47 protein-coding genes and 1 riboswitch (2 of these 48 running past the window's edge) are annotated in these 57,671 nt (G+C 59.9%); of the genes, 22 read left to right on the top strand and 25 right to left on the bottom strand.

From position 1 onward, the window contains the following. Positions 1-380, bottom strand: partial view of an exodeoxyribonuclease VII large subunit gene (xseA, locus tag G5315_RS02230; protein WP_421332281.1) — the start only. It extends 1,000 nt beyond the left edge of the window; only the first 380 of its 1,380 coding nucleotides appear in the window; its start codon is at positions 378-380; the stop codon falls past the left edge of the window. Positions 381-670: 290 nt separating this feature from the next. Here xseA and G5315_RS02225 point away from each other — a divergent pair, with 290 nt between their 5' ends. The 6 genes from G5315_RS02225 (at position 671) to G5315_RS02200 (ending at position 7,000) form a co-directional block, all read left to right on the top strand. Beyond that, positions 671-1,222 (top strand): cytochrome b, encoded by a 552-nt coding sequence (locus G5315_RS02225; protein ID WP_421332279.1) that lies wholly within the window; start codon positions 671-673, stop codon positions 1,220-1,222. Positions 1,223-1,665: 443 nt separating this feature from the next. Then, complete coding sequence (gene guaB / locus G5315_RS02220) at positions 1,666-3,129, top strand: IMP dehydrogenase (RefSeq protein WP_005345006.1); 1,464 nt, start codon at positions 1,666-1,668, stop codon at positions 3,127-3,129. 84 nt (positions 3,130-3,213) lie between these two features. Next, a complete protein-coding gene (gene guaA, locus G5315_RS02215) occupies positions 3,214-4,803 on the top strand; it encodes a glutamine-hydrolyzing GMP synthase (protein WP_040066364.1) in 1,590 nt (529 codons plus the stop codon). A gap of 378 nt (positions 4,804-5,181) precedes the next feature. Next, positions 5,182-5,454: a hypothetical protein gene (locus G5315_RS02210; protein WP_040099652.1), complete on the top strand. Its 273-nt coding sequence runs from the start codon at positions 5,182-5,184 to the stop codon at positions 5,452-5,454. A 350-nt stretch (positions 5,455-5,804) separates the two neighbouring features. Next, positions 5,805-6,626 carry a hypothetical protein gene (locus tag G5315_RS02205; protein WP_216978597.1) on the top strand — a complete coding sequence of 274 codons (822 nt, stop codon included), beginning with the start codon at positions 5,805-5,807 and terminating at the stop codon, positions 6,624-6,626. After that, entirely contained in the window at positions 6,605-7,000 is a 396-nt protein-coding gene (locus tag G5315_RS02200; RefSeq protein WP_421332277.1) for a hypothetical protein, read from the top strand. The genes G5315_RS02205 and G5315_RS02200 overlap by 22 nt, the downstream gene beginning before the upstream one ends. Positions 7,001-7,362: 362 nt before the next feature. Here G5315_RS02200 and G5315_RS02195 read toward each other — a convergent pair whose 3' ends face one another. The 5 genes from G5315_RS02195 to G5315_RS02175 form a co-directional block, all read right to left on the bottom strand. Beyond that, positions 7,363-8,190, bottom strand: a complete 828-nt coding sequence (locus G5315_RS02195; RefSeq protein ID WP_199415521.1) for a bifunctional transcriptional activator/DNA repair enzyme AdaA — start codon at positions 8,188-8,190, stop codon at positions 7,363-7,365. A 51-nt stretch (positions 8,191-8,241) separates the two neighbouring features. After that, complete coding sequence (locus G5315_RS02190) at positions 8,242-9,006, bottom strand: SDR family oxidoreductase (RefSeq protein ID WP_421276644.1); 765 nt, start codon at positions 9,004-9,006, stop codon at positions 8,242-8,244. A gap of 395 nt (positions 9,007-9,401) precedes the next feature. Then, positions 9,402-10,442, bottom strand: coding sequence for a lipocalin-like domain-containing protein (locus tag G5315_RS02185; protein WP_421332383.1), 1,041 nt, complete (start codon positions 10,440-10,442; stop codon positions 9,402-9,404). A 185-nt stretch (positions 10,443-10,627) separates the two neighbouring features. After that, entirely contained in the window at positions 10,628-13,057 is a 2,430-nt protein-coding gene (locus G5315_RS02180) for an FtsX-like permease family protein (RefSeq protein WP_421332276.1), read from the bottom strand. Between the two features lie 30 nt (positions 13,058-13,087). Beyond that, the gene (locus G5315_RS02175; protein WP_421332275.1) at positions 13,088-13,768 is read right to left on the bottom strand and encodes an ABC transporter ATP-binding protein; all 681 of its coding nucleotides are present in this window, start codon (positions 13,766-13,768) and stop codon (positions 13,088-13,090) included. Positions 13,769-13,965: 197 nt separating this feature from the next. Between G5315_RS02175 and G5315_RS02170 the strand changes: the two genes are divergently transcribed. After that, positions 13,966-14,433, top strand: a complete 468-nt coding sequence (locus G5315_RS02170; RefSeq protein ID WP_005333716.1) for a DUF4357 domain-containing protein — start codon at positions 13,966-13,968, stop codon at positions 14,431-14,433. Between the two features lie 107 nt (positions 14,434-14,540). Next, a complete protein-coding gene (nhaD, locus tag G5315_RS02165; RefSeq protein WP_421332274.1) occupies positions 14,541-15,965 on the top strand; it encodes a sodium:proton antiporter NhaD in 1,425 nt (474 codons plus the stop codon). 80 nt (positions 15,966-16,045) lie between these two features. Here nhaD and G5315_RS02160 read toward each other — a convergent pair whose 3' ends face one another. From G5315_RS02160 to G5315_RS02110, 11 genes are all read right to left on the bottom strand, one after another. Beyond that, positions 16,046-17,257: a Bcr/CflA family multidrug efflux MFS transporter gene (locus tag G5315_RS02160; RefSeq protein WP_421332273.1), complete on the bottom strand. Its 1,212-nt coding sequence runs from the start codon at positions 17,255-17,257 to the stop codon at positions 16,046-16,048. Between the two features lie 113 nt (positions 17,258-17,370). Next, positions 17,371-19,065, bottom strand: coding sequence for a hypothetical protein (locus G5315_RS02155; protein WP_421332272.1), 1,695 nt, complete (start codon positions 19,063-19,065; stop codon positions 17,371-17,373). 58 nt (positions 19,066-19,123) lie between these two features. Next, the gene (locus G5315_RS02150; RefSeq protein ID WP_201989282.1) at positions 19,124-20,494 is read right to left on the bottom strand and encodes a hypothetical protein; all 1,371 of its coding nucleotides are present in this window, start codon (positions 20,492-20,494) and stop codon (positions 19,124-19,126) included. Positions 20,495-20,652: 158 nt separating this feature from the next. Next, positions 20,653-21,213, bottom strand: a complete 561-nt coding sequence (locus G5315_RS02145; protein WP_201989284.1) for a hypothetical protein — start codon at positions 21,211-21,213, stop codon at positions 20,653-20,655. A gap of 48 nt (positions 21,214-21,261) precedes the next feature. Next, positions 21,262-22,686, bottom strand: a complete 1,425-nt coding sequence (locus G5315_RS02140) for an NAD(P)/FAD-dependent oxidoreductase (protein ID WP_201989286.1) — start codon at positions 22,684-22,686, stop codon at positions 21,262-21,264. Positions 22,687-22,788: 102 nt separating this feature from the next. Then, positions 22,789-23,628: an FTR1 family iron permease gene (locus tag G5315_RS02135; RefSeq protein WP_164536636.1), complete on the bottom strand. Its 840-nt coding sequence runs from the start codon at positions 23,626-23,628 to the stop codon at positions 22,789-22,791. Continuing rightward, entirely contained in the window at positions 23,628-26,618 is a 2,991-nt protein-coding gene (locus tag G5315_RS02130; RefSeq protein WP_421332270.1) for a YncE family protein, read from the bottom strand. Before G5315_RS02130 ends, G5315_RS02135 begins: the two co-directional genes overlap by 1 nt. A 4-nt stretch (positions 26,619-26,622) precedes the next feature. Continuing rightward, positions 26,623-27,072 carry a hypothetical protein gene (locus G5315_RS02125; RefSeq protein ID WP_421332269.1) on the bottom strand — a complete coding sequence of 150 codons (450 nt, stop codon included), beginning with the start codon at positions 27,070-27,072 and terminating at the stop codon, positions 26,623-26,625. A 310-nt stretch (positions 27,073-27,382) separates the two neighbouring features. Beyond that, entirely contained in the window at positions 27,383-27,859 is a 477-nt protein-coding gene (locus tag G5315_RS02120) for a DUF2919 domain-containing protein (protein WP_216953818.1), read from the bottom strand. Between the two features lie 150 nt (positions 27,860-28,009). Continuing rightward, on the bottom strand, positions 28,010-28,957 hold the full coding sequence (gene corA, locus G5315_RS02115; RefSeq protein ID WP_266133904.1) for a magnesium/cobalt transporter CorA: 948 nt from the start codon (positions 28,955-28,957) through the stop codon (positions 28,010-28,012). Between the two features lie 505 nt (positions 28,958-29,462). Next, positions 29,463-31,106: an electron transfer flavoprotein-ubiquinone oxidoreductase gene (locus G5315_RS02110; protein ID WP_421332267.1), complete on the bottom strand. Its 1,644-nt coding sequence runs from the start codon at positions 31,104-31,106 to the stop codon at positions 29,463-29,465. 169 nt (positions 31,107-31,275) lie between these two features. Between G5315_RS02110 and G5315_RS02105 the strand changes: the two genes are divergently transcribed. The 5 genes from G5315_RS02105 (at position 31,276) to aroG (ending at position 37,052) form a co-directional block, all read left to right on the top strand. Further along, a complete protein-coding gene (locus G5315_RS02105) occupies positions 31,276-32,028 on the top strand; it encodes an electron transfer flavoprotein subunit beta/FixA family protein (RefSeq protein WP_421332265.1) in 753 nt (250 codons plus the stop codon). Beyond that, positions 32,025-32,951 carry an electron transfer flavoprotein subunit alpha/FixB family protein gene (locus G5315_RS02100; RefSeq protein ID WP_421332262.1) on the top strand — a complete coding sequence of 309 codons (927 nt, stop codon included), beginning with the start codon at positions 32,025-32,027 and terminating at the stop codon, positions 32,949-32,951. The genes G5315_RS02105 and G5315_RS02100 overlap by 4 nt, the downstream gene beginning before the upstream one ends. 225 nt (positions 32,952-33,176) lie before the next feature. Next, a complete protein-coding gene (gene serC / locus G5315_RS02095; RefSeq protein ID WP_005345045.1) occupies positions 33,177-34,265 on the top strand; it encodes a 3-phosphoserine/phosphohydroxythreonine transaminase in 1,089 nt (362 codons plus the stop codon). Positions 34,266-34,492: 227 nt separating this feature from the next. Beyond that, entirely contained in the window at positions 34,493-35,776 is a 1,284-nt protein-coding gene (gene aroA / locus G5315_RS02090; protein ID WP_005351267.1) for a 3-phosphoshikimate 1-carboxyvinyltransferase, read from the top strand. A gap of 220 nt (positions 35,777-35,996) precedes the next feature. Beyond that, positions 35,997-37,052 carry a 3-deoxy-7-phosphoheptulonate synthase AroG gene (gene aroG / locus G5315_RS02085; RefSeq protein WP_421332260.1) on the top strand — a complete coding sequence of 352 codons (1,056 nt, stop codon included), beginning with the start codon at positions 35,997-35,999 and terminating at the stop codon, positions 37,050-37,052. Positions 37,053-37,144: 92 nt separating this feature from the next. Here the strand turns inward: aroG and G5315_RS02080 are convergent, their stop codons facing one another. After that, positions 37,145-39,400 carry an LTA synthase family protein gene (locus G5315_RS02080; protein WP_421332258.1) on the bottom strand — a complete coding sequence of 752 codons (2,256 nt, stop codon included), beginning with the start codon at positions 39,398-39,400 and terminating at the stop codon, positions 37,145-37,147. A gap of 255 nt (positions 39,401-39,655) precedes the next feature. Between G5315_RS02080 and G5315_RS02075 the strand changes: the two genes are divergently transcribed. After that, positions 39,656-40,741 carry a hypothetical protein gene (locus G5315_RS02075; protein WP_266133911.1) on the top strand — a complete coding sequence of 362 codons (1,086 nt, stop codon included), beginning with the start codon at positions 39,656-39,658 and terminating at the stop codon, positions 40,739-40,741. A gap of 82 nt (positions 40,742-40,823) precedes the next feature. Here G5315_RS02075 and lysC read toward each other — a convergent pair whose 3' ends face one another. Beyond that, positions 40,824-42,176, bottom strand: coding sequence for a lysine-sensitive aspartokinase 3 (lysC, locus tag G5315_RS02070; protein WP_047438909.1), 1,353 nt, complete (start codon positions 42,174-42,176; stop codon positions 40,824-40,826). Between the two features lie 90 nt (positions 42,177-42,266). Further along, positions 42,267-42,490, bottom strand: a riboswitch (Lysine riboswitch). 107 nt (positions 42,491-42,597) lie between these two features. Continuing rightward, the gene (argA, locus tag G5315_RS02065) at positions 42,598-43,926 is read right to left on the bottom strand and encodes an amino-acid N-acetyltransferase (RefSeq protein WP_005345063.1); all 1,329 of its coding nucleotides are present in this window, start codon (positions 43,924-43,926) and stop codon (positions 42,598-42,600) included. A 268-nt stretch (positions 43,927-44,194) separates the two neighbouring features. Here argA and msrA point away from each other — a divergent pair, with 268 nt between their 5' ends. After that, entirely contained in the window at positions 44,195-44,827 is a 633-nt protein-coding gene (gene msrA / locus G5315_RS02060; protein WP_005352745.1) for a peptide-methionine (S)-S-oxide reductase MsrA, read from the top strand. A gap of 245 nt (positions 44,828-45,072) precedes the next feature. Here msrA and G5315_RS02055 read toward each other — a convergent pair whose 3' ends face one another. Genes G5315_RS02055 through G5315_RS02045 form a run of 3 tightly spaced genes read right to left on the bottom strand, consistent with a single transcriptional unit; the run spans position 45,073 to position 46,334 of the window. Next, positions 45,073-45,408: a DUF3802 family protein gene (locus G5315_RS02055; RefSeq protein WP_216978620.1), complete on the bottom strand. Its 336-nt coding sequence runs from the start codon at positions 45,406-45,408 to the stop codon at positions 45,073-45,075. A gap of 57 nt (positions 45,409-45,465) precedes the next feature. Then, on the bottom strand, positions 45,466-45,954 hold the full coding sequence (locus G5315_RS02050; protein WP_421332256.1) for a GNAT family N-acetyltransferase: 489 nt from the start codon (positions 45,952-45,954) through the stop codon (positions 45,466-45,468). Beyond that, complete coding sequence (locus G5315_RS02045) at positions 45,951-46,334, bottom strand: MmcQ/YjbR family DNA-binding protein (protein ID WP_005333730.1); 384 nt, start codon at positions 46,332-46,334, stop codon at positions 45,951-45,953. The genes G5315_RS02050 and G5315_RS02045 overlap by 4 nt, the downstream gene beginning before the upstream one ends. A 118-nt stretch (positions 46,335-46,452) precedes the next feature. On the opposite strand from G5315_RS02045, the gene G5315_RS02040 reads away from it, so the two are divergent. From G5315_RS02040 to G5315_RS02030, 3 genes are all read left to right on the top strand, one after another. Further along, a complete protein-coding gene (locus tag G5315_RS02040) occupies positions 46,453-47,244 on the top strand; it encodes an alpha/beta fold hydrolase (protein WP_421332254.1) in 792 nt (263 codons plus the stop codon). A 251-nt stretch (positions 47,245-47,495) separates the two neighbouring features. Next, positions 47,496-48,866 carry a leucine-rich repeat-containing protein kinase family protein gene (locus G5315_RS02035; RefSeq protein WP_421332252.1) on the top strand — a complete coding sequence of 457 codons (1,371 nt, stop codon included), beginning with the start codon at positions 47,496-47,498 and terminating at the stop codon, positions 48,864-48,866. 283 nt (positions 48,867-49,149) lie between these two features. Further along, a complete protein-coding gene (locus G5315_RS02030) occupies positions 49,150-49,797 on the top strand; it encodes a thiopurine S-methyltransferase (protein WP_005337003.1) in 648 nt (215 codons plus the stop codon). A gap of 331 nt (positions 49,798-50,128) precedes the next feature. On the opposite strand, the gene G5315_RS02025 is transcribed toward G5315_RS02030, so the two are convergent. Continuing rightward, positions 50,129-52,915 carry an insulinase family protein gene (locus G5315_RS02025; protein WP_266133915.1) on the bottom strand — a complete coding sequence of 929 codons (2,787 nt, stop codon included), beginning with the start codon at positions 52,913-52,915 and terminating at the stop codon, positions 50,129-50,131. A 162-nt stretch (positions 52,916-53,077) separates the two neighbouring features. On the opposite strand from G5315_RS02025, the gene sixA reads away from it, so the two are divergent. The 3 genes from sixA (at position 53,078) to G5315_RS02010 (ending at position 54,967) form a co-directional block, all read left to right on the top strand. Next, complete coding sequence (gene sixA, locus G5315_RS02020) at positions 53,078-53,545, top strand: phosphohistidine phosphatase SixA (RefSeq protein ID WP_021230584.1); 468 nt, start codon at positions 53,078-53,080, stop codon at positions 53,543-53,545. A 133-nt stretch (positions 53,546-53,678) separates the two neighbouring features. Next, the gene (locus tag G5315_RS02015; protein ID WP_005336998.1) at positions 53,679-53,885 is read left to right on the top strand and encodes a DUF1107 domain-containing protein; all 207 of its coding nucleotides are present in this window, start codon (positions 53,679-53,681) and stop codon (positions 53,883-53,885) included. Positions 53,886-54,049: 164 nt separating this feature from the next. Beyond that, positions 54,050-54,967: a DMT family transporter gene (locus G5315_RS02010; protein ID WP_421332250.1), complete on the top strand. Its 918-nt coding sequence runs from the start codon at positions 54,050-54,052 to the stop codon at positions 54,965-54,967. Between the two features lie 104 nt (positions 54,968-55,071). On the opposite strand, the gene G5315_RS02005 is transcribed toward G5315_RS02010, so the two are convergent. Continuing rightward, entirely contained in the window at positions 55,072-56,688 is a 1,617-nt protein-coding gene (locus G5315_RS02005; protein ID WP_064336240.1) for a peptide ABC transporter substrate-binding protein, read from the bottom strand. Between the two features lie 383 nt (positions 56,689-57,071). On the opposite strand from G5315_RS02005, the gene fbp reads away from it, so the two are divergent. Continuing rightward, positions 57,072-57,671: the 5' portion of a class 1 fructose-bisphosphatase gene (fbp, locus tag G5315_RS02000; RefSeq protein ID WP_005351317.1), read on the top strand. It continues 435 nt past the right edge of the window; the window shows 600 of its 1,035 coding nt (coding positions 1-600); its start codon is at positions 57,072-57,074; its stop codon lies off the right edge, out of view.

The following is a 57,671-nucleotide window of genomic DNA, read 5'->3' as shown; positions in this document are numbered from 1 at the left end:
CGCTTGAGCTCTTCAAAGCGCAGCGCCAGCACGCCGTCGCCTGCCGGCTGCATTGATTCGATGATCAGCTGGTAGTCGCCGCGCGGCTCATAGAGGGAGACCCGCGCCTGCACCAGCACCTGCATGCCATCCTGCGGGCGAAACGCCACCCGCCGGTTGTTGCCCTTGAACATGGCGCAGCGCACCTGCGCCGACATGTCCTTGAGCGAGAAATACCAGTGGCCGGAGCTTGGCATCGCCAGATTGGAGAGCTCGCCGGTCAGCCACACCAGCCCCAGATCCTGCTCCAGGATCATGCGCACGGCGCTGTTGAGGCGGGTGACGGTAAAGACCTGCTGCTCGCGGCCGCTCGCCGCACTGGGTGGGGTAAATCGGTTCAAAGGCGTACCTGTGGTCTGCTCCGGCGGGGCCGGGATAAAACGATGGCCGCTATCTTAACCCGAAACAGGGGGAGGGCGTTAAGCAGGCGGCGCCAGCAGCAGAAAAGCAAGATTGGAAACGCTGCCGTTTATCCGGGCAGGCAGTATGGCTTCCGATAAAAGCCCTCGCGCTTGCCCGCATCTGGCCAAGTTGCGGCTTGCCTCGATGCCGTTGATATCTCAGGTGCTGCTGATGTTCACGGCGCCACCATCTTGACCAACGTTCACTCGCCCCCTGTTTGGAGTAGCTTATGAATCCCTCAACCCGTTTAAGTTTGACGACACGTTTGCTGCACTGGTCGGTTGCCTTGCTGATGATTGGCCTGACCCTTGTGGGTTATCTGATGGTTAAATTTGAAATATGGGATCTCTATGCCCTGCATAAATCTCTGGGAGTGATTGCACTGATTTTGATCCTGCCCCGCGCCATTCTCCGCCTTGTTAAAGGGTGGCCTGAGCCTGTGCGTCAATATCCTGTTTACGAGGCATTGGCAGCCAGGGCGATCCACTGGGGTTTGCTGATTTCAACGCTGCTTATTCCGGTGTCCGGTCTCTGTTATTCTGCTGCGGCTGGCCGAGGTGTTGCGATATTTGGCTGGTCTATTATTCCGATGAATCCAGATACCCGTGATCCTGCCAATGTGATTCCATTCAGTGAATCCGTTCGGGATATTGCTCACACAATCCATATTTATTTGCCATATGTCATGCTGGCATTTTTGCTGGTGCACATTGTCGGGGCGTTGAAACATCATCTGCTGGATAAAGATAATACCTTGTTGCGGATGGTGGGGCGAAAATAATAAACATAGACACCCCTTGTTGTGCTGGGAAATATATATTGGCAGCGGGTGAAATTTATTATCCAGACCGAGTAAGGGACATTGAGAGGAGAATGATACCGGTGCGAGTGGTCGCCGTGATGGCAAGAGACAATATAAGGACACAAGACTGGGGAGGGTGGTCAGAGGCCGCTTGCTCCCTGAGCCCCTGTCGATCATCCCGTTGCATGGGGGTTGGGCTGCGTCGGCACCTACCGGTTTTGCATAAATCACCGGTTAGCCAACTCTTTTGCCCCGAAATGGCGCTTTTCGTACTGATAATCTTGGTTTTTTGGCGTTTTGGCCGCCTAAAAGAGGGCTATGCCATAAAAAATTCAAAAAACTTCTTTACCAGTGACCAATGCGTGAGTAAACTTCGTCGGCAATATTTTACACCCCCACTTCCTCAACGGTGAGATATTGCCATGCTCAGGATTGCCAAAGAAGCGTTAACCTTCGACGATGTACTGTTGGTTCCCGCCCACTCCGAAGTTCTTCCCAATACTGCCGATCTGCGTACCAAGCTGACCTCCGCCATCAGCTTGAACATCCCGATGATCTCCGCTGCCATGGACACAGTGACCGAAGCCCGTCTGGCTATTGCACTGGCCCAGGAAGGCGGTATCGGCTTTATCCACAAGAACATGTCCATCGAGCAGCAGGCTGCCGAAGTGCGCAAGGTCAAGAAGTACGAGAGCGGCGTGGTCACTGACCCCGTTACCGTGCGCCCTGACATGACCATCGCCCAAATCAAGGAGCTGAGCCACAAGAACGGCTTCGCCGGTTACCCCGTGGTGACTGACGGCAATCAGCTGGTCGGTATCATCACCGGCCGCGACGTGCGCTTCGTGATTGACCTCTCCCAGACCGTTGAACAGATCATGACCCAGAAAGATCGTCTGGTCACCGTGCGTGAAGGGGCCCCTCGTGAAGAGGTGGTTGCCCTGATGCAAAAGCACCGTATCGAAAAAGTGCTGGTGGTGAACGGCGACTTCAAACTCAAGGGCATGATCACCGTTAAAGATTTCCAGAAAGCCGAGCGCAAGCCGCACGCCTGTAAAGATGACAAGGGTCGTCTGCGGGTCGGTGCTGCGGTTGGTGCCGGTGCCGGTAACGAAGAGCGCGTCGCTGCGCTGGTGGAAGCCGGTGTAGACGTGCTGCTGATCGACTCCTCCCACGGCCACTCCCAGGGCGTGCTGGATCGCATCAAGGCTACTCGCGACGCCTATCCGGATCTGCAGATCATCGGTGGCAACGTGGCGACCGCCGCGGGCGCCAAGGCGCTGGCTGCTGCCGGTGTCAATGCCGTCAAGGTCGGTATCGGCCCGGGCTCCATCTGTACTACCCGTATCGTAACTGGCGTGGGTGTGCCCCAGATCACTGCCATCTCCGACGCCGTTGACGCGCTGGAAGGCACCGGTATTCCGGTGATTGCCGATGGCGGTATCCGCTTCTCCGGCGACATCGCCAAGGCCATTGCCGCGGGCGCCAGCTGCGTCATGGTGGGCTCCATGTTCGCCGGTACTGAAGAAGCGCCGGGCGAGATCGAGCTCTATCAGGGTCGCTCCTTCAAATCCTACCGTGGTATGGGTTCTCTGGGCGCTATGTCCAAAGGCTCCAGCGATCGCTACTTCCAGACCGACAATGCCGCCGACAAGCTGGTACCGGAAGGTATCGAAGGTCGCGTGCCGTACAAGGGTCGCCTCAAAGAGATCATCCACCAGCAGATGGGCGGCCTGCGCTCCTCCATGGGCCTGACCGGCAGCGCCACCATCGACGACATGCGCACCAAAGCTGAATTTGTGCGCATCTCCGGCGCCGGGATGAAAGAGTCCCACGTCCACGATGTGACCATTACCAAAGAAGCCCCCAACTATCGGATGGGCTGATAAAACGGGGCCCTGCGCCCCGTTTTTCCACCCTTTTTTTATCCCGTGCCCTTTGTGACAACATCAGCCTGATGCAGGAATAAAATGACTAAAGACATTCACCAGCACCGTATCCTTATCCTCGACTTCGGTTCCCAGTACACCCAGCTGATCGCCCGCCGCGTGCGCGAAATCGGCGTTTACTGCGAACTGTGGGCCTGGGACGTAACCGAAGAGCAGATCCGCGAATTCAATCCGAGCGGTATCATCCTCTCCGGTGGCCCCGAGTCCGTCACCGAAGCGGGCAGCCCGCGCGCCCCCGAGTATGTATTCAACGCCGGTGTCCCTGTGTTCGGCATCTGCTACGGCATGCAGACCATGGCCGAGCAGCTGGGTGGCAAGGTGCAATCCTCCACCGAGCGTGAATTCGGTTACGCCAAGGTGGAAGTGCTGGGCGAAGCTGGTAAGAGCAGCGCGCTCTTGCGCAATATCGAAGATGCCATCGCCGACAACGGCAATGCCCTGCTGGATGTCTGGATGAGCCACGGTGACAAGGTCACCACCATTCCGGCCGACTTCACCACCATCGCCCAGACCCCGACCTGCCCCCACGCGGCCATGGCCAACGAAGCCAAGCGTTTCTACGGCGTACAGTTCCACCCGGAAGTGACCCACACCCGTCAGGGTGCCCGCATGCTGGAGCACTTCGTCAAAGACATCTGCGGCTGCGAATGCCTCTGGACCCCGGCCACCATCATCGACGACGCCGTTGCCCGCATCCGTGAGCAGGTGGGCGACGATGAAGTGATCCTCGGCCTCTCCGGCGGTGTCGACTCCTCCGTGGTCGCCATGCTGGTGCACCGCGCCATCGGCGATCGCCTGACCTGCGTCTTCGTTGACAACGGTCTGCTGCGTCTGAATGAAGGCGAGCAGGTGATGGAGATGTTTGGCGATCACTTTGGTCTGAACATCATCAAGGTTGAAGCGGAAGAGCGCTTCCTCTCTGCCCTGGCCGGTGTTGACGAGCCGGAAGCCAAGCGCAAGATCATCGGCCGCGTCTTCGTTGAAGTGTTTGATGATGAAGCGAAAAAGCTGAAAAACGCCAAGTGGCTGGCGCAAGGCACCATCTATCCGGACGTTATCGAATCCGCTGCCAGCAAGACCGGCAAGGCCCACGTCATCAAGTCTCACCACAACGTCGGCGGCCTGCCGGAAGAGATGAAGATGGGTCTGGTCGAGCCGCTGCGCGAGCTGTTCAAAGACGAAGTGCGCCGCGTTGGCCTCGAACTGGGTCTGCCCTACGACATGCTCTACCGTCACCCGTTCCCGGGCCCGGGTCTGGGCGTGCGCGTCCTTGGCGAAGTGAAGAAAGAGTACTGCGATATCTTGCGCCGAGCCGATGCGGTCTTTATCGAAGAGCTGCGCAAAGCCGACCTCTACAACCAGGTCAGCCAGGCGTTCGCCGTGTTCCTGCCGGTGCGCTCCGTTGGCGTGATGGGCGACGGTCGCAAATATGACTGGGTCATTGCGCTTCGCGCCGTCGAAACCATCGACTTTATGACCGCTCACTGGGCTCACCTGCCGTACGACTTCCTCGGTCACGTATCGAACCGCATCATCAACGAGATCAACGGTATCTCCCGCGTGGTGTACGACGTTTCCGGCAAGCCGCCCGCAACCATCGAATGGGAATAAGCGGCTCGCGCCGTTCTGCCCTTCGAGCATAAAAATGCAAAAAGACGCCCTTGAGGCGTCTTTTCTTTTCTCAATCGTTTGCGCCACATATCTTCTTTTTCGAGCAGCTTTTTCGCCACCTTGCCCCTGTCATATGTGACAGGGGCATTTTTGCCATCCCGCACTAGGCTCTCTCATGCCAATTGAGCCCGCTGTCAACAGCGGCTTGTGGCTGGGGGGAGGGCTGATCCAGTTGCAGATAGCTGCGCAAACGGGCCCATCGTCATCGCGCCAACCGGCAGTGATGACACCCCGGTGGAGACCGGAAACCACTTGAATCAACGGGGCGCAGCCCGAACGGCCAAACGAGTCGGGATCATAGAGCACGGAGAGTTTGATATGTCAGAACAAGCAGTGTTGGTGGGTGGATGGACCGCATATCACAAGCTGACCGCCGAGGATCAGGCGGTATTTGATCAGGCGCTGAAAGGATTTGTCGGGGTGCAGTACGTACCCTTTGAAGTCTCCACCCAGGTGGTGGCAGGCACCAACTACCGCTTCAAGTGCAAGAGCACTGTGCCGCTCGCCCAGCCGATCCATGGCGAAGCCGTGGTGCAGATCTTCCAGTCTCTGGATGGCTCGGCCCATATCACCTCCATCACCCCGATCTGATTGGGTTGTGGGGCAAGATGGGGAGGGGGAATAACCTCCAACCTTTTTGCTCAAAGTCCTTAAAATAAGAAAGACGCCTTAGGGCGTCTTTCTTATTTCCACCACCAGTTATCTCTGATGCATGGTACAGTATTTGTACTTATTGATTAATTTGTTGATCTTGCTCAGGAAACTATCATCATCTGCTTTTGCTTATCTGTCTTGCTCGCTAGGATATCCGTCTGGATATGACCTCTTTGGAGTTACCAATGAATCAGAACAGATATATTGCGTAGGGGAGAAATCAAGCAAACACTTTCAGATCCCAGTAATAGTAATGCTATGATTTAAAATTATTTTTTTGAGGTGGCATGAATAAAATCACTAAATATATTTTGAGCAAGTTGTTAAATCAGCCATGCCCTATTCAAATTCCTCGAAGTGGAGAGTTAGGAAAGCAGGTTAACTGCTATTCCATAAGTATTTATAATGGCGATGTCCCAATCATGCTCGTTAACTCTATTGAAGAAAATGGGTTAAATGGCAATCATTTTGAAGGTGGGGGATTCTGTACAGAGGCTGTAATTCCTTTTTCGCTTTATTCTGGCTTGAGTTTACGAGTTGATCATTATCATGGGCTGGTGACACATACATATAACGGCGTGCTAGATTATATCCTTCATGAATGGACTGGGTTATATAAGCTACAGTCAATATATATTTTAGCAAAACATTCTGTCCCACAATATTTTTTCAACAAGAGAAACTTACAACTACCAAAGAGAATGAAGATTCTAGAAAGTATAGTTTCCAGGCAATCAGAAGAGCCTCACAAATCATTTTCGTCGCTTGACCTAATGAGTTACATATATTCAATTAGGTGGTATTTGCATCCACAGAAAACAGAATTGCGTAAAAAAATGGATCTGTATTTATCATCATTCGTAGCATCAGGAGAGTTGAAAAATAATGGTAGTAGCTTCGAGTTTATAATCACAGGTAAAGCTATAGCCACTTTAGAGCAATATCAAATTGAGACTGCAAGGGCGAAATCTGCCAAGTCCGCAAACTCTTGGATGCTTAGACTTACGGCTATATTAGCATTTTTTGCTGCCTTTCAGTCTGGCTTAATTAAGTCACCGGTGTGGATTGATCTAGGTAAGATTTTGGAATGGCTGTCATTGTTCATGTAACAATGCCATTAAATTCACTTCCTACGGTCGTCAGAAGCTTGGAGTTACGTGCTTTTGCGAATAAGTTAAATCTAGGAGTAAATTCGAAAGAATTTTTGCCATATTTGCCGACTTTGATTACAACGTTAATTGTTGTTCCTATCGGTATTTATCTACAAACACGGTTAAAAAATCTTGCGCATAGCAATGACTTTTTGAAAGCTATTGAACAGCTAAAAAAGAATACGGAAGCGGTGGAAAGCATAAAAAGGCAGTTTGATGAAAAATACTGGGTAAAGCAGCAAGTTTGGGATACTAAGCGTCTTGCCTATGAAGAAATACTATCTTGCCTGTATTTAACAAAAGAGTATATCGAAGACCAAATAGCATATTGAACTGATTATAAAGGTAGTTTTATTTGTATCGGGAGTTCTATTTACGACTTTGAAGACAAGTGCCGTAGGGTGCAATGAAATTGCACCGCTAATTTGGTTTCTGCTGTTTTGCACAAAAGCCGCTTGGCAAACGGTGCAATGCGCTGCGCTTATTGCACCCTACGTCTCTTCGTCAATTCGCTGGAGGGGGCTGAGCACTGAGCTTTGCCAAAGCAACAAAAGGGGCGATCTGCGCCCCGATTCTTTTTATGTCCCCGTTTTATATCGCCGCCCGCTTGTCTGGCGCTGCCTGATTATCTACTGACTCACTACCAACACTCCTGTTTCGCCTCTCCATCAGGTCAGGCAGAAAAAGCCCAAGTTCACTCATACCTCGCCGCTTCCCAGGCGTGTATCGCCTGTTTGCGGGTCTCGCCCCAGTGATAGCCGCCGAGTTTGCCGTTTTGCTGGATGACCCGGTGACAGGGGATCATCAAGGCGACGGGGTTGGCGCCCACCGCCAGTCCCACGGCGCGGGCGGCTTTGGGATTGCCGACGGCGTTCGCCACCTGGGCGTAGCTCACCACCTTGGCGGGCGGGATCTGCAGCAGCGCCCGCCAGACGCTGATCTGAAAGTTGGTGCCGCTCACGTGCAAGGAGATGGGGCGATCCGGCGCCTTGCTGCCATCGAACATGGTGTTGATGACCCCTTGAGTGCGTGATGGTGCTTCTTGCAGCGTTGCCGCAGGCCAGCTGCGGGCGAGGTCGGCCAGTGGCGCCTCTGGGGCCTTGTCATCGAGAAACGAGAAGTTGCACACCCCCCGCGGGGTCAGGGCGACGAACGCCTGACCGAAGGGGGTGTCGTGCACCCCGTGATCGATAACCAGCCCGGCCCCGCGCTGCTTGTACTCGCCCGGCGTTACCGCTTCGAGCTGCACGAAGTGATCGTAGAGCCGCGAGCCGCTGCTAAGGCCCAGGGTATCTGCCACCTCAAGCAGGGGGCGCGACTCCTGCAGCAGCGCCTTGGCCCGCTCCAGGGTCAGCACCTGCAGATAGCGTTTGGGCGTCACTCCGGCCCAGCGGCTGAACAGCCGCTGGAAGTGAAAGGGACTTAAGTGCACGTGCGCCGCTATCTCGTCCAGAGTGGGCTGGCGCTCCACCTGACTTGCGATAAAACGGATGGCATCGGCGATGCGGGCGTAATCAGACATAAGGCGCTCTCACGATAAGGTTTCGGTCGCAGGATCTTGGGGGCGACAACGTCATGTGCGACAAATAGATACCCCACCATCGGCCAGCAGGGCAATGCCGGTGGTAAAGCTGGATGCATCGGACGCGAGATAAAGGGCCGAGCGGGCGATCTCCTCCGGTTGGGCCAGCCGTTTGAGGGCATGCATATTCTGCACAAAGGCGAGGCTCTCTGGCGTATTGGCAAAAGCCCGCCCCATGGGGGTGTCGGTACCCCCCGGCAGCAGGGCGTTGACCCGCACCCCCTGTGCCCCATACTCGGCGGCCAGCACCCGGGTCAGGCCAATGAGGCCCGCCTTGCTCGCCGCATAGGCCGCCATGCCGGGCAGCCCTAGGGTATGGCCGACAAAGGTGGAGGTAAAGATAAGCGAGCCACCGCCGCGAGCCTGCATGGCGGGGATCTGGTACTTGGCCCCCACAAAGGCGCTGGTGAGGTTGGTATCCAGCGTTTCTTGCCACTGCGTCAGCTCAAGCTGCTCTACGCTGCCCGGCATGCCTGTGGTACCGGCGTTGTTGAAGGCGATATCGAGCCCGCCGAAACGGGTTAACGCGAGCTCCACCAGATCGCGGGCGTAAGTCTCGCTTTTCACATCCCCCGCCAGACTCACCGCCTGGCCCCCCTCATGGCGGATCTCCTCCACCAGCAGATCCAGCTCGGGCTGGCGGCGGGCGCCGACGACGACGTTGGCCCCTTCGCGGGCAAACAGGATGGCGCTGGCGCGGCCGATGCCGGAGCTGGCGCCGGTGATGATGGCGACCTTGTTGGACAGTAATGACATGGCAGTTCCCTCGCTGAGTGTGTTGTGCGCCAGATTAAGAGGCGCACAAAGTTGGCAGTGGATTGGAACCCCAATAGGTTCCAACCGACTTGGGTTTGGCCCCCACTATGGCAACCACTCCTTGCCGGAACGACCCGAATCTTGCTCTCTTTCTCTCCAACTCGTTTTGCTACATGTCGATGCTGGCCTTCGTGGCAACAAAAGGGGCGAACTGCGCCCCGAATTCTTTATCATGCCCCCCTTTAAAATCGCCGGCTCCAGGTGCGGCGCGCCCTGTGTGCCGCAGTGAGGGGCGAGAGCCCCGGCGTCATGGTGGCTGCGTGCATCATCAAATCCGTCTGGCAGGGCATTGACGGCGGCTTATGGCCGTTGCAATCAACAGCCACGCTCCTGGATCAATAGCCCGTCATCTCCAGATAGCCGACCCCCTTGGCATCTCCCGAGACAGAGACCGCGCCCTCCCAGTAGTCAAAGCGACCTGTCATGGCCTGATTGGGCTGACGGGCTTTGATGGTGAGGCTCATACCGGCGGCGTTTAGCTGCCACTCGACGGGGTAATTCTGCCCCTTGGGGCCGCGCCAGGTGTTGCCCGGCGTAAGGCGAATCGCGTCAGGGGCGAGCACCCGGCTGCTGCCATCCCGCTCAATCAAGATGCCGTAGCGGTTCTCGGGCTCTGCGCGTCCCGATTTGGTGCGCAGGCGAAACAACATCAGCTCGCGGCCATCATTCAACTGGAGCGAAAACCAGTCCCAGCCCGATTGCCACTCGGCCAATACCGAGCTGCTCCATTCGTGATCAAACCAGCCTTGTCCGGTGACGGTGCGGGTCTCGCCATCGCGAGTCAGGGTGCCGCGAAGAGTGAGGCGCGGGTAGGAGTAGTAAAAGGAGGCGTTGCCCGGGCTCTTCTCGCTGTAACCGGCCTTGCCTTGCAGCACCAGCGGCTTGGCGGCAGTGACGGTGAGGTTCAGCTCGCCAATCTTGCTCTGCACCTTGAGGGTGGCGGGGAACAGCGCTGCCCCTTGGGAGGCAAGCCGCCACTCCCTTAGCCAATATTGACCGCCGCTGGCCCCCGCCAGTCCGGGCCCCTGCCGACTGGCCCGTTCATCTTGCTGGTGGCTGCCACGCTCGAGATCCGTGATGGCAAACTGGGCCAGCCAGAGCTGTGGGATGAGCCAGGGGTTGTTGGTGCGAAGTGCTTGTTCGCTCCCTTGGCGAAACAGGGTCCACTGCATGCCATATTCGCGCCCCTGTTCATCCTTGAGGTTGCCGGTGAGATACCACCACTCGGAGCGGTAATCGGGGTGGGCGGCGTGATCCTCCGGCAGTGTGATGGTTTGCCCCGGCTGCACCTTTTTAAAGCTGTCGTTGCCACCGCCGAGCAGGGCGCCCAGATCGCTGGCCTGCGCGCTGCCAATCATGGCAATCAGCGGGAGCAAGAGGACGGCGAGCCACAGGCGCCGTAAAGAGGACAAGCTTCCCCTCACCCTGGCCCTCTCCCGAAGGGAGAGGGGATGGTTCAATGCCGCACTCAGCTCTTCTCTGTGCTGAAGAAGGGGCGGATAGAGGGAAGTGGTCGATGGGAGCTTCAAGCCATGGCTGAGCCAGTGCGCTAACCGATATTTCATACCACTCTCCTTGCCGCATACCAGGATGCCAATGCGCCACAGACCGGTGCCAGCAACAGGGCGGTGACCGCATGAAGGGGAGCGGCCTCGAAGGCGAGGCGCCAACCAAAGGCGCGGGGGTTGACCACCTCGATCAGCACCCAGGCGAGGCCATATCCCACCGGCAGAGCCAGCAGGGCGGTGAGCAGCCCCAATCCCGCTCCTTGCCACACCAGCAGCTGGCGGCAGTGGTGGGGGCTCAAACCCAGACTTTGCAAGGTCTGCAGCTCGCCACGGCGCGCCAGCCCCAGCACCATAAAGGCCGAGCCAATGCCGACAAAGGCGATGCCAAGGATCAGCAGTTTCAATAGCTCGGTCACCACAAAGGTTTGGTCAAACACCTTGAGCGCCGCGCTGTGGATGGCGGGGGCGGAGAGCAGGTTTAGCTGCTCGCCAAAGCGCTCGCGCAGGCGGTCGGCCAGCTGCTCGGGGTCGTTGCTAAAGAGGGCGAGGGATTGCACCGCCCCCCCTTCGAAGGCGTGCAGGATCTGTCCCTTGTCGCTGCCGTAGTCCTGATAGACGCCGGTGACGGTGAACTGCCTTGGCCCCTGCTCGCCGCTGATCGCCAATGTCTGGCCCACCTTGACCCCCAGGCGCACCGTCAGCGGTTCGCTCGCCAGCACTTCGTCGGGACGGGTGGGCCAGCGTCCAGCCAGCAGCGGATAGGCTGCTTTAAGCTGGGGGATAAAATCCATCTGTGCCCACTCGATGGGCTGCCCCTGCCAGCGGGCAGGATGCACCGAGCGGCGCGAGGCGGCGCTTACCAGCGGATTGGCGAGCAGGGTCTTAAGGGTTGTATCGCTTAAGGTGCCCTTGTTGCCCGCCACCCCCTTGGGGGCGGTGACATAGAGATCGGCAGCCAGACGCTGGCCGAGCCAGATCTCCACGCTGGAGCGAAAACTCGACACCATGACCCCGATGCCGATGGCCGCCGCGATGGCGAGCTGCAACGCCATCACCGCGATGGCGGTGCGATCGAGGTGATAGAGGGTCTCGGCCACCCCGAGCCGGGCGGTGAGGGGGCCGCCCGCGCACCGTCGCAACCAGCCAAGCAAGCCGCGCAGGGCATCGGGCAGCCAGAGCGCCATGGCCAGCAGCCAGCCTCCGGCGATAAAGAGGGCGCCGGTCAGACCCGTTTGCGGCAGCCACAGGCACAGAGCGCACAGCAGCAATATGGCGATGGCCAGCAAGCGCCGTCGCCACGGGTGAGCGGGGGGGCGGCTGCTGCCAGCGCGCAGTTCGAGGGGGGATTGGCGCAGCAGTTGCCACCAGCCGGGCAGGTTGGCGGCCAGTGTGCCGAGCAGCCCGATCAACAGCGCTTTGAACAGGCTCACGGGGGAGAGGCGAAGCAGATCGATGGGGTTGGGCCCATAGAGATCGGCCAGCGCCTGGGTCAGTTGCCCCATCAGCGCCAGCGCCAACAGGCTGCCGAGCACCACCCCGAGCAGGGTGCCGATGGTGGCGAGAATAACGAGCTCTAGCACCAGCCAGCGGAGTACCCGACTCGGCCCCATCCCCAGAATGATCAACTGGGCCAGCTGGGGGCGGCGCACGCTCTGCACAAATCGCTGGGCGTTGAACACCAGAAACAATCCCACCGCCATGGCGAGCAATGAGAGCGCCGTCAGATTGAGGGCCAGCGCATCGCCAAGCTGGCTGGCATCGAGCGCCGGGCTGATGGGCTCAAGCCACAAGGGCTGGTTTGGGTAATCGGTTTGCAGGGTGGCCTGCAGGGTGCGAGCCTCGGCGTCGCTTAGCTTGAAGACGATGCGATCGAGCCGACCCGCTTTATCCAGCAACGGCTGGGCGAGGCCGATATCGGTTATCAGCAGCCGCTCCATGGGCACGGCGCCCGGTTCGAACGTGCCCGCCAGCGTCAGGGTCAGGGTGCGGGCGCTGCCGCCATCGCTGCCGCCCAATACAAAGCGGCGGCTCTGGCCCGCTTGCCAGCCAAGGCGCTCCGCTTCGGGGGCCGCCAGCCAGATGCTGTCGGCACGGTTGAGGGAAAAGGCGGGTTCGCTCGCGGGTTGGGCGCCAAGCAGCTGGCGCAGGGGGCCGGGGTTGAAGAGATCCATTCCCAGCAGTTGAAAGCTGCGTCCCTCTTCATCTTTGAGCCAGCCATGGAGCTGGGGCATGGCATCGAGGGCGGGCTGGCTGGTCACCAGCTGCACGTAAAGCTGCTCATCCAGCCCGCCAGCGGGGGCCAGCCGGTAGTTGGCTTCCCCTGCCAGCTGGCTGCGGGCAGCGACAAAATTGGTGCGGGCACTGTGGTTGAGCAGCTCGATGGCCACCACCAGCGATACCCCCAATACCAGCCCGGCCAGACTCATCAGCAGCAACCAGGGGTGGCTGCGATAGAGGCGCAGCAGCGCTTTGAGTGGCAGCATCAGCGTGACTCCGGCTGGCGCAGTCGCTGTTTAGTCATGACGGGGTCCCTTGAGCTCGATAAGTTGCCCCCCTTCGAGGCGCAGCACTCTGTCGGCCTGCGCAGCATAGGCGGGGTTGTGGCTCACCAGCAGCAAGCCTGCGCCTGTGTCGCGCACCGCCGCTACCATCAACGCCATCACCTGTTCGGCATTGTGTTCATCGAGGCTGCCGGTGGGTTCGTCGGCGAGCAGCCAACCGGGTTGATGGATAAGGGCGCGGGCCAGTGCCACCCGCTGTCGCTGGCCGCCGGAGAGCTGCTCCGGCCAGGCATCGCGCTTGTGGCTCATATCGAGCCGTTGCAGCAACTGGTCAATCCTGGCCTCATCCGGTGGCAGCCCGTTGATAGCCAGCGGCAGGGCCAGATTCTCGGCCACGTTCAGGGTCGGCAGCAGGTTGAAATCCTGATAGACGATACCGAAATGGCGGCCCCGCAGGCGCGCCCGCTCGTCGGGGGAGCGGGTGTCGATCCGGGTCTCCCCCAGCCAGATCTCCCCTTCATCCGGTGCAATCAGCCCGGCGATCAGATTGAGCAGGGTGGACTTGCCGCAGCCGCTTTGGCCCAGCAGCAGGGTGATCTCGCCTGCGGGGAGGGCGAGATCGAGATGGTGGAACAGCGGCAGTCGTTCACTGCCGTTATCGAAGCTCTTGCAGAGGTTGCGCAGGGTCAGCATGGGATAACCGTTTGATGGTCAATGGCTTTCATCATGCTTGGTACGCTAGCACGGCCAGCATTGATCAACACCCCTTACGGTTGATCAAGAGTGCCAGTTAGTGATCAAGGCGGCAAAAGAGCAGTGGATCCTCGCTGGATCCCGCTTGCCCGAGGTGGTTAGAATAGGGGCTTCCATGGGTCACAGGATGAGCAAGGATGTTACACAAGCAAGTCAGTTTTATCATCGATAGCAAGGGCAACAAGCAGGCTGCCGTCGTCCCCATCGAGATCTACAACGAGCTGATGACCCTGCAAAAGGCACTCTCCGACAACCGGCCGGGGGAGCGCGAGCTCTACCATTTCAACGGCAAGGGGGCCGAGGCCCACGGTTATCCGGTGGGCAAGCGGCAAAATCCGGGCTTTATGGTGCTGGCCGGTTCCACCGCCAATGGCGAGGATGCCGCCTCTTTGCGTGAAGCGGTGATCGAGCTGCGTCACGAGCTGCTGGAAAAGGGGGTCATAGTGCCCCGCAGTCAGGGCGGCTTTGTCTTTACCGCCGATCAGCTGTTCAACAGCCCGAGTCTGGCCGCCAGTCTGGTGGCGGGCAATAACCGCAGCGGTCTGGATGCCTGGCAGAACAGCGCAGGCTATACCCTCAAGCAGTCGGGTTTCGGCAAGAAATAATCCCGCGTTTCGACAGCAAACCAATTAAGCGTTAATTGACCTGGATGAATTTTTCTTTTCATCCAGGTGTTAGCATCATTGCCAGATGGTTCTAAAAGGAAGAGACCATGTCTGCGCTTACCCCAGTTATTTTGCTGCTGTCCCTGTTTATCCTTCCCGCCCATGCCAGTAGTGGCCCTGTTCTGTTGACATCCTCCTCAATCGGTCTTTTTTGTGTCGGATTGTTTGTGTTGGCCTACGCCCTGGTGATGGCTGAAGAGTATCTGCAACTGCGCAAGTCCAAACCCGTGCTGGTGGCCGCCGGGGTGATCTGGATCCTGATTGGTATCGCCTATGCACAGCAAGGGATGAGCCCTGTCGCCGAGCAGGCCTTCCGCCATACCTTGCTGGAATATGCCGAGTTGATGCTGTTCCTGCTGGTGGCGATGACCTATATCAACGCCATGGAGGATCGCAGGTTATTCGATGCCCTGCGCGCCTGGCTGGTGCAATCCGGCTTTCACTTGCGCACCCTGTTCTGGTTGACCGGTGGGCTTGCTTTTTGTATTTCGCCGGTGGCAGACAACCTGACCACTGCGCTCTTGATGTGCGCCGTGGTGTTGAAGGTGGCCAACGGTGATCGGCGTTTTGTCAATCTTGCCTGCATCAACATAGTGATCGCCGCCAACGCCGGAGGGGCGTTCAGTCCCTTTGGCGACATCACCACCCTGATGGTGTGGCAGGCGGGCAAGGTGCAATTTGGCCAGTTCTTCACCCTGCTGATCCCCTCTCTGCTCAATTTTCTGGTCCCGGCCATCCTGATGAGCCTGATGGTGCCGCGTCATGTGCCGGAGGCTGATAACGAGGTGGTCGATCTCAAGCGGGGTGCCCGTCGCATCGTCGCGCTGTTCTTGCTGACCATCATCACGGCGGTGCTATGCCACAGTTTCCTCCATCTGCCACCCGTGCTAGGCATGATGCTGGGGCTCGGTTATCTGCAGTTTTTCGGGTTTTATCTGCGAAAGTCGCTGCCGCGATCCCTTGCCCGCAAGCGTGCGCTCTACGAACGCAATGGTGATGAGGTGCGGTTGCGCAGTCTGGGTTCTGTGGTGCCATTTGACGTGTTCAACAAGGTGGCCAAGGCGGAGTGGGATACCCTGCTCTTCTTCTACGGGGTGGTGATGTGTGTCGGTGGGCTGGGCTTTATGGGGTATCTGGAGCTGGTATCACACTGGTTGTATGACGCTGGGGATCCCACCATGGCCAACATCTTCATCGGGGTCTTGTCCTCCGTCATCGACAACATTCCCGTGATGTTTGCCGTGATCTCGATGAGCCCAGACATGGCGCTGGGGCAGTGGCTGCTGGTGACCCTGACCGCCGGGGTGGGCGGCAGCCTGCTCTCCATCGGCTCTGCCGCCGGTGTTGCCCTGATGGGGCAGGCCCATGGCATGTATACCTTCTTTGGCCACCTGAAATGGTCGCCGGCTATCTTGCTCGGCTATCTGGTGAGCATAGGGGCGCACCTCTGGCTCAACAGTGCCCAGTTCTGAACGTCTGCCCGCCAGTACGAAAAGAGGCTTCCGTTGATGGAAGCCTCTTTCGTTTTCCTGGCCGAGGGGGATAGGGGGGGTCAATCGCCTCGCTTGCCGGTCAGCAGCCAGTAACTCAGGGTGGAGCCCACGCCGCAGCAGGCGATGGCGATGGCCATGGGCAGCGGCGAGTGGGGCGGATTGAGGTTGACCAGAATCCCGACCAGGGCGCCGATGCCAAAGCGCAGGGTGCCCGCCAGTGCCGAGGCGGTGCCCGCAGATTGCGGGAAGTGGCCCATCAGGCCGGTCATGGCGTTGGCGCCCACCAGACTGATATGGCCGACAAACAGTACCACCGGAATGACGATGCCCCACAGACCGCCGGTCTGGCTCCAGGCGTTGTAGACCAGCAGGGCGCCCGCGCAGGGCAGCACCAGCAGACCGTATTGCAGCATCCGCTCGGCGCCCACCCCTTTCACCAGTCGGCTGTTGACGAAGGTGACCACCATCATCAGCAGGATATTGAGGCCAAACAGCCAGCCGTAGTGCTCGGTCGGCACCTTGAAATACTCGATATAGACGTAAGGGGAGCCGCTTAAGAAAGCGAACATGCCGGAGCTGGAGAGGGAGCCGCACAGCACGTACCCCATGGCGCCGCGATGGGAGAGCACCCCCCAGTAGTTCTTGAGGATCTGGCCCAGATTAAGGGGCTGACGGTGCTCCGCTTTCAGGGTTTCCTGAATTTTCCACTGCATCACCAGACAGATCAGCAGGCTGATCCCCACCAGCAGCCAGAAGATCACCCGCCAGTCGGCGTGGGCACTGATATAGCCGCCCACCACAGGCGCTACCAGCGGCGCCAGCGTCATCACCAGAATGACGAACGACATGGCGCGGGAAAACGCATCCTTCTCGAACAGATCGCGCAGCAGGGCATTGACCACCACAGAGCCCGCCGCACCACCCGCCGCCTGCAGCATCCGATAGGCCAGCAATTCAGGCAGGGAGTCCGCCATGGCGCAGCCCACCGAGGCGATGGCAAACATCACCAGCCCCGCCAGGATCACCGGCTTGCGGCCATAGCTGTCGGCCAGTGGGCCGTAGAAGAGCTGGCCGATGGCAAAGCCGCCCAGAAAGGCGCTGATGGTGAGCTGGGCGCCGTCGATGCTGGTGGCCAGATCCCGGGCAATGGCCGGAATGGCGGGCAGATACATATCCACCGCCAGCGGAGTCAGACCCGCCAGAGCGCCGAGCAGGATAAACAGGAAACGGGGGGAGAGGGCGGCAGCCTGAGCTGTTGGCGATTGGGGCATAGGGTATCCGCTGGTGAACCTTGGTTGAAAAAGAGAGAAGGACGAGTCTATCAGGTTTGCCCCCGCTCGGCATGACGTTCCTGCCCCCTCAAAAGGGGGAGGTGCCCGGCCGTTCAGGCCCCTTGGGGTGCACGCTTGCGGTCATGTCGGCGTACTGCGCGGATCACCCCCCCCAGCCAGAGCAGCCAGGCCAGCGACGAGATGGCGTACCCGAGCCGCTCCGGCCAGCGGGCGGTGAGGGTAAAGGTGAGGCTGTGTTGTCCGGCAGGCACCCAGACCTGCACCAGCCCGTTGCGGGTGCTGCTGACGCTCAGCGGCAGGCGCTGGTCGAGCCTTGCCTGCCAGCCCGGGTAATCAAACTGGTGCAGGATCAGTTTGGCGGGCGCTGGGGCATCCACCGTCAATTCGATATGACGAGGCTGCCAGCGCTGGATCTGCCAGTTCACCCCCTGATGGTCGCTGGTGATGGCGGGCTGGAATTCCTCTTTCCAGGCCAGCAGGGTGGGGGCAAACATGCCGCGTGGCACCTGCTTTGGACGGTATTCGCGGGCGCTGCGCTTGCTGTCGAACTCCCCGTCGAGCTGACTCTTTACGGGAGCCTGGGTGAGCGGCGCCTCGCGTACATAGAGTCCCTGCGAGAGCAGGGTGAGGGCAAGTAGTAGCCACCAGACCCACTGCCACGGGCGATAGGTGGGGGTACCCAGCGCCACTACGGCGACGGTAGCGATGACCAGCAGCAGATTGAGGCGCCAGGGAAATTGCACCAGTTGCAACGGAGTGAGCAGGCGCCACAGGGGCTCGCTTGGTGGCAGCATCATCAGAAAGCTCAGGGTGCCAATGACCCCCCAGAGCAGCAACTCGGGATGGCGCGGCTCGCGGGCGGCCGCCCAAGCTACCAGCAGCAGAGCCAGGGTGAGCAGCGTCAGCCAGGCGAGATGGCCGCGAAAGCGCCAGTCATCACGGCTTTGGGGCAAACGATCGAGAAAGTTGCGCTGAAACTCGAACATGCCGGTGCGCATCTGCTCCATGGAGATCCCCCCCTGATCCAGCAGAGCGGGCAGCAGCAACAGGCTGGCCATCGCCAACCCCCAGAGCTGGCCCAGCAGGGTGCCGATAAGCGGGGAGGCGGTGACAGGGACACTGACAAGCGCTGTGCTCCCCTTGTAGCGCCAGACCAGCAGCAGGCTGCGCAGGGTGAGCAAGCCCAGAATGAGCAGGGTGCTTGGTAGATGGGAAAGCGTCAGCATGGAGACGGCCAGTGCGAGCAGCAGTAGCGCAAAGGGGGCGCCGCGGCAGAGGCGATCCTGCGCCAGCAGTGCCAGCGGTGCCCAGACGAAGGCCCAGCTCTCCGCCAGGGCAAAGCGGGCGTAGATATCGATGGCCAGATGATAGGGCAGCGCCATATAGAGCAAACTGGCCGCCAGCGCCCGTCCGTGGCCGGCAAAGGGGCGCAACCAGAGATAGGCAAACAGGCCGGAGAGCCAGAGTGCCACGCTGCTGCTCCAGAGCAGCGGCGTCATCGCCTCGTGGGCCAGTGGGGTGGGGCCGGCGAACAGGGCGCTCACATAGTAGGGCAGGGGGGGATAGAAGAAAAAGACCGGGCTGCCGAAGGCGCCGTTCATCTCCATCAACCAGCGCGGATAGAGCTCACCTTGCCACAGTTGCACGGCAAAGAAGTGACCGGAGAGCAGGTGGTGAAACAGATCATGGCCCTGACTGCCGCCACGCAGCCAGAATGGCAGCAACAGGAGGGCACAGGCCCCGGTCAGCACCGACAAAACCCACAGCCACTCTCTGGTTACACGCATAAGGAGACTCGTCTGTTATGGATGCGCAGTGAGTGTACCCGAGTTGTTCCCCTCTTTTTTAGTTGCCTTGGCGGATTTTTGCGCTCTTTCTGTGTTTCTTGTCACTTTTGCCATGGGTTGTCTGCCGCGAGGGAATGGCGAGCCAGAGGCCGGGCTCGGCGGCAAAGCGCGGGGCAAACCAGTGCTGGCGCACCGCAGTGGGCATTTCGTTCGCGTCGATGGGGCGGCGACTGAGGCGGCAGGCTCCCCGAGAGAGCGCCAGCGCCGCATCCCCCTTGTACCAGCCATCGGTCACCGGCAGTGCCGTGGTCTCCCGCAGCAATCTTACCCCCCACTGGGTCACCAGCGCCGGGCACGCTTTTTCTGCCACCCTTGCTGCCTGCACCATGGCGGGCGGACGGGGCAGGGTAAAGGTCGCGCCGAGCAGCAGCAATCCGGCCACCGCGACCAGCCCCTCGCCACGGCGCGGCAGCCAACCTGCCAGCAGCACGATACCGAGCAGGGTGATGGGGGCCAGATGGCGGGGATTGTCGGGATTCTGGCCAAACAGGGTCCAGAGCAGCAGGGCGAGCCAGTAGAGCGTCCAGAGTGGGGAGAGGGTTGCAGCTTGGCCTTTTGAGCGTTGCCAAAGCGGCAGCATCAGCAGCGCCACCATCAACAGGGGCCAGAGCGGGGTCAGCTGATCGTTGAAAGTGCTCGCCCAGCTCAGCAGCCGATCGCCATGGGCTGCCGCCGTGTTGCCCCACAGGGTAAAGTGGCCGTCGGTAAAGCGGCGCCCCTCGCTGAAATAGGCCCAGCCATCCGCCTGCCAGACAAACAGCAGGCTGATAAGCCCCACCAGAACAATGGGGAGCAGAAAGTTAAGTCGCTGACCCTTTTGCGCCATCCCCAGCCAAAGGGGCAGCAGGGTCAGCATGAAGTAGGAGGGACGCAGCGCCAGCATAAGGCCGAGCAGCAGACCCGCCAGTGCGAATCTGCGCTGCTGCAAGGCCAGCAGCGTTCCGAGCCAGGCGGCGAGCGCTGGCCCATCCGAAAGGCCTGAGAGGGCGAGCGTCGGGGTGAGCGGCAGGGCCAATACCAGCAGCCAGACTGGGGCCAAAAGGCTGGGCTGTTGCCACAGCCTTACCGCCAGCAAGGCGGCGAGCGGTGCCAGCAAACTGCTCCCGAGCAGGCTTGCCCACTGCACCGCACGTGCCGGATCGTCTACCAGCAGATTGATCAGCCGCGCCAGCCAGATAAAGGCGGGGTAGCCCGGAAAGTGGGGGGAGAACTCCAGCACGCTAAAGTGCGTCACCCCGTGGGCGAAATTGAGGGCATCGTCGGAATCGAGGGCTACCGGAAAGGCCAGCAGCCAGCAAAGCCAGGCCAGTTGCAGCAGAATGAGCAGCCAAATGGTGGTGGAGCAGGGGGAAGGCCAACGCCGAGCCATTACCTTACCCCTCATCCCCAGCCCTTCTCCCGCAAGGGGAGAAGGGGGCAAACCAGCGTCCGGGTGCATTTATCGGCAGGCCGTGCGTAGGGTGGGTAGAGCGCAGCGAAACCCACCGTTTGTCAGAGCGAGGTGGCGCAATGATTGGCAGGTTGCCATCAAAGCGGCGCCAGCACGGCCATCAGCGCTTTTTCTGCATCGCTAAAGGCGGCGGCGTCGGCGGGCTTGGCGCCCACCCCGAATACCCCCGGGTTACCGATGGCATCGAGCACCCTGGCCAGCGCCTGTTCGGCCGCCTTGCGATCTCCTTCATTGAGTGATGGGAGGATCAAGTCGAGGAAGCGCTTGCTCTTGACCACCAGCACCTTGGCGGTCTGGTAGTCGCCAAGATTCTGGCTGGCCCCTTCGAGGCGGCGCTCGATCTCCGCCTTGTAGGCGCGGTTGAGCAGGGCCGCGGTAGCCGCGGCGTCTTTGGCCTTGATGGCGGCGGCCAGCGGTGCTTGCAATTCCACCTTGTGGTGCTGTTCCAGATAGGTCAGCTCCTCGGCAATCTCGCTCAAGGTAGCGCTGGCATCCTTGCCGTCAGTGGCGGCGCCCAGCAGCGCTTCGCGGGCGTCGATCAGTGGCTCCTTGCCGGCGGCAGCGTAGGAGTAAGCCTGCGCCTGCCCGCTCAGGGTCAGCAGCAGGGTGAGGGCGAGTAAACCCGGGCGGATGGTCATCCTGTTCTCCTTACTTAATGCCAAGAGGTTATGCCAATGGCGCGGCCATCAGGCCACGCTCTGGGTTTCGATCACGGTATTTTCGTTGCGATGGTTAAAGATGGCATGACGTCTGTCCACCCCGTCGAGCACCATGTCGGCGGCCATCATACCCATCTCCATGGCGGTGTCGGTGAAGATGTAGCGGAATGTCCCCTGACGGCCGGTCATGATGAGGTTACTGATGGGCATCAGCGCCTTGATCGCTTCGTTTCGACGGGCCTGATAGCCCAAATCCATCAGCGGATAGGCGTATTCGCTGCGCGCTTCAAAAGTTTCATCGCCAAGCTTGGCGGTATCGACACCGAGACTCGCGAGATCAGTGGTAACCCGACCGCGCAGATCAGAGAGCGGCGCCTGCCAGGTGGCATCCCCCGGATTACAGGGGATCTCCAGCATCACCGAGGTCTGGCCCTGGGGCGCCATAAAGGGGCTGCGGCGGCGCGGCTCCTGCAAACGAGTGGCCAGAATATGGGGATCGGAGAGGTACTGCCAGGTGTTGTCCGACAGGTTTTCCTGTTTGAGGGGCATATTGACGAAGCGAAGCGACCGGTATTGGAGATCGCACGGCAAGCCCAGATGCTGGCAGGTGAGCGGCAGCGGCAGGGTGGAGATCACCTGATCAAAGCGCTCGCTCTGTTCAACGTCATCTTGTTTCCAATACACCCGTTCAATGCGGCCATCAGCCTGCTCAAGGCGGGTGATGGTGGCGCCGGTTTTGAGCTCAACGCCCTCTGCCACCAGCCGCTCCCCCAGAGTGGTGAAGATCTGGCCGAAGCCATATTTCGGGTAGCGGTATTTGCGGGCATAGGTGCGCACCGAGATACTCCCGTTGCGTCTTGGCAGCAGGCGGCGGGCCACGTCTTTGAGATCGATCAGGCTGATGCGCTGGCCGGCCCAGTCGGCGGAGAGCTTGTCCGGGTTGATGCCCCACAGCTTGCCGGTGTAGCCCTCGAAAAACTGGCGATAGAGGGTGCGGCCGAAGTGGCTCTGGATCCACTCGGCAAAGCTTGCCTTGGCAAAATCATCCGGCTTCTTGGCAAAGGGCAACAGCAGCAAGTCTTTTACCGCACCGGCCATCAGGGCGAGCGGCGCCGTCTTGAGCAGGTTGGGCAGGTTCAGGGGGTAGTCATAGGTGCGTCCGCCAAAGCGGATCACGCTCTTGCGCTCGGCGTGGAGCAGATCGTCCCCCATCAGCTCGTCGATAAAGGCGAGCAGCTCGGGGTTCTTGGTGATAAAGCGGTGGCCGCCGTAGTCGAAGCGATACTCCCCATCGCGCCCCTTGAAGGTCTGGGTAGCGCACATGCCGCCGACCACCGGCTCCTGCTCGAACAGGGTTACGGCAAAACCGGCGCGGCGCAGGCGCCAGGCCGCCATCAAACCGGCGGGGCCAGCGCCCAGCACTGCAATGCTTTTCTTGTTGTTATCGCTCATGACCTATTCCGAAACTGCTTGATAGATAAGGGAACCGCGCCAAGGCGCGGCTCCCGAATGGTGTTGTTACCCCGTGGCCTTGTTGCCACAGGGCGTGTTGGCTCAGCCCTTGCTGGATGCGGCGCTCACCTGCGGGCGATAGCTGCGCTGCCAGAGGGTAACGAAGATCGCCAGATAGAGGGCCCAGGTCAGCAGCTGCAAGCCAGCGGGTGAGGCATTGTAGCCAAACAGAGCGCGCAGGAAGGTACCAAATACCCCCTGATCGTCGAGAATGTGGCTGATGTCGAATACCGGCGTGGTCCAGAAGGTGATGATATCTGCCGCCTGCAACATGTTGACGGCAGACGATAGCAGACCTGCGGCGATGATGATGATAAGCAGGCCGGTCCAGCGGAAGAAGGGGGCCAGCGCCACCTTGCGGGTGGAGCGCAGCAGCCCCCACACCAGCGCGATGGAGACCAGCAGCCCCGCCAGCGCACCCATCAGGCCCGATTGCAGATCCACCCCTTGGCCCGAGTAGAGCAGGGCGGAGAAGAAGAGCACGGTTTCAAACCCTTCGCGCATCACCGCCAGGAAGGCGAGCAGCACCAGACCAAACAGGTTGCCGCCATCGATGGCTGCATCGATGCGCGCCGTCATGGCCCCCACCTGGGATTTGGCCTGTTTTTGCATCCAGATCGCCATATAGGTGAGCACCAGAGTGGCGAAGATGAGGATCCCCGCCATCAACAGGTGGTTGTAGCGCTCGCTCTCGAACTGGCTCACCACCACCTGGAACAGGAAGGCGACCACAAGGGAGGCGACAAGGCCAAGCCCCACCCCCAGATAGATGAACTTGTTGTAGCGGCTCGCCCCCAGCTTGGCGAGGTAGGAGAGGCAGATGCCGACCAGCAGGAAGGCTTCCAGCCCCTCGCGCAGGGTAATCAGAAAACTTGCAAACATCAGGATTGAGGCTCCGTAGCGGGCGTGATGGAGAGAGGCTGCAGGGTCAGTTGCAGCCGATTGAGTTGCACTATGGGTGGCTCCGGCAAGCTCGGCTCGGCGGCGCGCACCGCATCATTGACCCACTTGGGGTAGGTGCGGAAATTGAGTTTGATATCGGCCTTGAAGGGCCCTTGGGCTTCTGCGGGCAGCGACCAGGCTTCATCGCGCCAGCCATCGGCCGGAATGCGGGTATCTTCCAGCAGTTTGGCGTAGCGCCAGAACTTGAGCCCCACCGGCTTGCCCTCGGCATCGCCGAACACTTTGCGAAACAGTCTCGCATTCTCAGGGACGGCACCATCCACCGGCTGGCCGCTGGCAAGCACCACCTTGCCGTTGGCGTCGGTGACGGTCAGCTCCAGCCAGAGTTCACGAAAATCGGCCACCCCGGTGGGCAGGGCATGGCCCGCGCCGGTATTGGCGACCCGCACCACCAGCCGCTGACTATCGGCCGCCTGTTCGATACGGGCGGAGAGGGTCGCGCTGGAGCGCAAGAGCGCCAGACTCTCCTGTTCAAGGTCGGGATTGCGCAGCCCCACCAGCTGGTGCTGGGCGCCGGTAAAGTTGTGGCGATAGAGCCGGGCTTTCATGGTGCCGTTTTCGGTGGACTGGCCCGCCACCGGCGCGCCGCCATTGCCCGGCTCCGGGTTCATGTGGCAGTCGATGCAGGTGCGCCGTTTGGCGGGATCCTCGGCCTTGGCGAAGCTGGATTTTTCCCACTCGTCCCAGGTGTTGACGATATTGGCGCCGGTGCCCGGGGCAAACTCGTTGTGGCACGACTTGCACAGGGCGGCATCGCGGTAGAAATCCTTCTGATAGGAGGCTTTGTGGGCCGCCGGACGGGCGTTGATCTGCCGCTCGGCCAGCCAGTGCTTAAGGTTGCCACCCGCGGCATCCTCGAACACATAGCTCTCGCGGTCTTTCAAATTCACGGTAAAGGCGCTGTTGCCGCCCGCATCTTCCACTTTGGTGATGCGATGACAGAGCACACAGCCGGTCCCTTCCTCAACCACAGGTTCACCCGCCTTGTGGGCGGCAATCAGCGAGGCGCCGCCCTGCTCGAACATGTGGGAGCCCTTGGGTAGATCCTGCTGGCCGTTCATTACCTGCTGGGGCATGTGGCAGCCCTGACACCACTGGCCGAACGCTTCCCCTTCGGTTTCGCGGGCCAACGCCTGCACCACCTTGTAGTAGGGGTGGGAGTTGCCCATCAGCCGGTGGTTGCTCTCGCTCCAGTCCTTGAACGCTTGGCTGTGGCAGTTCTGGCAGGAGGCGGAGTTGAGCCACTCTTTCGGGTGAGTGGTCGGCGCCTTGGCGGGATCCGTGCGCGGGGCATCGAGCCGCAGCCAGTTGGCAAGATAGGGGAGGTTGCCATCGGCGGTGACGAAGGCGTGTAAGTCCTCCATCATCGCTTTCACTTCCGGTTGGGGCATCGCGGGGTCAACTGCCTCGGCCCCATCGCGGGTGTCATGGCCCATGCCGCCCTGGGTCTGCTGGGTCATGCGCAGGTATTCGCCGACAAAATCCCCCGCCACCATGTTGGTGAGGTTGGCGTGGCCGTTGATGGCGTTGTCGCCGCTCTTCTGGCGATGGGCCGCCATCAGATAGCGGTTGGTGAAATTGAACCCATCCAGATGGCAGGAGTTGCAGCTCATCCAGTTGTCCCCCGCCATGGGGAAGCGTGAGTTGGACGCTGTGTTACCAAGGTTGAATAGCAGCTCGCCGCGCTGAAGCGGCTCGGGGCGCGGATCTGTCTCTACCAGCTTGGCAAAGTGGGGCACATCGACGGTGACCCGGGCAAACGGGCCGCTGCCGCCGCTATTGAGGCGGGTGAGATCCTGCCCCATGGCGTTGTGCACCAGAATATGGTCGCCATCGATTAGCAAGTCCCGCGGATTCTGGCCCGGCAGGTGGCGCAAGAGCTGGGTCGCCTTGGCGCCCCCCTGAAACTTCTTGCGGCGGTGGCGGTTGTTGTTGGACTTGCCGCTGCGGGAGAGATCAAACACCAGCAGATCTTCCGAGCCCGCCAGCGTCAGATAGACCCGCTTGCCATCGGCGGTGAAGCGCGCCGCGAAGGGGTTGGAGACGATCTGGCTGCGGTTGCCGACGCTTGGCAGGTTGATCTGCAAAAAGAGCTGTTTTCTTTCATCGACCCGCTCTTTCTCCTCATCGAGATCGATGATGGAGACGGCCGGAAAGACGGTGCTCTGAAACTGGAAGGGGTGATCGAAGCTCCACAGCACATGGGGCAGCCAGGCCTCGCTGCCATCGGGGGAGAGGGCGATGCCGTCGAGCAGGCGCGGCAATCCCTGGGAGTCGCTCGGCGTGTCGCTATGGGTCTCGGCCAGGGTAATGAGTTTGGGCTTGGGAAGCGAAGATCCCTTGGCGCCGTGGCCAAGCTTGGCGAGATCATAGATGGCGAGCTGTCCGGTCATGGCGTGGGTCAGCAGCAGGCGATCGTCGTCGGTCAGGGCCAGTCCACGGGGAGTCTCGGCGGTTTCTGCATCCAGCTTGAGGTTGCCTGTGGTGTCATAGGCCTGCAGGCGAGCGGATTCGAACTGCGTGACCCAGAACCACTGCCGCTTGGCATCGAAGATGACCCCGTAGGGGCGATGGCCTGTGGCGATCGCCTTTGCCAGATCGAGATCATCATCCAGCAGCAGCAGGCGATCGCCGCTGTAGTCGGTGACCAGCAGGGTGCCGTCATCGGCGCGGGCAAGCTGGCGCAGATCGCCTCCCAGCTGCACCTCTTTGAGCCGCTTGCCGCTATCGCGCTCAAGCAGGGTGACCGATCCTGTGCTCAGGTTGGCGGTGACGAGGCGCGGGGCGCTCCCTTCCTCATAGGCGATCATCCCGGCACCCATCTGCTGGGCAAACGCGAAGGGGCTGGTCAGCAGCAGGACGAGTGCCAGCAGGGGTGACAAATATGCAGAGAACGATGACTTCAACATGGGATCAGGAGCGCCATTTCAAGATGGTCCAGCGCCAGGCGTGGCGCAGCACCAGAGGAGTTAACGCCAACGCGCTCAGCCAGTGGGCCCAGCTGGCGAGGTTGCCCGTGGCATCGCCCGGAGTGCCGTGCAGCACCAGCAGCAGGCCGCTGGCCAGACAGATCAGCAGCAGGGCTTCAATAATCCGCCCCGTGGTGCGTAAAAAGGGTTTGTTGCTGCGGTTCAACAAGCTGCGATGGGAGAGCCAGAAGGCGCCAAACAGCAGGGGGAACAGGGTGAGCGAGAGCATCACATGGAAAAACAGATTCCAGCGTGCCAGCGACCAGAGCGGGGTCAGCGGCTCCCACAGCAGCAGGCCGGAGAAGAACATCAGATAGAGGGTGCCCTCGGCGGCCTTATGGTGGTAGGCCAGCCACTGCCAGAATTGTCGGGGTGAGAGAGAAAGGCTTGTCATAAAGGCTCCAGCACCCGGGCGGGGCAGCCCGGGGGGAGCAAGTTTATAACGCACTAAGAGTAATGAAAAGTGTTATCAATTCCATTGATAATGAATCAAGCCTGAATAAACGGGGTGACCGAACACGGCTATTGATAATCCCTTATCCGCTTGGCCGCCACCTATGGGGCGAGAGTGCGGGCGCAGCCGCTCCTCGACAACGGGGCCGCTTGCGGCTCGGGGTTATGATCGCGCGTCTGGCTTGTTGTGGGTGTTCAGCTCACCAAGAGGCTTTTTATATTTATTTCAATTGATTGCAGCTAAAGCTTGGCTAGATGTTCGACTCCTGATGAGGATCATCAGCAGCATATTCCCGTAGCTGGCGACTGCGCAGCAGATACCAGAGTGACCAGAGGCTGGCGACCAGCACCAGTGCGGTGGGCCAGCTGAATGACCACTTCTGCAGATTGAGGCTGTGCAACTGCATCAGCAGGCCGCTGACGGCAGAGCAGAGCAGCAGCAGCGGGCTGTGGCGCCGGAGTCTGGCGCGAATGCTCTGGGTCTGCTGATAGGTGCCCCCGCAGGCGAGCAACGCCAGCATGGCGGGTACGTCGGTCAGCAGGCTGATGTAGAGGGTGATTTTGTCCGGATAAAAGAGGGTCAGGATCTCGCTGCCGCTCTCGCGGGTGACGCCGGCCATCAGAAACAGCCAGACCGAGCGGGTCAGCAACAGGGCGATGGGCCAGAACCAGAGGGGAGGGCGCAACTGGCCGTGATCGTCATATCGATGTTCGGGGTAGAGGGTCATGGTTGCCCGATATCCATTCATAGAGTGCAAGTGATGCAAGGGATATGGGGCGAAGGCGAGCCCTTTGCAAGGCGCGGGAGAGAGCGGGAATTAATCGGGGGGCCATGCCCCCCAATCCGCGAAAAGTTGTCTTGTGCCGAGCGGCTGGCGTTACAGCCACCCCTTGCGCTTGAAGAAGAGCCCGGTGCCCAGCGATGACATCACCATCAGCACCAGCGAGAGGGGATAGCCATACTCCCAGGCGAGCTCAGGCATGCGGCCAAAGTTCATGCCATAAATACTGGCGATCAGGGTCGGCGGCAGGAAGATCACGGCGGCAACCGAGAAGATCTTGATCACCTTGTTCTGCTCCAGATTGGTCACCCCCATGGAGGCCTCCAGCTGGAAGTTGATCTTGTCGAACAGGAACTGGGTGTGAGGCAGTAGTGACTCCACGTCGTGCAGCATCTCGTCGATCCACTTGTTCTGCTCCAGGCTCATGCGCTGGCGCAGGCTGCGTTTGAGGAAACGCAGGGCGCGGCGGGTATCGTGCAGGGAAAGACGGATCTGGCCGTTGGCCTCTTCCTGTGCCAACAGCTCCTTGAGCATAGGGTTGATCTGATCCGGCTCGAAGATCTGATCGGCGGTGTTTTCCAACGTCTTGTAACCATCTTCGATAAGATCGGAGAGGTACTCCACCTTGAGGTTTTGTACCTCCAGCAGGATATCGAGGGCATCCTCCACCTCCAGCCGATCCTGGCGCATATAGTGGCGCAGCAGGCGCACCAGCCCGATGTCATCTTCACGAATGCTGATCAGCAGGTTGTTGCGCAGGGTAAAGGAGACGTGGACACCCTTGGTGTCACGACCGATCCGCTGGGGAAACAGGGAGTGAATGTGCAGACCATCGGTATCCCAGTAGAAACGGGCGGATGCTTCGATGTCGTCGAGCTCCTCCTTGTCGGGAACCTCTTCCAGGAACAGGCCCGTCAACCATTCTCGCTCTGCCGTGTCCGGCTTGTAGGCATCCAGCCAGACCGTGTTGTCAGGTACTATGTCGTCAGGCCCGAGCGTGACTATGTCCAGCACCTTGTTATTGAGAATGTAGGCGGTGATCATCTGTCCCCCCTTAAAAAGTCATGGGTAATCAGGGATGGTTGCACAGGTCATGCGGCCTTAGATCGCTGAAGAAGGCGATCCCGTGGATAAGCAGATCGGGCCGATGGAAAACCTGAATGCGGCGAACTATACAGGGGTGGGCCCCGCTTGTCAGGGGCTATTCATCAGGGATTCAGCTTGTTTGTCCAAAAAAACAGCGAGGTCGGATCACCTTAGCAGCCATGCGGTGTAGAACCAGCCTTTGGCGGGGGGAGGGATGGCTGGGGCTGCTTGTTGCCGCTACCCCGCTTCATCAGATATTGGGATAGTTGGGCCCGGAGCCCCCTGTGGCGGTATCCAGACGATGTTTTGGGGCTGAGTATCTTTGATGTCACCGCATCTTGGCATCGCCGTATTCCATCACATATTGGGATAGTTGGGCCCGGATCCTCCTTGTGGCGGTGTCCAGACGATGCTTTGGGACTGAGTATCTTTGATGTCACCGCATCTTGGCATTGCCGTTCCATCACATATTCGGATAATTGGGCCCGGAGCCCCCTTGTGGCGGCGTCCAGATAATGTTTTGACTGGGGTCTTTTATATCGCAGGTTTTGCAGTGGATGCAGTTGGCTGCGTTGATTTGCAGTTTGGCCGCGCCTTCCATTTCCAGCACTTCAAACACCCCGGCCGGGCAGTAGCGTTGGGCGGGTTCGGCCCAGGTGGGCAGATTGACCTCGACCGGAATGCGCTCGTCCTGCAGCTTGAGGTGGCAAGGCTGATCCTCATCGTGACTGGTGTTGGCCAGATACACAGACGAGAGCTTGTCAAAGCTCAGCTTGCCATCGGGTTTGGGATAATGGATGGGCTCGCAGCGACTGGCCACGCGCAGCTGACGGTAGTCGTGAGCCTTATCGAGCAGCTTGAAGGGCGAGTTTGCGCCAAACAGCCGTTGCTCCAGCCAGTTGAAGGCACCGCCCAACCAGGGACCATAGCGATGAAGCGCCGCGCCGAAGTTGCGCGCCGCCTTGAGTTCGCGGGCCAGCCAGCTCTGGTGCAGCTCGTCACCATACTGGGCCAGATCCCGGCCCCCTTCATCACCACCTCGCAGCGCCATCGCGACGGTTTTTGCCGCCAGCATGCCGGACTTCATGGCGGTGTGGATCCCCTTGATGCGGGAAAAGTCGAGAGTGCCCGCATCGCAGCCAATCAGCAGGCCGCCCGGGAAGTGCATGCGGGGCAGGGCGTGCCAGCCCCCCTTGGTGATGGCGCGTGCGCCATAGCTGATGCGCTCCCCATCTTGCAACACGCCAGCGATAAGCGGGTGATGTTTGAGGCGCTGGAATTCGTCAAACGGGCTGAGCCAGGGATTCTGGTAGTTGAGATCGACAATCAGCCCGACCGCGACCTGATCCCCCTCCATGTGATAGAGATAGAAACCGCCGTGACTATTGCCGCCCCCCTGCTTGCCGAGGGGCCAGCCACTGCCGTGCAGTACCTGTCCCGCTTTGCCTTGGCCAGCAGGCAGTTGCCACAGCTCCTTGAAGCCGATGGCATAGTGCTGGGGCTGGGCAGGGCTTGCCAGATTGAATGCGGCGATCAGCTGTTTGCCGAGATGACCGCGGGCCCCCTCGGCAAAGAGGGTGTAGCGGCCGAGCAGCGCCATGCCGGGCACATGATCTGCTTTCGGATTGCCCGCCCGATCCAGCCCCAGATCGCCGGTGATGACCCCCTTGACCCGGCCCGCTTCCATGATAAGTTCGCTGGCGGTAAATCCCGGGTATATTTCGACTCCCAGTTTTTCCGCCTGCTGGCCAAGCCAGCGGCAGAGATTGCCCAGACTGACCACATGGCAACCCTGATTGTGCATCCGGGGTGGCACCGCCCAGGCGGGGAGTTGCAGGGAGCGTTGCTCGCTTTGCAGCAGATGAACCTGATCGTCGCTGACCTGCACGCCGAGCGGTGCTTGCTGCCAGCAATCCGGCAGCAGCTCTTGCAAGGCGACGGGATCAAACAGGGCGCCGGAGAGCAGATGGGCGCCAATTTCCGCCCCCTTCTCCAGCAGACAGACAGAGAGAGTGGCATCCTGCTGTTTCAGGGCGATGGCTGCACTGAGCCCCGCCGGACCGCCGCCGACGATGACGACATCAAATTCCATTGCTTCCCGTTCCATCTTGCCTCTGCGCTCTGGTTGGCCTAGGGTAATGCTGGTAGTTTACGTAAACGTAAAGCAGTTGTAAGCAAAACTGAGCAAGAAAAAGCAAAAAATCAGGGAAGGGCGTACTGCAACAAACGCAGAGGCACACTAATGAATTCAATCCAAAGAGACGAGGCATGACCCCATGAAGCTGCTGGTCGCAATCAAACGGGTAGTCGACTACAACGTCAAGATCCGGGTGAAGGGAGACGGCTCCGACGTGGAGCTCGCCAATGTGAAGATGGGGATCAACCCCTTTTGTGAAATTGCGGTGGAGGAGGGGGTCAGGCTGCGGGAAGCCGGGGTTGCCAGCGAGCTGGTGGTGGTGACCTTTGGCCCTGACGCTGCCGCCGAGCAACTGCGCCATGGGCTGGCGCTTGGGGCGGATCGGGCGCTGCATTATGTCACCGATCAGACGCTCGCCCCGCTGACTGTCGCCCGCGCCTTGCACAAGGTGTGCGAGCAGGAGCAGCCGGATCTGGTGCTGCTCGGCAAGCAGTCCATCGATTCAGACAACAATCAGGTGGCCCAGATGCTTGCTGCCCTCAATGATTGGCCGCTGGCGACCTGCGCGTCCGCCCTCAAGGTGGAAGCGGGGGAACTGCTGGTGACCCGCGAAATCGACGGTGGCCTCGAGACCCTGCGCATGCCGTTGCCTGCGGTGGTGAGCGCCGATCTGCGTTTGAATGAACCGCGCTTTGCCTCGCTGCCCAACATCATGAAGGCCAAGCGCAAGCCGCTTGATAGCGCTCCGTTCTCGACACTCGCCGTTGAGGTGGCCAACCAGACCCGTTTGCTCGGGATGATGGCGCCGCCAGCCCGCAGCGCCGGGATCAAGGTGGGCTCGGTGGACGAGCTGGTGGACAAACTCAAACACGAAGCGAAGGTGCTGCCATGAGCGTGCTGATCATTGCCGAACATCATCAGGGCCATCTGGCCGACAACGTGGCACAACTGGTCACCGCCGCCGGAGCCATCGGCGGTCAGGTTGACCTGCTGTTGCTGGGTCAGGGGCTGACCGAGGCGGGTGAACAGGCGGCAGCCCTCAGCGGCGTCGACAAGGTGTTGCTTGCCGAACATCCCCTGCTGGCCGACGGGCTGCTGGATGGGGTGGACAAGCTGCTGGCCAGCTGGTGCGAAGGTTACAGCCACTGCCTGATGGCGGCGAGTGCCATGGGCAAGGCGCTGCTGCCACAGGTGGCGGCCCGGCTCGGGGTGGAGATGCTCTCCGAGGTGACGGCTATCGAGAGCAGCGACACCTTCCTGCGCCCCATCTATGCGGGCAATGCCATTGCCAGAGTGATGAGCTCGGCGCCCGTCAAAGTGATGACAGTGCGGGCCACCGCGTTTGCCAAGGCGGCGACAGGCGGGCAGGCTCCCATCGAACACTTGGCCGTGCCCGAATTCGCTGGTCGTACCCGGCTGGTCGAGCGCCGTGCGGTGCGCTCCAGCAGGCCCGAACTGACCGCCGCCCGGGTGGTGGTCTCCGGTGGTCGGGCGCTGGGCTCAAAGGCGCAGTTTGCTCTGATTGAGGCGCTGGCCGACAAGCTGGGCGGCGCCGTGGGGGCATCGCGAGCCGCTGTTGATGCGGGATATGTCGCCAACGATCTGCAGGTGGGACAGACCGGCAAAGTGGTGGCGCCTGAGCTTTATATCGCGGTCGGCATTTCGGGGGCCATCCAGCATCTGGCGGGGATGAAGGAATCGAAAGTGATCGTTGCCATCAACAAGGACAGCGACGCCCCCATCTTTCAGGTGGCGGACTACGGGCTGGTGGGGGATCTCTTCACCCTGCTGCCGGAGCTCACCGCCAAACTGTAAATTTGTCAGAAATGGCTGGGCTGTGGTCGTTTATGCGCTCTGCCCGCCATTTCTGTGCATGTTCCCTGCAAGCCCTGACCCGTTCAGGGCTTTTTCTACTGCAAGGGGGATGCAGAGTGATGGTAAAAGGTTGAGCCAGCTCCCAAAAAGCCTTTGATCCTGTGACGGCTCTTGTGTAAAACCTGACAAGTCATCGATTACTCTCATCCACTCACGGAAAGCGTCATGAGCAAACAGATTTACAACTTCTGCGCCGGCCCCGCCATGCTGCCGGTTGAAGTCATGGAGCGCGCCCAGCGCGAATTTTGTAATTTTCAGGGGCTGGGAGCCTCGGTCATGGAGCTTTCCCATCGTGGCAAGCCCTACATGGCGGTTGCCGAGAAGGCCGAAGCGGATCTGCGCGAGCTGCTGGCAGTGCCGGACAACTACAAGGTGCTCTTCATGCACGGTGGCGGCCGCGGTCAGTTCTCCGCCGTGCCCATGAACCTGCTGGGTGGGGCCAACAAGAAAGCGGACTTCCTGCTGACCGGTGTCTGGTCTCAGAGCGCGGTGGATGAAGCCAAAAAGTATGGCGATATCCAGACCTTTCAGGGGGTTGCCAAGAACGAGCAGGGGATCTCCCACCTGCTGCCGACCCCGGCGTTTCGCGCCGATGCGGCCTATGTTCACTACTGCCCGAACGAAACCATTGACGGCATCGAGATGTTCGACATCCCGGCCACCGGCGAGGTGCCGCTGGTGGCGGATCTCTCCTCCACCATTCTCTCCCGTCCTCTCGATGTGAGCCGCTTTGGCATCATCTATGCTGGTGCCCAAAAAAATATCGGGCCGTCCGGGCTTGCCATCGCCATCGTGCGCGATGATCTGCTGGATCAGGCGAGAGCCGATGTCCCCTCGATTTTTGACTACAAACTCACTGCCAAGAACGACTCCATGTTCAACACGCCGCCCACCTACGCCTGGTATCTGGCCGGTCTGGTGTTCGAGTGGCTCAAGGAACAGGGTGGCCTCGAGGCAATGGAGGCGCGCAACAAGGAGAAGGCCGACTTCCTGTATGACTATCTCGATCAGTCGAGCTTCTATGGCAATCAGGTGGATGTCAGCTGCCGTTCGCGGATGAACATCCCGTTCCAGCTGAAAAATGCCGAGCTGGACAAGCAGTTCCTGGCCGAATCGGAAGCGGCCGGCCTGCTGGCCCTCAAAGGGCACCGCATCGTCGGTGGCATGCGCGCCAGCATCTACAACGCCATGCCGCTGGAGGGAGTGAAGGCCCTGGTCAGCTTTATGGATGGCTTTGCCAAGCGTCACGGCTGAGAACAGAGCCCCTATGTGTTTGCTGGTGGCCTCTCGTGACAACCAGTGAACCGCTTCCAGCTATTGCAGTGATTCAAGACGCCGGGGATACCCCGGCGTCTTTTTTTCAACAGAACCAGCGCGCTGGCGTTTACCGTGCGATTTCCCCTGAAAGTGCCCTTGCCGAGCGGGACGCAGGCTGTTAACGTCCGGACAGGCGTTTATTTTTGAGATAGCACAGGAAGTCTATGAATTCGTTGCGTTTGGAACCCATTTCTCGTGTGGCCGGTGAGGTCAATCTGCCCGGCTCCAAGAGTGTCTCTAACCGTGCGCTGCTGCTGGCGGCGCTGGCCCGTGGCACCACCCGTTTGACCAACCTGCTCGACAGCGATGACATTCGTCATATGCTGGCTGCGCTGACCCAGCTTGGGGTCAAGTACAAGCTCTCCGCCGACAAGACCGAGTGTACCGTGCAGGGTCTGGGCCGCAGCTTCGCGGTGAAAGAGCCGGTCAATCTGTTCCTCGGCAACGCCGGTACTGCCATGCGACCGCTCTGCGCCGCGCTATGCTTAGGCTCCGGTGAATACACCCTGGGCGGCGAGCCGCGCATGGAAGAGCGTCCCATCGGCCATCTGGTGGATGCCCTGCGTGAAGCGGGTGCCCATATCCAGTACCTGAAACACGATGGTTATCCGCCGCTGGTGGTGGATGCCAAGGGGCTGTGGGGTGGCGATGTGCACGTCGATGGCTCCGTCTCCAGCCAGTTCCTGACCGCATTTTTGATGGCGGCGCCGATGGCGGCCGGTGATACCCGGATCCACATCAAGGGGGAGCTGGTCTCCAAGCCCTACATCGACATCACCCTGCACATCATGAAGCAGTTCGGGGTGGTCATCGAGCACGACAACTACAAGCTGTTCTACATCAAGGGCAACCAGACCTACATCAGCCCGGGTGACTTTCTGGTGGAAGGGGATGCCTCCAGCGCCTCCTACTTCCTCGCGGCGGGTGCCATCAAGGGCAAGGTACGGGTTACCGGTATCGGCAAGCACAGCATTCAGGGTGATATTCACTTCGCCGACGTGCTGGAGAAGATGGGCGCGCGCATCACCTGGGGTGATGATTTTATCGAGGCGGAGCAGGCGCCGCTGCACGGAGTGGATATGGACATGAACCATATTCCCGATGCGGCCATGACCATCGCCGTTGCCGCGCTGTTTGCCGAGGGGCCGACCTCCATTCGCAATATCTACAACTGGCGGGTGAAAGAGACCGATCGTCTGCACGCCATGGCGACCGAGCTGCGCAAGCTGGGCGTCGAAGTGGAGGAGGGGCATGACTTCATCACCGTGACCCCGCCGACCCAGCTCAAGCATGCCGAGATCGATACCTACAACGATCACCGTATCGCCATGTGCTTCTCGCTGGTGGCGCTGTCGGATACCCCGGTCACCATCAATGATCCCAAGTGCACGTCGAAGACCTTCCCGGATTACTTCGACAAACTGGCCAGTATCAGCCAGCGTGGCTGATCACTGACAAACCCGTCATCACCGACGCTTCGGGCCCGCGCTGAGCGGGCCTTTTTGCCTTCCTCACCAGCATCGTCATTTCGCCTAGCATCATTTCAATAACTTGCAAGATTGCCATATAAAATAGTTTTGTGATTGCTGTAATTTACTATTTACACATGCCCTGTCGCGGGCTATGTTGAGATTTCCTAATCGCAGTCATCTAGCAGGAAGCCTTGTCATGCAGCATCAAACCGACGACGTTCGTATCAGTGAAATCAAAGAGTTATTACCCCCGGTTGCGGTGCTTGAGAAGTTTCCGGCTACCGAGGTTGCCTCGTCCACCGTTTTTGAATCCCGTCAGGCCATTCACAACATCCTGGCCGGCGAAGATGATCGTCTGCTGGTGGTGATTGGTCCTTGCTCCATCCATGATCCGGTTGCCGCGCTGGAGTACGGCAAGCGCCTCAAGGCGCTGCGCGACGAGCTGAAAGATCAGCTGGAGATCGTGATGCGGGTCTACTTCGAAAAACCGCGCACCACAGTGGGCTGGAAGGGGCTGATCAACGATCCGTACCTCGACAATAGCTGCAAGATCAACGACGGTCTGCGCATTGGTCGCAAGCTGTTGCTGGATCTCAACGACATGGGGCTGCCAACTGCCTCCGAGTTCCTCGACATGATCACCCCGCAATATGTGGCGGATCTGATGAGCTGGGGCGCGATCGGTGCCCGTACCACCGAATCCCAGGTACACCGCGAGCTGGCCTCCGGTCTCTCCTGTCCGGTGGGCTTCAAGAACGGCACTGACGGCACCATCAAGGTTGCCATCGATGCCATTGGCGCTGCCAGTGCGCCGCACCACTTCCTGTCGGTCACCAAATACGGTCACTCCGCCATCGTGGCGACCCGCGGCAACCCGGACTGTCACATCATTCTGCGTGGTGGTCGTGAGCCGAACTACAGCGCCGCCCACGTGGACGAGGTGGTGAAGGGGCTGGAGAAGGCCGGTCTGCCCCAGAAGGTGATGATCGACTTTAGTCATGCCAACAGCAGCAAGCAGTTCAAGAACCAGATGCTGGTGGCCGAGGATGTGGCCGGCCAACTGCGTGCCGGCAGCAAGGCGGTGTTTGGTGTGATGGTGGAGAGCCATCTGGTGGAAGGCCGTCAGGATCTGGTGGAAGGGTGTGAACTCACCGTCGGCCAGAGCATCACAGATGCCTGCATCGGTTGGGCCGATACCGAAGTGCTGCTGCGCAACCTGGCGGATGCCGTTGCAACCCGTAACGCCCGCTAAAGACCGGATTTCGCAGTCGCAGTGACAAAGAGAAAGTGATAACCAGAGGCCGCTATTGCGGCCTCATCTATTCGTGTTGCGGGGCTTAAGGCTCAGGGCAGGGCATCGGGCCGGAAGCTGGCGCGGATCTGCGGCACCAGGCTCGAGGGGTCGAATCCCTTCTCTTCACCCAGCACCGGATGGAGCAGAGGCTTGTCCTCGATGGGGGTGATATCCCCCGCCAGCAGCTGGCGGGTGGCCTGACCCATCTGGTAGAGCTGGCGCACCGGAGCAAATTGTTCCCCGAGGATAAGAGGATCATCGCTGCGGGCAAAGGCCATCATGGGGATCTGGTAGGTGGCATCGCGCGCCGGTTTGTCGCCGTGAATACCCTTGCCGGCGGACATCAAAAACGGCTGGTGATCGCCAAAGGCCACCACCAGATAGCGCTTGCCCGACTGGTCGAGGGTCTTGAGCAGCCGCTCCAGCGAGGCCATGGCATCCACCACCCCGGTGTAGTAGGTGTTGAGCAGCTGGGTGTCACTCTCGCTCTGGTTCGGGCAGGCGCCGCTGCGCTCCTGCCCCTGATAGCGGGGGCCATCGAAGGGGCCGTGCCCCTGCATGGTGACCGCATAGGCAAACAGCGGTTTGTCATCCTGTTCGCTGCGCTTGAGCAGGTGGTCGATCAGCGCATCATCGGAGATATAGAGTCCCTTGTGCTCAAGGGTGGTGAAGCGTGTGTCGAACCAGCGCTCCTCATAGCCGAGCGCCGGGATCGCCTTGGCGCGGCCCCAGAATTTTTCCACATAAGGGTGGGCGAACAGGGTCTGGTAGCCGCTCTGTCTGGCGCTCTGGGCCAGCCCCGGCACCTGCTGCGAGAGGTAGTAGTAGGGCACCACCCCTTGCTTGAGCAAGCCCACCGGCAGGCCGGTGTTCATCTCGAACTCCGCCAGCACCGTCATGCCGCCGGTGGTGGGGGAGTGGATGGTTTTTTGCCACTGCTGCACGCTGGCGGGCAGGGAGAGGGTGGGAGCCGGGGCGCAGATCCGCCCCTTCCAGTCGAGCCAGAGCGACTCATATTGCAGTACGATCACCAGATCCCAGCGCGGCGCTATGCCCTGTGGCGGATAGCTCAGCTGCGGGGCCAGCTCGTTGATCTGCAAGGGGTAGCGAAACACGCTGCCGCTTTGCAGCATCTCGTCCACCAGATTGAACAGATAGAGGCCAGGACCTGAGCGGATGATGTCCCTGTGGTAGTTGACCGCACGGTCCACGTAGCGAATGTTGGCCCCCAGCAGCTTGTTGCCGGTCTGGGTGGCAAAGACGCACAGGGCAAAGAAGGCGACGGTGGCGGCGGCTGTGCGCAACACCCAGCGCGACAGGGCAAAGCGCCAGCAGAGAAACAGTGCCAGCAACACGGTGAAGATGGGCAGGATGGGGTGCTGGTCGAGCAGGATCCGCAGCAGCGCCAGCAGGTTGCCAAAATCGTCCCCGCCGAGCGGCACGCCGTAGATGGCGATCTTCATAAAGTTGGCCAGCAGCCCTATGCCTGACAGCGCGGTAAAGACCAGCCCCATATAGAGGTTGAAGCCCGCCAGCGCGCAGAGGCTCCAGCCCAGCACCATGCTGCCCCAGGCGAGATAGTAGTGCTCCGGGCGAAAGCCTGACCAGAGCAGAAACTCCCCCAGCTTGAACACCACGAAGCCGTGCAGCAGCACGAAGGTGAGGTTGCCGAGCAGCAGGCTGCCGATGATCCGCCAGCGCAGGCTGCGGCGCAGCTTTGGCAGCACCGTTTTGAGCACGGCGGCGCTCAGGGCCAGCACCAGGGTCAGGCTCACCACCAGATAGGTGAGGTTGAAGCCCTGCTCCGGCAGGGTTTGCAGGATCTGGCTGAAGTCGCCGCTCTCGGGGCGATCTTTGAGCAGCAGACCGATGCGCAGCTGATAACGGCTGGCCAGCGCATCGTCCGGGGCCCGCAGGGTACTGTTGAGAGCCAGCGAGCAGCGGTTATTGCGGCACACCTGACGCTTATCCACCGCTTGACTCAGCTGGTCAATCCGCTCCCCCTTGTCGTTGAGCAGCTCCACTCGCACCTTGTCCCCTGCTTGCAGCGGCCCCCGCAACAGCCACTGGCTGCGCACCACCAGATAGAGGCCGCGGCTGTCGCTTTTATAGAGCAGGGCGTGGCGGGTGAGGGTGGCCAGCGGATTGTCGGCGGGGCCTAGCACCAGCGGCTGGGCACGGCCCAGCCAGCTGCCGGGATTGATCAGCGGTAATAACAGAGTCAGCAGCAGCAATCCGCCCAGCAGGGCCAGTAGCCCAGAGGGCAGACTCAGGGCACGGGGGCGGCCTGAGGAGGGGCGATTCATATAAGCTCATCCTTTGAGCGAGTAAGGGAGAGATCGTTCATCCGTATAGAGTTTGACCCGATGGTGCGGGCCTTGTTTCAGCTTGTCAATTTAATGACCACTTAATGAATATTTGGTTACAGCTCAACCTTGCAAATTGTGATCCCGATCGAGGGGTTGTTCGGAATATGTGATGAAAGCGTCATCATGGGGTTTTGCCACTGGCTTGGGAGGGAGCTGCTGTTTAGTCTCTCGATAGCGACTGGAGGTACATGTATGAATCCCAAAGTGATGGCACGTCAGGCCAGATTGCTGCGCATGCTGGAGAGCAAGGAAGAGATCCGGATCGGACGCGAGCGCGACTGCCCGCTGCCGCTGGCCCAACTGGTCAAGCTGAAGGATACTCATCCCGCAGTGGTCAAGGTCTATCGCCACGGTCTCACCGCCGAGGTGTTTCACCTCAAGGTGGAGGGGCATCACTGGTGCCTCAAGCGGCGACGTCAGGATTCACTGGTGGCCAACCTCGATGGCAAGACCGCCTTTCTGACCGAGCTGGAGCGGCGGCGTGAAATCGAGGCGCTGCGCGAGCTGCATCCCACCGTCCTCTCCCACGTGGTTTGCACCAGTTTCGGCTCGGCGCGGGCCGGGGTACTGGTCTCCCCCTGGTTGCGGGGTGTGCCGGTCCATCAGCTCAACGAACGCAATCTGGCCCAGATGCTGGAGGTGCAGGGTGAGCTGGCCCGCTGGGGCTGGTTTGACTGGGACCCGAGTCCGGGCAACCTGCTCGATGACGGCGAGCAGATCTGCGTGTTCGACTTTGGCTATATGTGGACCTTCGATCCCCGCTTTGAATACAACTCCAACGGTCTGGTCGATCCGCAGTTCCATGTACCGGAGCGGTTGGAGACCCGCACCCTCTCCGGACTCTGGCTCGATGAGGCCGATCCTCTGCCGCAATTTCGCTACTGGCGTGAACTCTGCCTCAAGTGGGTCAAACGGGAGATCCACCACCTGATCCGCGAAGGGGCCAGCGCGCCCGTGCTGGCCCGCCTGCACGCCCTGCAGGGGGAGTGGAGCGCCGCGCTGGTGAGCGACGAGGCGCTGGTTGCCAACTGGTGGCGGGACATGTATCGCAGCCACCGGCTCGATGTGGCCGATGATCTGAGCGGCCAGAGCTGCGGCCCGCTCACCCTGCGTCGTCTCGACTGGCTGATGCAGGCGGTGACGGATCACTATTCGCTGCTGGTGGACAATCTCTCGCCTCAGGAGACGGAGCTGGGCCAGACCGGGCTGCTGGCCCGCTTGCAGCAGCTGCGCCGGGAAGCCGTCGCCTGTCAGTTGCCAGCCACCAGCCTTGCCTGAGCCGATACCTTTGCGGAATACAAATAAACAGGGCGCCTTGCGGGCGCCCTGTTGCATGGTCTGGTTCGCCTCGCGGTGAGGATCAGTCCAGCAGCTCCTGATGGAGGCGGTTGACGATATTGCCTGCCTCGCTCTCCTTGACCAGGAAGCAGAGGTTGTGGGCGCTGGCGCCGTAGCAGATCATCCGGATGTTGTGCTCGCGCAGGGCGTCAAAGACCTGACTGCCCACCCCGTTCACTTCGCTCATCCGGTTGCCGATGAGCGCCACCAGTGCCAGACCGGTTTCCACCTCCACCTTGCAAAGCTGGCCCAGCTCAGCCAGTACCTTGTCGCTCAGGATCGGCTCGCCGTTGCTCTGGCTGCCGGTGTGATCCAGCGTCAGCGATACGCTCACTTCCGACGTGGTGATGAGATCGACCGAGATGCGGTGACGGGCCAGAATGCCGAACACTTCGGCCAGGAAGCCGTAGGCGTGGAACATGTTGAGGCTGTGCAGGGTCACCAGCACCTGCTGGCGGCGCAGGGCGACGGCGCGAAACAGCGGGCTTGAATCTGTGCTGGCGCGGATCCAGGTACCACCGGCGGCGGGGTCCTTGGCGGAGCCGACAAACACCGGAATATTCTGGCGCACCGCCGGTTGCAAGGTGGCGGGGTGGAGCACCTTGGCGCCGAAGGTGGCCATCTCGGCCGCTTCGACAAAGCTGATTTCGGGAATGGGGCGGGCGCGGGTGACGAGGCGCGGATCCGTGGTGTAGATGCCGGGCACATCGGTCCAGATCTCGATACTGGCGGCATCGAGCGCTTCGGCCAAGAGGGCTGCGCTGTAGTCAGAGCCGCCGCGCCCCAGCGTGGTGGTGCGGCCATCGCCATCGGCGCCGATAAAGCCCTGGGTGATGATGAGGCTGTCGCCCAGCTGCGGGCCCAGCGTCTGCTGGCAGAGGGTTCGGGTGGTGGCCAGATCGACGGTGGCCTTGCCAAATCGGCTGTCGGTGCGCATCAGCTGGCGCACATCCTGCCAGTGTGCCTTGACGCCGCGCTGGCGCAGCAGCTCGGTAAAGAGGCGGGTAGACATCAGCTCGCCGCAGGCGATGAGGCGATCGGCCAGCTCCGCATCGGTATGCTGGTGGGCTTGCTGGGCCATGAGGCGAATTTCGTCCAACTGGCCATGAATGAGGGCGCTCACATCAACGGGGTTGCCGAGATCGGCCAGAATGGCCTGCTGGATCCCGGCCAGTTTGGCCAGCTGCTCGTCGCGGCCCGCTTCGTCCAGCTCCCCTTGAGCCAGAGCGACCAGCAGGTTGGTGACGCCGGCGCTGGCGCTCAGTACCACCACCCGGGTGGCGGGATTGGCCAGCACTATGTCGGCGCAGTGATTCATGGCCGGGAAGTTGGCGACACTGGTTCCGCCAAACTTGGCGACATTGATCGGGCTCATTGCTTACTCCTGTCTTATTTTAAGATTCCGGTTCCATCGGGCAAAAAAGAGAGGAGGAGGCTGAAAATGGCAGGAATGAACGAAGCTATCCCGGCCAGAAGCACTCCACCTGCAGAGCCCATCCCGTACCGCCCCTGACAGGGCGCGGTGGGGGATGATCACTACCGATGACAACCCGGGGGATTCAGCCCCCGCAGCCGACGTTGAGGTCACCAGTCTCCTCACTCGTCTCGGCGCTGCTCCCCCTGACCCAAGTTCACCGGACGCTGGTGTCCTCCCTTGGGCTGCCTGGGCAGCGCTCCTCTTCTGGCTCCACCAGGGCGGTGGAGTGCATTTAGAAATACCCTGCGTTGGATTGCACTGTCAATCGAGTTTGTGAAAAAGTTCAAATTGTCAGCTAACTCAACACAGAATCAATGGCTTAGGCAATGGTCTTTGACAAAACCTTGGAACGGCGCTGCCAGTTGTAGAGACGCTGGCGCGCCACCGGCAGATCTTCCACTTCCAGCGGATCGAAGCCCCGCTCCCGGAACCAGTGGATGGAGCGGGTGGTGAGCACGAACAGGCGGCGAATGCCGAGCCGTTTGGCCCGCTCGGCCACCTTGGCCACCAGCTGATCCCCCCGGTTTGAGTTGCGATAGTCGGGGTGGATGGCGACGCAGGCCATCTCCGCCATCGCCTCTTCCATAAAGCAGTAGAGTGCCGCGCAGCCGATGATCAGGCCATCGCGCTCGATGATGGTGAACTTGTCGATCTCCATCTCCAGCTGCTCGCGGGAGCGGCGCACCAGAATGCCTTCCTCCTCCAGCGGGCGGATCAAATCAAGAATGCCGCCGATATCCTCGATGGTAGCGGCGCGGGCCTGCTCGGCACTTTCCCGCACGATCTGGGTGCCGAGGCCGTCGCGACTGAACAGCTCCTGCAGCATGGCGCCATCATCCTGATAGCTCACCAGATGGGAGCGGGGCACGCCGCCACGGCAAGAGGCAATGGCCGCGCGCAGATAGCGGGCGGTGCCGGACATCTCTTCGCCCGCCTGCTCCAGCTCCACCAGCAGCTCTTCGGCCTGTTCGGGGAAGAGCTCGGAGATGGCTTCGCCGCGTCTGTCCATTACCCCCTGGGTGCTGCTAAAGCAGATGAGCTTGTCCGCCTTGAGGTCGACCGCCACCCGGCGGGCCACCTCTTCCGAGCTCAGGTTAAAGCTCTCGCCGGTGACCGAGCAGCCGATGGGGGAGATCAGCACCAGACTCTTCTGATCGAGCTGGCGGGTGATCCCCTCCACGTCGATGCGGCGCACCCGGCCGCTGTGGCAAAAGTCGATGCCATCATCCACACCCAGCGGCTGGGCGGTGACGAAGTTGCCGCTCACCACGCTGATCCGCGCTCCCTGCATGGGGGTGTTGGCGAGCCCCATGGAGAGCTGGGCGGTGATGTCGTATTGCAGGCCGCCACACACCTGTTTGATGATGGTGAAACTCTCGTCATCGGTGACCCGGATCCGCTTGTGGTACTGGGCCTCGATACCGGCGCGGGCCAGCGCTTCATCGTTTTGCGGACGTGAACCAAACACCAGCACCAGGCGTATGCCCAGTGTCTGCAGCAGGGCGATATCGCTGACGATATTGGCGAAGTTGGGGTGGCAGATGGCTTCTCCCCCCATCATCAGCACAAAGGTGGCCCCCCGATGCACATTGACATAGGGGGTGGATTGCCGGAAGGCATTGACCAGACTGGGTTCGCGTTCACGCACTTGATATTTCTTCCATAAAAAAACAGCGATTGGCTCAATATATGAAAATTAATTCACAAATCAAGACTAAATATTGATTTTGGCTGTTTCTGGTCTACGAGGGGCGGCTTGGCCGTGCGGATCGGGGAAGAGGGACAGACGGTGCAGACGGCCGCCGGGGCGAGCGGGGAGGGGCCCGCCGGTTGATCCAGCGCGATAAACTGCTATCTTCGATGCTCCTTTTCGTCAGCTGTGTGATTTCACAGGGTTTTATACAAGGACAGAATTCATGGAACAGATTATTTCACCGGCAGATGCCCTGCCGGGACGACGCGAAGCTATGGTGATTGGTCAGCAGCATGCGGTGAATGGCAACCCGACCCAGGGTCCCTGGCCCGAGAACATGGAGATCGCCTGGTTTGGTATGGGCTGTTTCTGGGGCGTGGAGCGCCTGTTCTGGCAGCAGCCGGGCGTCTATTCCACCGCGGCCGGTTATCAGGGCGGTGTGACCCAGAATCCCACCTACAAAGAGGTGTGCAGCGGCCTGACCGGTCATGCCGAGACGGTGCAGGTGGTGTTTGATCCGGCGGTGATCAGCTACGGCGATCTGCTCAGACTGTTCTGGGAGCAGCACGATCCGGCGCAGGGGATGCGTCAGGGCGGGGACATTGGTACCCAGTATCGCTCGGTGATCTTCTATGGCGATGAGAGCCAGCAGATCATTGCCCAGCAGAGCATGGCGGCCTATCAGCAGGCGATGGCGGCAAGCGGCGACAGTCGTGCCATTACCACCCGCATTCTGCCGCTGGCGCCCTTCTACTACGCCGAGGATTACCATCAGCAATATCTGGAGAAAAATCCGGATGGCTACTGCGGATTGGGTGGCATTGGAGTCTGTTTGCCGCCAAGCCTGAACCGCTGAACAGGTTTGTAGTCGATTTCTTAATAAAAGTGAAAATAAATGGTCGGAGGAGGGAACTTATTGCGACCAGTCGGGACTAACTAGGTAGCGTCCAGGGATCGGATGCAAAGTCCAGACACATTTCTTGCCTTGATAACCGCCTGATGAATGAACGCACTGGCGGGTTGAAAATGATAGCAAGCAGGGCTGCCCACCAAGGCGGCCCTTTTCATATCTGCTTGTTTTCGCTCGGGAGGGGCGATCGGTCAGGCGATCGCGCTGTCGAACAGGTTCTTGATGAGATCGATAAATTCGATGAGGAAGGTTTTTTGTTCCGGGGTCGGGGCGCGCAGCCAGACAGCAGAGAGCACCTCTTCCAGATCGGCGACCACGGCGTCGGCCTCCTGCATGATGGCGAAACGCACCTTGGGATCGAGCTGGGGGTTTTGTTCGCAAATGGCCATCAGGTTGCTGGCAACACGGCCACTGACCAGGTCTTCGATGGTCTCTTCACCATCGCTCTGCTGTTGGGATTCAAACAATCCCAAACTCTCCACCAGATACTCGATCAGCGAGATATAGCCTTCACTTTCTACCACCATGGTTGCTGCCTCAATACAGTAACAATACGAAAATTGAGCGTATTTTAGTGGCTTGCTCTAGCTTGGCAAGCTGCAGTGCAGGCGATGGCGAGTAAAACTGACTCCGCCCCGCTCCACGCACTCCAGCCCGGTCAACGTAAAGCCATGTCGTAAAAATAGCTCATAACTGAAGGCGCTGGCCTCGGTGGTGATGAGCGTCAGACCGAGCCCTCTGGCTCCCGCGAGCGCCGTGGTGAGTAACAGATTGCCCAGTCCCTGGCGCTGATGGTCGGCGCTGACATAGAGCAGGCTGAGGTGGCCATCGGGGCTCAGGGTGACAAAACCGAGGGGCACATTTGCCTGCTCCGCTACCCAGCCGTGGTGCTCGCGCAGCTGGCTGACAAAGCCCGGATGTTGTGAACCTAGGGCCCACTGCTCCACCTGTTCGGCGCTGTAGTGCTCGGGGCCGCTGCGTCGCACCGCCTGCTCAAACAGGCTCACGAGAGCGGGGATATGTGCCTCGCCAAGGGGGACAATACAAAGTGCTGGATTAAGTGCTGGCGTCATAAGGTTGGGTCGTCAGTGGGGGAGAGGGGGCGCGGCGCCTGTGGCCGTTTGGCTTTGGGCAGACCCGCGACAACCCGCTCATAGGAGTGGTGCACCCAGCCCTGCCACAGATCATCCGGCAAGGTGCTGTTCAGGGTCACTGTGTTCCAGTGTTGCTTGTTCATATGCCAACCCGGTTTGACCTCGGGGTGGATCTCGCGCAGCAGCAACGCCAGCTCGGGCTCGCACTTGAGGTTGATGGTGAGCGGCTCGGCCTGCCAATCCACCAGCGCGAACATCTTGCCCGCGATGCGGTAGACCAGGATCTCCGGGCCAAACGGGGTATCTTCGGTGGCGCCCGGCAGGGTCAGCAGAAAGTGGCGCAAACGGGTCAAATCCATGGAAAGTTCTCGCGCAAGGGGTGATCCGGGTCATGTCAGGCGCATATCTATCGGCGGGGCTGTTCTGTTAATATGCGCGCAGCCGAGTATACCCCCCATCACCAAGGGAGCCTATTGGATGTTGTATCACAAGACTTTCGAACTGGGTCCCGAGCGGGATTGGGTGGTGTTTGTCCACGGTGCCGGTGGCAGCTCCTCCATCTGGTTCAAGCAGCTGCGCGCCTATCGCGAACACTTCAACGTACTGCTGCTGGACTTGCGCGGCCACGGCCGGTCCCACCAGCTGCAACAGGTGGTCAAGGGTCACTACAGTTTTCGGGAAGTGACCGAAGATATCGTTCGGCTGCTCGATCATCTCGATATCCGCCGCGCCCACTTTGTCGGCATCTCCCTTGGCACCATCCTTATTCGCCATCTGGCCGAGCTCTGCCCGGAGCGGGTGAAAAGCATGGTACTGGGGGGCGCTATCTTGCGGCTCGATATCCGTTCGCGGGTGCTGGTACAGCTGGGCCGACTCGGCCAGCACTTCCTGCCCTATATGTGGCTCTACCGGCTGTTTGCCTTCATCATCATGCCGCGCCAGCACCATCAGGAGTCGCGCAACCTCTTTGTGCGCGAGGCCCGCAAGCTCTGCCAGAAAGAGTTCAAACGCTGGTTCCGCCTCGCCACCGAGGTCAACCCGCTGATGCGTTACTTCCGCGAACGCTCCCTGCCCATTCCCACCCTCTATGTGATGGGAGAGGAGGATCATATGTTTCTGGCACCGGTGCGCGAACAGGTGGCCCGCGATGCCAGCTCCTCATTAGCGGTGATCGAACAGTGCGGCCATGTCTGCAATGTGGAGCAGCCGGAACAGTTTAATCGTCGTACGCTGGCGTTCATTCAATCGCTAGGGGGCGGACGGAAATAAGGATTCATTACGCTGTGCATTCAGGTCATGCTACAGCGGCATTGCAAGCTGGTCGCGAGCAAAGCGCTGCCAACGTGCAATAGATGTCGCTGTCTTGGCGATCGTATAAGCCGCATACTTTCAAGCTACCAGGGGTGATCTGCCCCCCTGATTCTTTATAATGCCCCCCTTTAAAACCGCTGGACCCAGGTTCGGCGCGCGCAGATGGCTTGCTATGTCATCATGCAGGTCATCAGGATTGAGAAACGGTTATGCATACTCTGGAACAGCTGCGTGCGGGTGAACTGTGCGGTGCCCGCCATCTGAAGCTTTGTGAAAACCTGACGGAGTTCCCCACCGAGATTTTGAGCCTGAAAGAGACGTTGGAGGTGCTGGATTTGACCGGCAACCAGCTAAGCACGCTCCCCGACGAGCTGGCCGGGTTCAGCAAACTGCGCATTATCTTCTGCTCCGAGAACCGCTTTACCGAGCTGCCCGAGGTGCTGGGGCGTTGCCCGGCACTCACCATGGTGGGCTTTAAGGCCAACCGGATTGCCACCGTCTCGGCCAAGGCGCTGCCCGCCGGTTTGCGCTGGCTGATCCTGACCGACAACGCAGTGGAACAGTTGCCTGATGAGCTGGGCCAGTGCGACGCCCTGCAAAAGCTGATGCTGGCGGGCAACCGCCTACGCGAGCTGCCGGCCAGCCTTGCCAACTGCCGCAAGCTGGAGCTGCTGCGCATCGCCGCCAACCGCATCGAACGCTTCCCCGAGTGGCTGCTCTCGCTGCCGCGCCTTTCCTGGCTTGCCTACTCAGGCAACCCCTTTAGCGAAGGGGAGGAGGCGCGGGCCATCGATGATGCCCATGTCGCGCCCATTGCCTGGGAGACGCTGGCGCTGGGCGAGTTGCTGGGGCAGGGAGCATCTGGCGTTATCCATCGCGCCACCCTTGTGGGTAATACTGCTGATGAAGTGACTCAGGCGAGCGATAGAGGCGATGATAGTCAGGTGGCGGTCAAGCTGTTCAAGGGGGCGGTGACCAGTGACGGGCTGCCCCGCTGCGAGATGGCGGCGTCGCTGGCGGCGGGCACTCATCCCAACCTTATCAAGGTGATAGGCAAGGTGGCGGATCACCCCTCCGGCATTCCGGCGCTGGTGATGGAGCTGATCGACCCGGCCTTTGCCAATCTGGCCGGGCCGCCGAGCCTGGACTCCTGCACCCGAGATGTCTATCCAGAGGAGCTGCATCTGAGTGTGCCGGATGCGCTGGCGATGGCCCACGGCATCGCCTCGGTGGAGGGCCATCTGCATCGCGCGGGCATCATGCACGGGGATCTCTACGGCCACAATATTCTGTTTGCCCGCGGTTCTGACGCGCCGGCTCGCGCCCTGCTGGGGGATTTTGGCGCCGCTTCCTTATATGACCGCTGCGACCGCGAGCGGGCCATGGGCCTTGAGCGACTGGAAGTGCGCGCCTTTGGTTGCCTGCTGGAGGAGCTGCTGGCCCATTGCGATACGCAAGACTCACTGCTTGATGGGTTGCATCAGCTCAAAGCGGCCTGCCTCTCGGAACTCCCCGCCGAACGCCCCGATTTTGCTTATATCGAGCGTCAGCTGGCGGCCGCTCGCGCCACGCTGTCGTGATCTTTCTGGCGTTGGCAGGCACATTTTGGCCTGCCAACGTCATTCCTTTTATTCATTCATCGCCATACACCCATGACGTTTTTGCATGGGTTGGTATACCTCTGCCCGTCATAAGCACAGCCAATAGCGCCCATTGTGACAGCGAGATGCAGGGCAAGGGGAACTCCTGTCATTCATCCGTAAAAACACTGGGACTGCGCGGCAAAAATGGGAGGGGAGAGGGTTGCGCGGTGTCGGTTAAGTTGTGATATTGAGGCATCTTTAGTACAGAAGGGTAATAACGATGGAAGCTGCGTTTTGGCATCAGCGTTGGGAAGAGAACCGGATTGGCTTTCATCAGGCGGACTTCAACCACTGGCTGCAATCCTGGTGGTCAGCCCAGCAAGCGGACGAGCCGGTGCTGGTTCCCCTGTGCGGCAAGTCCCGCGACATGCTCTGGCTGAGCGCTCAGGGTCATCCGGTCGACGGTTTCGAGCTATCGAGCCTTGCCGTCAGCCAGTTCTTCAGTGAAAACCAGCTCGCCGCGACCGTGAGCGAAGTGGGCCCTTATCAGTGCCATCAGGTGGACAGCCTGCGCATTTTTCAGGGAGATTTTTTCGCTGCCCCCAGTCTGGGTCGCCGTTACCGGCTGGTCTATGACCGCGCGGCGCTGATCGCCCTGCCGACCGCGATGCGCCGCCAGTATGCTGCCCTGATCAGTTCGCTGGTCGAGACCGGTGGCCAGATCCTGCTGGTAACCCTCGAATATCAGCCGGAGCAGCAGAGTCAGCCCCCCTTCTCGGTGGGAGAGATGGAGGTACGGGCCCTGTTTGAGCGCGATTTTCGTATCGAGGTGCTGGGGCGCGCTGCCGAGGTGGATCACCCGCGGGTGTTGTCGGGCCAGCTCTCCTATTTCGATGAGGTGGCCTACCGGCTGGTTCGCCGGGGTTAACGGGCAGCTAACGGGCGGCCAAAGAGTGATCTGCGCCGACAAATCATCAGGCTACGCGCTCTTCGCTACCTCCTTTGACGTAGATCAACGTGATTGGCGGGGGGAGTGCCTAATATGAGGCTGTTTCTCAATCACTGTTGGCATTGCAAAGCGAGTATCGGGTCTTTCCCGCTTGCTGATCAGCAACTCAGTGTCTGATTTTCACGCTCATGTTCACTTTTGGCGGCTTTGGTCGCAATTGTTATGGTTTTTCCAGCCGACCCTGATGGGTCGGCTTTTTATTGCCTGCGATTTGCCGTGGGAAGGAAAAACGGGGGATGTCGAGGCCTGATCAGGCTTCGAAGGTGGCGGCATTGAGCCGAAATGCCCGTGGATCGTCGATAAACTGGCCGGTGATCCGCTCGTCATGTTCGTGCCCCTGACCATAGCTGCAGAGGATCAGCCGATCGGAGGTGCGCGAACGCAGTTGGGTGATAAAGCGCACCAGATCGGCGCGGCTCAACTTGCCCACCTCGTCGCAGACCCGCTCCCGCTGATCGAACCCCAGATCCTTGTTGCCGATGCTGACCCACAGCCGCTGGCCGCGACTGCGCAGGTTGGCATCCCGCTCGCTCAGCTGGGCTTGCAGCCCCGCCTTGCTCTCCTGCCACTGCTGCTCGGTAAATTCGAGCATGGCGAGCGGGAAGAGGTCGATAAACTCCTCCACCGCATCGAGCAGGATCTGCGGCCCCGCCACCGGCGACTGGATATAGAAGATCAGCCCCGGGTGGCGATTGAGGGGCAGGTTGCCGGCACCCACCACATACCCCAGTTGTTGGCGGGTGCGCAGCTCGTGGAAGAAAGTAGAGGACATGATGTGGTTCGCCAGAGTGAAGCAGGCGAGATCCCGCGCTCGGGTGGTGCGGGATTGGTAGTAGACCAGGAGCGCCGAGTCTTCGTGATCGCAACCCTGCTCGCGAATAAGGGTGCCCCTGTCCTGAATGGAGATGAGCGGACGACGGGTCTCGCCGCTCGGCTTGCTGCTGGTGCCATTGATATCGCTCAGGTGGCGCTCCATCAGGGCGGCCAGCTCCAGTGCTTCGGCGGCAGTCCAGTCGCCATGCACCAGCGCTTCGACATGCACCTCGCCAAACAGCTGGGCCACGAAGCCGGGCATCTCTTCCAGCTCGACGGTGCGCAGGTGACGCAGCAACTGCTCGAACGGCGGGTTGTTGGGTTGCAACAGGCTGGTGAGCTGGTTAAAGAGCTGGGAGATGGGGCGAGCCTTGGACTGGTTGTCCCAGTTGCGAATGAGCTGCTCCTTGATCTCGGCGAAGCGACCCGGATCCGGATACCCCAGGGTGCGGTTGCCGAGGATCATGTCGAGCAACAGCGGCTGCTTGTCGGCAAAGCCGCTCAGGTTGATGGTAAAGCCCCCCTGATGGGCATAGATCTGGTAACCCAGCCCCGCCAGCTCCGCAGGATAGGTGAGGGCGTTGAGGTGGTCGGCCAACAGCTCCACGGCGAGGCGCGCCATGGCGATATTGCGCGGATTTTTTACCGCATGTTCGCTGTCGATGGAGATGTAGAGATTGCCCTTGGGCACGCTGAACAGGTGCTCATGGAGGTGCCAGAGGCGAAAACCGGGGCGATCGATAAGACAGGCGGGCATGTCGGCGGCAAGCTCGGGCGTACGCGGATCGAGCCTACTGCTGATAAAGGGGTTGGGCTTGGGTAGCGCCAGCGCCGGATCCGGCTCGCTCTGCTGCCAGCGAATTTTCTCGGCCTCGGTAATGGTCGTCACGCTGTAGGGGGTCTGATACCAGCGGGCCAGCCGATCGGTCGCCACTTCCGGCGCAGTGATGGTGATACGCAGGTTGTGCGGGGTGAGCTTGGCGAGGAAGCGGCGGATCAGCCCCTCGTCATATTCGCGCATCATGTAGTCGCCGTAGAGCAGATCCTCAGGCTGGTAGCTAAAGAGGTTGAGCACCAACCCCGACACCGTATCGAGGGGGCGGCCGCGCTCCTGAAAACGGAATGCCGATTCGAGCACGGTCCGTTTTTCGTCATAGCGCCAGCTCTGCAGCCCTTCGCGGCCAATCAGTTTCAGATAGCCAAACAGGGCGGCGAGGATGTCGTCCACATGTTCAAGGCCGAGCGGGGTGAGGCCGAAGTTGACGCCAAAATCCTTGAAGTTGGCGCCGCTGATGCCACCGCCCGCCGAGAGCTGGTTGACCCAGCCTTTCGCTTTAAGCAGGGAGAGCAGGCTGCCATCCCCCTCATAACCGATCAGATGGCTCAGGAAGGTGAGGGGCTTTTTGTCGTAGAACTCGTCCACATTGGGCAAGGGGAAGCTGAGCGACAGCTTGCGGGTCTCCTTGACCGGATTGATGTGGATGCGCACGCCGAGATCATCGAGCCGGTAAAGCGGCATGGTGAGCGTCGGGGTTCCCAAATTGCGATTCAAAATGGGAGCAAAGTAGCGACAGCACCACTGCAACTGGGTATCGATGGATTCCGGCGAGATCATCACCAACGCCATGCGATCCGCGCTGTAGTGGCTTTCGTAAAAACGAATAAGATCGGAGCGCAGATCCCGTCCCGGCAGATCGGCCAGGGTATCGAGGTTGCCCACCGAGAACTTGGAGAAGGGGTGCGCCGGGTTGACCGTCTCTTTATGCACCTGATAGCTGCGGCGCATGTCGTCCTGCAGTTTGAGGCGATACTCGGAGTCGACCGCGTTGCGCTCCTTGTCCACCCACTCCGGATCAAAGGTGGGGCAGATAAAGAACTGGGAGAAGCGATCCAGCCCCGCTTCGAAGAAGCCGTTGTCGATCTCGAAGAAGAAGTTGGTGAATTCGGTGCCAGTCCAGGCGTTGTTGCTGCCGCCATGACGGCTCATAAATTGCTGGTACTCACCAGGCTTGGGGTAGGTGCAGGTGCCGAGAAACAGCATGTGCTCCAGAAAATGGGCCATTCCCTGCCGGTCGGCGGGATCGTCAAAATGGCCGGTATTGACCGCCAGAGAAGCGGCGGATTTGTCGGTGTCGGGATCACAAATCAACAAGACCCTGAGCCGGTTGGCCAGCTCCAGAAAATGGTATTGCCGATGGTCATTGGGACTGGCATATGGGCTCATTGGTGTGTGACTCACGTTGGATTTATTTGAATTTAAACATGATTATCGACCCCGCTATCCCGTCAGGCAAACCCTTTTCTGAGAGGTAGCGCAATTGTTTCCACACCCGTGGCGGGGTAAGATCCCCCGGCTATCAAAACAGGCCCGTTGGGCGAGGTTGTAATGAAGATCTATATCATGCGTCATGGCCAGGCTGGCATGAATGCGAAAACAGATGAACAGCGTCCATTGACCGAGCAGGGTATTGAAGAGTCTATCCAGATGGCCCGCTGGCTGGCGCCTCAGCTGATTGGCCCGCTGGATCGGGTGATCCACAGCAACTATCTGCGGGCACGCCAGACCTGGCAAGCCATATGCAGTGAATTGCCTGACGCAGCAGCCGTTGAAGAGAGTGGCGACATTACCCCTTACGGTGATCCCGCTTTCGTGGCCAGCTACCTTACCACTTTGGCTGAACAACATGACCAGATCCTGATGGTCAGCCATCTGCCGCTGGTGGGTTATCTGGTGCAAAGCCTCTGTCCGGCCGCAGGAGCACCCATGTTTGCCACCTCGGGGATCGCCTGTATCGAGTGGCACGATGGCAAAGGAGCCTTGCTCTGGCTCGAAGGGCCGCATACAATAGGCTAAAAGTTAATAAAAAGTTATAGATTGAATTTTTTGGGAAGAGATGGGCGAGTTTTCCGGATTTTTATAAATATTTTACGGAATTAATTCGCAGAAGCTGCTGTCATACGGATACAACTGCAAGAGGTTGCAAACGATGAGAGTGTTCAAGAAGTACCTGCCACTGATGGTGGCAAAGCATGTCAAAACCTTCTTTAAAGGTCGGATTTACATTCATGGTCGGGGGCGGTTTGATTTCCAATCCGGTTTGTTGCTGATGCCGAATCCGGCGGATATTCCCCATCGCCAGACAGTCACCGAGGTCAACGAGCTGATCTCCAGACTGCACATGGATGCCGCGTGATGCGCTTCTGAACCTGTTTCTGCACTGATATGCCCGCACTTTTGCGGGCATATTTGTTTCTGGCTACTGGCGTTCACTATGTGGCTGTTCAGGCCCACACCTTTGTTTATCTTCCATCGCCCCCTATACTGGCCCGCTGTTGTCTCTTCGGTCTGGATCCTCTCATGCCCTTTGCCTTTCTGTTTCCTTTCTCCTGCATTGCCATCTGGGCTGGCAATGGCATCGTCAGCAAACTGGCGGTTGGTGTGTTGTCCCCGGCAGCCTTGGCCTGGTCGCGCTGGGTGGTGGCTGCGCTGGTATTAAGCCCGTTTCTGGCCCGTCGAGTATGGCGTGCGCGTGCCCGCATTCGTGCCGGCCTTTGGCAGATCGCCATGCTGGCCTCGCTGGGCATGGTGCTTAATCAGACCTTTGGGTACTACGCCGCACAGACCATGGGGGCCACCGAGATGGGATTGATGATGGGGCTGACGCCACTGTTGACCGTGTTACTCAGCATCTGGCTGCTGCGTGAGCGGCCCACCTGGGGCGCCGTGCTGGGGGCGCTGCTCTCCATCTTTGGCTTGTCTATCTTGCTGGGGCAGGGGGATCCGACCCGACTGTTTACCCAGGGTATTCATATCGGCTCTGTCTACATGCTGCTCTCGGCGGGCACTTATGCCCTTTATAGCGTGCTGCTCAAGAAGTGGGATTTGGGGCTCGACAACTGGTCGCTGCTCTACGGTCAGGTGCTCTGCAGTGTGGTGATCCTGACCCCCTTCTTTCTGCTGGTGGATGGTCAGCTGCCAGAGGGGCGTGCGATCTGGCTGATCTTCTATGCGGGGATCCCCGCGTCGGCCCTCTGTCCCTGGCTCTGGATGCAGGGGATCACCCTGCTTGGTGCCAATCGTACCGCCATCTTTATGAATCTGCTGCCAGTGATGACGGCTGGCCTTGCCATCACCCTGCTGGGAGAGCGGCTGACCAGCTATCACCTGATCGGGGGCGGTCTGACTCTGCTGGGGGTTTTGCTGGCTCAGTTGCTGGTGCGTCCGGTGGTGATGGGTCGTCGCCGGGAGGTGTTGGCTCCTTGTCCCGAAGAGTAATCTTGCGTGAAAGCGTAGATGGGCCCAATGGCCCGCTTGGCCGCCAATGAAAAGCGCCTGCAGCAATGCAGGCGCTTTTTTATGGTCACATCTTGCCGAGCCGGTTACTGGGCAACCAGATAGAGCTCCTTGCTGTAGACCACATCCTGCGGGTTAAGGTGGGGATAGCCTTTCACGAAAGGTTTGAGCAACCTTGATTTGACCGAGAAATAGATGGGGGCGATGGGGGCATCCGCATCAATGAGAGCCTCTGCCTGCTGATACAGGGCATTGCGTTCAGCGGGATCCAGCGAGTCGTGGGCCTTGGCCAGCAGGGCGTCGTACTCCTTGTTGAACCACTTGCCGCTGTTGGCGCTGCTGCTGGAGGTCATGATGTCGAGAAAGGTGGAGGCGTCGTTATAATCCCCGTTCCAGCCATAGCGGCTAACCCCGAAATCCCCCTCGTTCAGCGCCGAGACCATGGTCTTCCACTCCATGTTGTTGAGGGTGGCAGTGACCCCTAGGTTGTGTTTCCACATGGAGGAGACGGCCAGCGCAATCTTTTTGTGGCTCTCGTTGGTGTTGTAGAGAATGTCCACTGTGAGTGGCTTGTCCGGACCATAACCCGCTTCGGCCAACAGGGCTTTGGCTTGCTTGATCCGCTCCTCTTTGCTCTGCAGCTGGCTGGCCGGTTTTTTCAATTCAAAACCGTCCACAATGGGGGGCGTGAAGCTATATGCGGCAATTTGTCCCTGCCCCAGGATCTTGTCGGTGATAGTCTCCCGGTCGATGGCGAGCGAGAGCGCCTTGCGTACTTTCGGGTCATCGAACGGTTTGCGCTGGGTATTGAAGACATAGTAATAGCTGGCCAGCGTGGGGACGCTGACCAGTTCTTCCGGGCTCTTGCTCTTGAGCTGTTTGTATTGCTCCAGCGGATAAGTGGTGTAGTGCAGTTCACCGGTGCGATAGCGGTTGTAGGCGGCGGTTTCCGAGACGATCTCCAGATAGATCACCTTGTTCAGGACGGTGTGCTGGTTGTTCCAGTAGTGGGTATTGCGCTCGGCGCTCAGCCGCTCGTTGGGGGTCCACTCCTTGAGTACAAAGGCGCCGTTGGAGACGATATTGCCCGGTTTGACCCAATCCTTGCCGAATTTTTCAATGGTGGCCTTGGGGGCCGGGAACGTGGTGTAGTGGGCCAGCGTTTTTAGGAAGAAGGGAACCGGATTTTTCAGGGTGACCTGCAGGGTGTGGTCATCGAGCGCCTTGATCCCGAGCTCTGACGGGCTCTTCTTGCCCTGTGTCACCTCGCTTGCATTGACCACTCCGGTCAACTCGATAAACCAGGCGTAGTTGGAGGCCGTCTTGGGATCGGCCGCCCGTTGCCAGCCGTAGACATAATCGGCGGCGGTGACCGGTTCACCGTTTGACCACTTGGCCTCGGGCCTCAGCTTGAAGGTGTAGACGGTACCTGTCTTGTCGACGTCGTAGCTGACGGCGCCTGCTGGTTTGATCTTGCCGGTATTATCCAGCTCATAGAGCCCTTCAAACAGATCGTTGACGATGGCACTACCGGCGGTCTCTTCTACCAGCTGGGGGTCGATGGTGGTGGGTTCGGTGCCGATATTGGTCACGTAGATTTGTTGGGCATCCGGCAGCAGCTTGGTACCGGCAGGCACCTGGGCAGCCCAGGCGGGAAGGGCAAACAGTCCGGCTACCATGCCGGCAATGAGAGTCTTGTTCATTGATAATCCTTGAGTTTTATTTGCTTCCAAAGCGAAATCAGTGTGCTGGATTGGCGATCGGATCTCAAGAGGTAATGGCTGAGGGAACGGCAGGCCCATCAGACTCCATTTTTAATGGCCAAAGGCCAGTCAGCTCATGGCTTGCCGCAGGTTATTGCCACGAATTAAGAGGCGAAAAGTTAGCGATTGAAACCGAATAAAAAGCGCCTTTTACCATAACGTGAGGCGAAATAGCCTATTTAATAGGCCGCTTAATTCGCTGCAAAAACAAAAAACAGACGTTACATTAGGTTACAAATCAAGGCCGCCGGTGATCGGCATTTTTTTTTGCCGATGCCTGCAAACGTTTTCAATGCCAACGGATGCGATCTAAAGGAACAAAAATGCGAAACATGATCACCATGGGTGAGTTCATCGTCAAAAAGCAGGCGGATTATCCTACCGCGACCGGCGAGCTGACCTCGTTGCTGAGCTCGATCCGCCTTGCTGCCAAGGTGGTGAACCGGGAGATCAACAAGGCGGGACTGGCGGATATCATCGGTTCCATGGGCGCTGAAAACGTACAGGGCGAGGTGCAGCAGAAGTTGGATGTTTATGCCAACGAACGCTTCAAGGCGGCGCTCGAAGCGCGCGGCGAGGTGTGCGGCATGGCTTCGGAAGAGGAAGAGGACTTCGTCGCCTTTGACTCACCGCTCTCCAAAAACTCCAAGTATGTGGTGCTGATCGACCCGCTCGATGGCTCCTCCAATATCGACGTCAACGTCTCGGTCGGGACCATCTTCTCCATCTACCGCCGTTTGAGCCCGCAGGGTTCGCCGGTGACCCTGGAGGACTTCCTGCAACCGGGCAACCGTCAGGTCGCCGCCGGTTATGTGGTCTACGGCTCCTCCACCATGCTGGTCTACACTACCGGCTTTGGCGTCAACGGCTTTACCTACGACCCCTCCATCGGTTGCTTCTGCCTCTCCCACGAGAACATCCGC

This window comes from Aeromonas sp. 603607 (genome assembly GCF_049171595.1).
In the GTDB taxonomy this organism is placed as follows: Bacteria; Pseudomonadota; Gammaproteobacteria; order Enterobacterales; family Aeromonadaceae; genus Aeromonas; species Aeromonas veronii.
The sequence above is the reverse complement of the archived record's forward strand: the minus strand, read 5'-3'. Positions and strand labels throughout refer to the sequence as shown.

What these genes read in the sequence shown, in the direction of transcription:
- G5315_RS02005 (WP_064336240.1), bottom strand. Translation starts at nt 56,688, where the DNA reads ATGAACAAGACTCTCATTGCCGGCATGGTAGCCGGACTGTTTGCCCTT.
- G5315_RS02055 (WP_216978620.1), bottom strand. Translation starts at nt 45,408, where the DNA reads ATGGTGGTAGAAAGTGAAGGCTATATCTCGCTGATCGAGTATCTGGTG.
- msrA (WP_005352745.1), top strand. Translation starts at nt 44,195, where the DNA reads ATGGAACAGATTATTTCACCGGCAGATGCCCTGCCGGGACGACGCGAA.
- lysC (WP_047438909.1), bottom strand. Translation starts at nt 42,176, where the DNA reads ATGAGCCCGATCAATGTCGCCAAGTTTGGCGGAACCAGTGTCGCCAAC.
- aroG (WP_421332260.1), top strand. Translation starts at nt 35,997, where the DNA reads ATGCAGCATCAAACCGACGACGTTCGTATCAGTGAAATCAAAGAGTTA.
- G5315_RS02190 (WP_421276644.1), bottom strand. Translation starts at nt 9,006, where the DNA reads ATGTCATTACTGTCCAACAAGGTCGCCATCATCACCGGCGCCAGCTCC.
- G5315_RS02075 (WP_266133911.1), top strand. Translation starts at nt 39,656, where the DNA reads ATGAATCCCAAAGTGATGGCACGTCAGGCCAGATTGCTGCGCATGCTG.
- G5315_RS02200 (WP_421332277.1), top strand. Translation starts at nt 6,605, where the DNA reads ATGGCTGTCATTGTTCATGTAACAATGCCATTAAATTCACTTCCTACG.
- G5315_RS02045 (WP_005333730.1), bottom strand. Translation starts at nt 46,334, where the DNA reads ATGGATTTGACCCGTTTGCGCCACTTTCTGCTGACCCTGCCGGGCGCC.
- G5315_RS02150 (WP_201989282.1), bottom strand. Translation starts at nt 20,494, where the DNA reads ATGGCTCGGCGTTGGCCTTCCCCCTGCTCCACCACCATTTGGCTGCTC.
- sixA (WP_021230584.1), top strand. Translation starts at nt 53,078, where the DNA reads ATGAAGATCTATATCATGCGTCATGGCCAGGCTGGCATGAATGCGAAA.
- G5315_RS02030 (WP_005337003.1), top strand. Translation starts at nt 49,150, where the DNA reads ATGGAAGCTGCGTTTTGGCATCAGCGTTGGGAAGAGAACCGGATTGGC.
- aroA (WP_005351267.1), top strand. Translation starts at nt 34,493, where the DNA reads ATGAATTCGTTGCGTTTGGAACCCATTTCTCGTGTGGCCGGTGAGGTC.
- G5315_RS02125 (WP_421332269.1), bottom strand. Translation starts at nt 27,072, where the DNA reads ATGACAAGCCTTTCTCTCTCACCCCGACAATTCTGGCAGTGGCTGGCC.
- G5315_RS02040 (WP_421332254.1), top strand. Translation starts at nt 46,453, where the DNA reads ATGTTGTATCACAAGACTTTCGAACTGGGTCCCGAGCGGGATTGGGTG.
- G5315_RS02180 (WP_421332276.1), bottom strand. Translation starts at nt 13,057, where the DNA reads ATGCTGCCACTCAAAGCGCTGCTGCGCCTCTATCGCAGCCACCCCTGG.
- G5315_RS02015 (WP_005336998.1), top strand. Translation starts at nt 53,679, where the DNA reads ATGAGAGTGTTCAAGAAGTACCTGCCACTGATGGTGGCAAAGCATGTC.
- G5315_RS02130 (WP_421332270.1), bottom strand. Translation starts at nt 26,618, where the DNA reads ATGTTGAAGTCATCGTTCTCTGCATATTTGTCACCCCTGCTGGCACTC.
- guaB (WP_005345006.1), top strand. Translation starts at nt 1,666, where the DNA reads ATGCTCAGGATTGCCAAAGAAGCGTTAACCTTCGACGATGTACTGTTG.
- G5315_RS02105 (WP_421332265.1), top strand. Translation starts at nt 31,276, where the DNA reads ATGAAGCTGCTGGTCGCAATCAAACGGGTAGTCGACTACAACGTCAAG.
- G5315_RS02010 (WP_421332250.1), top strand. Translation starts at nt 54,050, where the DNA reads ATGCCCTTTGCCTTTCTGTTTCCTTTCTCCTGCATTGCCATCTGGGCT.
- G5315_RS02050 (WP_421332256.1), bottom strand. Translation starts at nt 45,954, where the DNA reads ATGACGCCAGCACTTAATCCAGCACTTTGTATTGTCCCCCTTGGCGAG.
- G5315_RS02080 (WP_421332258.1), bottom strand. Translation starts at nt 39,400, where the DNA reads ATGAATCGCCCCTCCTCAGGCCGCCCCCGTGCCCTGAGTCTGCCCTCT.
- corA (WP_266133904.1), bottom strand. Translation starts at nt 28,957, where the DNA reads ATGATCACCGCCTACATTCTCAATAACAAGGTGCTGGACATAGTCACG.
- G5315_RS02175 (WP_421332275.1), bottom strand. Translation starts at nt 13,768, where the DNA reads ATGCTGACCCTGCGCAACCTCTGCAAGAGCTTCGATAACGGCAGTGAA.
- serC (WP_005345045.1), top strand. Translation starts at nt 33,177, where the DNA reads ATGAGCAAACAGATTTACAACTTCTGCGCCGGCCCCGCCATGCTGCCG.
- G5315_RS02225 (WP_421332279.1), top strand. Translation starts at nt 671, where the DNA reads ATGAATCCCTCAACCCGTTTAAGTTTGACGACACGTTTGCTGCACTGG.
- nhaD (WP_421332274.1), top strand. Translation starts at nt 14,541, where the DNA reads ATGTCTGCGCTTACCCCAGTTATTTTGCTGCTGTCCCTGTTTATCCTT.
- G5315_RS02140 (WP_201989286.1), bottom strand. Translation starts at nt 22,686, where the DNA reads ATGAGCGATAACAACAAGAAAAGCATTGCAGTGCTGGGCGCTGGCCCC.
- G5315_RS02145 (WP_201989284.1), bottom strand. Translation starts at nt 21,213, where the DNA reads ATGACCATCCGCCCGGGTTTACTCGCCCTCACCCTGCTGCTGACCCTG.
- guaA (WP_040066364.1), top strand. Translation starts at nt 3,214, where the DNA reads ATGACTAAAGACATTCACCAGCACCGTATCCTTATCCTCGACTTCGGT.
- G5315_RS02160 (WP_421332273.1), bottom strand. Translation starts at nt 17,257, where the DNA reads ATGCCCCAATCGCCAACAGCTCAGGCTGCCGCCCTCTCCCCCCGTTTC.
- G5315_RS02170 (WP_005333716.1), top strand. Translation starts at nt 13,966, where the DNA reads ATGTTACACAAGCAAGTCAGTTTTATCATCGATAGCAAGGGCAACAAG.
- G5315_RS02120 (WP_216953818.1), bottom strand. Translation starts at nt 27,859, where the DNA reads ATGACCCTCTACCCCGAACATCGATATGACGATCACGGCCAGTTGCGC.
- G5315_RS02025 (WP_266133915.1), bottom strand. Translation starts at nt 52,915, where the DNA reads ATGAGCCCATATGCCAGTCCCAATGACCATCGGCAATACCATTTTCTG.
- G5315_RS02210 (WP_040099652.1), top strand. Translation starts at nt 5,182, where the DNA reads ATGTCAGAACAAGCAGTGTTGGTGGGTGGATGGACCGCATATCACAAG.
- G5315_RS02110 (WP_421332267.1), bottom strand. Translation starts at nt 31,106, where the DNA reads ATGGAACGGGAAGCAATGGAATTTGATGTCGTCATCGTCGGCGGCGGT.
- G5315_RS02155 (WP_421332272.1), bottom strand. Translation starts at nt 19,065, where the DNA reads ATGCGTGTAACCAGAGAGTGGCTGTGGGTTTTGTCGGTGCTGACCGGG.
- G5315_RS02100 (WP_421332262.1), top strand. Translation starts at nt 32,025, where the DNA reads ATGAGCGTGCTGATCATTGCCGAACATCATCAGGGCCATCTGGCCGAC.
- G5315_RS02135 (WP_164536636.1), bottom strand. Translation starts at nt 23,628, where the DNA reads ATGTTTGCAAGTTTTCTGATTACCCTGCGCGAGGGGCTGGAAGCCTTC.
- G5315_RS02035 (WP_421332252.1), top strand. Translation starts at nt 47,496, where the DNA reads ATGCATACTCTGGAACAGCTGCGTGCGGGTGAACTGTGCGGTGCCCGC.
- G5315_RS02205 (WP_216978597.1), top strand. Translation starts at nt 5,805, where the DNA reads ATGAATAAAATCACTAAATATATTTTGAGCAAGTTGTTAAATCAGCCA.
- G5315_RS02195 (WP_199415521.1), bottom strand. Translation starts at nt 8,190, where the DNA reads ATGTCTGATTACGCCCGCATCGCCGATGCCATCCGTTTTATCGCAAGT.